This window comes from Mesorhizobium sp. B2-4-6, assembly GCF_006442775.1.
Lineage (GTDB): Bacteria > Pseudomonadota > Alphaproteobacteria > Rhizobiales > Rhizobiaceae > Mesorhizobium.
Genome location: NZ_VFVI01000002.1, coordinates 110,118 through 165,309, shown reverse-complemented (window position 1 = coordinate 165,309; position 55,192 = coordinate 110,118). Strand labels below are relative to the sequence as shown.

55 protein-coding genes (2 of these 55 only partly in view) are annotated in these 55,192 nt (G+C 63.5%); 16 read left to right on the top strand and 39 right to left on the bottom strand.

Features of this window, described 5'->3' with window-relative positions; all coding sequences use genetic code 11:
* The 6 genes from FJ957_RS06690 to dusB form a co-directional block, all read right to left on the bottom strand.
* On the bottom strand, positions 1 to 667 hold the 5' portion of the coding sequence (locus FJ957_RS06690; protein ID WP_140829848.1) for a D-amino-acid transaminase. The gene continues 197 nt to the left of window position 1, outside the view; only the first 667 of its 864 coding nucleotides appear in the window; it begins with the start codon at positions 665 to 667; the stop codon falls past the left edge of the window.
* Positions 668 to 844: 177 nt separating this feature from the next.
* The gene (locus tag FJ957_RS06685) at positions 845 to 2,206 is read right to left on the bottom strand and encodes a sigma-54 dependent transcriptional regulator (protein ID WP_140829846.1); all 1,362 of its coding nucleotides are present in this window, start codon (positions 2,204 to 2,206) and stop codon (positions 845 to 847) included.
* On the bottom strand, positions 2,196 to 4,487 hold the full coding sequence (locus FJ957_RS06680; protein WP_140829844.1) for a PAS domain-containing sensor histidine kinase: 2,292 nt from the start codon (positions 4,485 to 4,487) through the stop codon (positions 2,196 to 2,198). Before FJ957_RS06680 ends, FJ957_RS06685 begins: the two co-directional genes overlap by 11 nt.
* A 121-nt stretch (positions 4,488 to 4,608) precedes the next feature.
* On the bottom strand, positions 4,609 to 6,069 hold the full coding sequence (gene ntrC, locus FJ957_RS06675) for a nitrogen regulation protein NR(I) (RefSeq protein ID WP_140829842.1): 1,461 nt from the start codon (positions 6,067 to 6,069) through the stop codon (positions 4,609 to 4,611).
* A complete protein-coding gene (locus FJ957_RS06670; protein WP_140829840.1) occupies positions 6,066 to 7,208 on the bottom strand; it encodes a nitrogen regulation protein NR(II) in 1,143 nt (380 codons plus the stop codon). The genes ntrC and FJ957_RS06670 overlap by 4 nt, the downstream gene beginning before the upstream one ends.
* Positions 7,205 to 8,233 (bottom strand): tRNA dihydrouridine synthase DusB, encoded by a 1,029-nt coding sequence (dusB, locus tag FJ957_RS06665; protein WP_140829838.1) that lies wholly within the window; start codon positions 8,231 to 8,233, stop codon positions 7,205 to 7,207. The genes FJ957_RS06670 and dusB overlap by 4 nt, the downstream gene beginning before the upstream one ends.
* 140 nt (positions 8,234 to 8,373) lie before the next feature.
* On the opposite strand from dusB, the gene FJ957_RS06660 reads away from it, so the two are divergent.
* Positions 8,374 to 9,603, top strand: coding sequence for a bifunctional 2-C-methyl-D-erythritol 4-phosphate cytidylyltransferase/2-C-methyl-D-erythritol 2,4-cyclodiphosphate synthase (locus FJ957_RS06660; RefSeq protein WP_140829836.1), 1,230 nt, complete (start codon positions 8,374 to 8,376; stop codon positions 9,601 to 9,603).
* Positions 9,600 to 10,121, top strand: a complete 522-nt coding sequence (locus FJ957_RS06655) for a CinA family protein (RefSeq protein ID WP_140829834.1) — start codon at positions 9,600 to 9,602, stop codon at positions 10,119 to 10,121. Before FJ957_RS06660 ends, FJ957_RS06655 begins: the two co-directional genes overlap by 4 nt.
* Here FJ957_RS06655 and FJ957_RS06650 read toward each other — a convergent pair.
* The 10 genes from FJ957_RS06650 to eno form a co-directional block, all read right to left on the bottom strand.
* On the bottom strand, positions 10,100 to 10,555 hold the full coding sequence (locus tag FJ957_RS06650; protein WP_140829832.1) for a type II toxin-antitoxin system RatA family toxin: 456 nt from the start codon (positions 10,553 to 10,555) through the stop codon (positions 10,100 to 10,102). The two genes, FJ957_RS06655 and FJ957_RS06650, sit on opposite strands and share 22 nt — an antisense overlap.
* A 6-nt stretch (positions 10,556 to 10,561) precedes the next feature.
* Positions 10,562 to 11,527 carry a lipoyl synthase gene (lipA, locus tag FJ957_RS06645; protein ID WP_140829830.1) on the bottom strand — a complete coding sequence of 322 codons (966 nt, stop codon included), beginning with the start codon at positions 11,525 to 11,527 and terminating at the stop codon, positions 10,562 to 10,564.
* Between the two features lie 117 nt (positions 11,528 to 11,644).
* Positions 11,645 to 11,902, bottom strand: a complete 258-nt coding sequence (locus tag FJ957_RS06640; protein WP_140646236.1) for a GlsB/YeaQ/YmgE family stress response membrane protein — start codon at positions 11,900 to 11,902, stop codon at positions 11,645 to 11,647.
* 156 nt (positions 11,903 to 12,058) lie between these two features.
* Positions 12,059 to 13,525 carry a dihydrolipoyl dehydrogenase gene (gene lpdA, locus FJ957_RS06635; RefSeq protein WP_140829826.1) on the bottom strand — a complete coding sequence of 489 codons (1,467 nt, stop codon included), beginning with the start codon at positions 13,523 to 13,525 and terminating at the stop codon, positions 12,059 to 12,061.
* A 27-nt stretch (positions 13,526 to 13,552) separates the two neighbouring features.
* On the bottom strand, positions 13,553 to 14,191 hold the full coding sequence (locus FJ957_RS06630; protein ID WP_140829821.1) for an SGNH/GDSL hydrolase family protein: 639 nt from the start codon (positions 14,189 to 14,191) through the stop codon (positions 13,553 to 13,555).
* A 133-nt stretch (positions 14,192 to 14,324) separates the two neighbouring features.
* Entirely contained in the window at positions 14,325 to 15,701 is a 1,377-nt protein-coding gene (locus tag FJ957_RS06625) for a pyruvate dehydrogenase complex dihydrolipoamide acetyltransferase (RefSeq protein WP_140829818.1), read from the bottom strand.
* Between the two features lie 18 nt (positions 15,702 to 15,719).
* A complete protein-coding gene (locus FJ957_RS06620) occupies positions 15,720 to 17,114 on the bottom strand; it encodes a pyruvate dehydrogenase complex E1 component subunit beta (RefSeq protein WP_140829816.1) in 1,395 nt (464 codons plus the stop codon).
* Positions 17,115 to 17,129: 15 nt separating this feature from the next.
* The gene (gene pdhA / locus FJ957_RS06615; protein ID WP_140829813.1) at positions 17,130 to 18,167 is read right to left on the bottom strand and encodes a pyruvate dehydrogenase (acetyl-transferring) E1 component subunit alpha; all 1,038 of its coding nucleotides are present in this window, start codon (positions 18,165 to 18,167) and stop codon (positions 17,130 to 17,132) included.
* A 175-nt stretch (positions 18,168 to 18,342) separates the two neighbouring features.
* Positions 18,343 to 18,666, bottom strand: a complete 324-nt coding sequence (locus FJ957_RS06610; RefSeq protein ID WP_140829811.1) for a septum formation initiator family protein — start codon at positions 18,664 to 18,666, stop codon at positions 18,343 to 18,345.
* A 155-nt stretch (positions 18,667 to 18,821) separates the two neighbouring features.
* Positions 18,822 to 20,096: a phosphopyruvate hydratase gene (gene eno, locus FJ957_RS06605; RefSeq protein WP_140829809.1), complete on the bottom strand. Its 1,275-nt coding sequence runs from the start codon at positions 20,094 to 20,096 to the stop codon at positions 18,822 to 18,824.
* 200 nt (positions 20,097 to 20,296) lie between these two features.
* Between eno and FJ957_RS32420 the strand changes: the two genes are divergently transcribed.
* Positions 20,297 to 20,419: a hypothetical protein gene (locus FJ957_RS32420; RefSeq protein WP_280952541.1), complete on the top strand. Its 123-nt coding sequence runs from the start codon at positions 20,297 to 20,299 to the stop codon at positions 20,417 to 20,419.
* A gap of 63 nt (positions 20,420 to 20,482) precedes the next feature.
* On the opposite strand, the gene FJ957_RS06600 is transcribed toward FJ957_RS32420, so the two are convergent.
* From FJ957_RS06600 to FJ957_RS06570, 7 genes are all read right to left on the bottom strand, one after another.
* Positions 20,483 to 20,848 carry a PRC-barrel domain-containing protein gene (locus FJ957_RS06600; RefSeq protein WP_140829807.1) on the bottom strand — a complete coding sequence of 122 codons (366 nt, stop codon included), beginning with the start codon at positions 20,846 to 20,848 and terminating at the stop codon, positions 20,483 to 20,485.
* 70 nt (positions 20,849 to 20,918) lie between these two features.
* On the bottom strand, positions 20,919 to 21,125 hold the full coding sequence (locus FJ957_RS06595; protein WP_073986887.1) for a dodecin family protein: 207 nt from the start codon (positions 21,123 to 21,125) through the stop codon (positions 20,919 to 20,921).
* Positions 21,126 to 21,220: 95 nt separating this feature from the next.
* On the bottom strand, positions 21,221 to 22,066 hold the full coding sequence (gene kdsA / locus FJ957_RS06590; protein WP_140829805.1) for a 3-deoxy-8-phosphooctulonate synthase: 846 nt from the start codon (positions 22,064 to 22,066) through the stop codon (positions 21,221 to 21,223).
* Positions 22,063 to 22,947: a VOC family protein gene (locus FJ957_RS06585; protein WP_140829803.1), complete on the bottom strand. Its 885-nt coding sequence runs from the start codon at positions 22,945 to 22,947 to the stop codon at positions 22,063 to 22,065. The genes kdsA and FJ957_RS06585 overlap by 4 nt, the downstream gene beginning before the upstream one ends.
* Before the next feature lie 70 nt (positions 22,948 to 23,017).
* Positions 23,018 to 23,308, bottom strand: a complete 291-nt coding sequence (locus tag FJ957_RS06580; protein ID WP_140829801.1) for a Dabb family protein — start codon at positions 23,306 to 23,308, stop codon at positions 23,018 to 23,020.
* A gap of 101 nt (positions 23,309 to 23,409) precedes the next feature.
* The gene (locus FJ957_RS06575) at positions 23,410 to 23,706 is read right to left on the bottom strand and encodes a hypothetical protein (protein WP_140829799.1); all 297 of its coding nucleotides are present in this window, start codon (positions 23,704 to 23,706) and stop codon (positions 23,410 to 23,412) included.
* Between the two features lie 30 nt (positions 23,707 to 23,736).
* Positions 23,737 to 25,005, bottom strand: a complete 1,269-nt coding sequence (locus tag FJ957_RS06570; protein ID WP_140829797.1) for an NAD(P)/FAD-dependent oxidoreductase — start codon at positions 25,003 to 25,005, stop codon at positions 23,737 to 23,739.
* Positions 25,006 to 25,177: 172 nt separating this feature from the next.
* On the opposite strand from FJ957_RS06570, the gene FJ957_RS06565 reads away from it, so the two are divergent.
* Positions 25,178 to 25,834, top strand: a complete 657-nt coding sequence (locus FJ957_RS06565; RefSeq protein WP_140829795.1) for a 5-formyltetrahydrofolate cyclo-ligase — start codon at positions 25,178 to 25,180, stop codon at positions 25,832 to 25,834.
* Here the strand turns inward: FJ957_RS06565 and FJ957_RS06560 are convergent.
* Entirely contained in the window at positions 25,831 to 26,304 is a 474-nt protein-coding gene (locus tag FJ957_RS06560; protein WP_140829793.1) for an Lrp/AsnC family transcriptional regulator, read from the bottom strand. The genes FJ957_RS06565 and FJ957_RS06560 overlap by 4 nt on opposite strands.
* A 203-nt stretch (positions 26,305 to 26,507) precedes the next feature.
* Between FJ957_RS06560 and ald the strand changes: the two genes are divergently transcribed.
* Together ald and FJ957_RS06550 are read left to right on the top strand one after the other, a co-directional pair.
* Positions 26,508 to 27,623 (top strand): alanine dehydrogenase, encoded by a 1,116-nt coding sequence (gene ald / locus FJ957_RS06555; protein ID WP_040982961.1) that lies wholly within the window; start codon positions 26,508 to 26,510, stop codon positions 27,621 to 27,623.
* Positions 27,613 to 27,945: a hypothetical protein gene (locus tag FJ957_RS06550; RefSeq protein ID WP_140829790.1), complete on the top strand. Its 333-nt coding sequence runs from the start codon at positions 27,613 to 27,615 to the stop codon at positions 27,943 to 27,945. Before ald ends, FJ957_RS06550 begins: the two co-directional genes overlap by 11 nt.
* A gap of 101 nt (positions 27,946 to 28,046) precedes the next feature.
* Here FJ957_RS06550 and FJ957_RS06545 read toward each other — a convergent pair whose 3' ends face one another.
* The 6 genes from FJ957_RS06545 to FJ957_RS06520 form a co-directional block, all read right to left on the bottom strand.
* Positions 28,047 to 28,514, bottom strand: coding sequence for a DUF1203 domain-containing protein (locus tag FJ957_RS06545; protein WP_140829786.1), 468 nt, complete (start codon positions 28,512 to 28,514; stop codon positions 28,047 to 28,049).
* Between the two features lie 144 nt (positions 28,515 to 28,658).
* Positions 28,659 to 29,216 carry an OmpA family protein gene (locus FJ957_RS06540; RefSeq protein ID WP_140829782.1) on the bottom strand — a complete coding sequence of 186 codons (558 nt, stop codon included), beginning with the start codon at positions 29,214 to 29,216 and terminating at the stop codon, positions 28,659 to 28,661.
* A 129-nt stretch (positions 29,217 to 29,345) separates the two neighbouring features.
* Positions 29,346 to 29,909 carry a GNAT family N-acetyltransferase gene (locus FJ957_RS06535; protein ID WP_140830849.1) on the bottom strand — a complete coding sequence of 188 codons (564 nt, stop codon included), beginning with the start codon at positions 29,907 to 29,909 and terminating at the stop codon, positions 29,346 to 29,348.
* Positions 29,909 to 30,760: a 3-mercaptopyruvate sulfurtransferase gene (sseA, locus tag FJ957_RS06530; protein ID WP_140829780.1), complete on the bottom strand. Its 852-nt coding sequence runs from the start codon at positions 30,758 to 30,760 to the stop codon at positions 29,909 to 29,911. Before sseA ends, FJ957_RS06535 begins: the two co-directional genes overlap by 1 nt.
* Positions 30,761 to 30,792: 32 nt before the next feature.
* Positions 30,793 to 31,536: an alanyl-tRNA editing protein gene (locus FJ957_RS06525; RefSeq protein ID WP_140830848.1), complete on the bottom strand. Its 744-nt coding sequence runs from the start codon at positions 31,534 to 31,536 to the stop codon at positions 30,793 to 30,795.
* Entirely contained in the window at positions 31,536 to 32,570 is a 1,035-nt protein-coding gene (locus tag FJ957_RS06520) for a cysteine synthase A (protein WP_140829779.1), read from the bottom strand. The genes FJ957_RS06525 and FJ957_RS06520 overlap by 1 nt, the downstream gene beginning before the upstream one ends.
* Before the next feature lie 191 nt (positions 32,571 to 32,761).
* On the opposite strand from FJ957_RS06520, the gene FJ957_RS06515 reads away from it, so the two are divergent.
* Positions 32,762 to 33,613 (top strand): SDR family NAD(P)-dependent oxidoreductase, encoded by an 852-nt coding sequence (locus FJ957_RS06515; protein ID WP_140829777.1) that lies wholly within the window; start codon positions 32,762 to 32,764, stop codon positions 33,611 to 33,613.
* 69 nt (positions 33,614 to 33,682) lie between these two features.
* Positions 33,683 to 34,672, top strand: a complete 990-nt coding sequence (locus FJ957_RS06510) for an alpha/beta fold hydrolase (protein WP_140829775.1) — start codon at positions 33,683 to 33,685, stop codon at positions 34,670 to 34,672.
* A gap of 87 nt (positions 34,673 to 34,759) precedes the next feature.
* Here FJ957_RS06510 and FJ957_RS06505 read toward each other — a convergent pair whose 3' ends face one another.
* Positions 34,760 to 36,199, bottom strand: coding sequence for a DEAD/DEAH box helicase (locus FJ957_RS06505; RefSeq protein WP_181180515.1), 1,440 nt, complete (start codon positions 36,197 to 36,199; stop codon positions 34,760 to 34,762).
* A 394-nt stretch (positions 36,200 to 36,593) separates the two neighbouring features.
* On the opposite strand from FJ957_RS06505, the gene FJ957_RS06500 reads away from it, so the two are divergent.
* From FJ957_RS06500 to waaF, 3 genes are read left to right on the top strand one after another with little or no spacing between them, the layout of a single operon-like run.
* Positions 36,594 to 38,126 carry an acyl-CoA carboxylase subunit beta gene (locus FJ957_RS06500; RefSeq protein ID WP_140829772.1) on the top strand — a complete coding sequence of 511 codons (1,533 nt, stop codon included), beginning with the start codon at positions 36,594 to 36,596 and terminating at the stop codon, positions 38,124 to 38,126.
* Between the two features lie 55 nt (positions 38,127 to 38,181).
* On the top strand, positions 38,182 to 39,123 hold the full coding sequence (locus FJ957_RS06495) for a glycosyltransferase (protein ID WP_140829770.1): 942 nt from the start codon (positions 38,182 to 38,184) through the stop codon (positions 39,121 to 39,123).
* Positions 39,124 to 39,129: 6 nt separating this feature from the next.
* The gene (gene waaF, locus FJ957_RS06490) at positions 39,130 to 40,203 is read left to right on the top strand and encodes a lipopolysaccharide heptosyltransferase II (protein WP_246685779.1); all 1,074 of its coding nucleotides are present in this window, start codon (positions 39,130 to 39,132) and stop codon (positions 40,201 to 40,203) included.
* A 1-nt stretch (position 40,204) separates the two neighbouring features.
* Here waaF and FJ957_RS06485 read toward each other — a convergent pair whose 3' ends face one another.
* Together FJ957_RS06485 and FJ957_RS06480 are read right to left on the bottom strand one after the other, a co-directional pair.
* On the bottom strand, positions 40,205 to 42,199 hold the full coding sequence (locus tag FJ957_RS06485) for a hypothetical protein (protein ID WP_246685778.1): 1,995 nt from the start codon (positions 42,197 to 42,199) through the stop codon (positions 40,205 to 40,207).
* An 8-nt stretch (positions 42,200 to 42,207) separates the two neighbouring features.
* Positions 42,208 to 43,725, bottom strand: a complete 1,518-nt coding sequence (locus FJ957_RS06480; protein ID WP_140830844.1) for an NAD(P)H-hydrate dehydratase — start codon at positions 43,723 to 43,725, stop codon at positions 42,208 to 42,210.
* Positions 43,726 to 44,074: 349 nt separating this feature from the next.
* Here FJ957_RS06480 and FJ957_RS06475 point away from each other — a divergent pair, with 349 nt between their 5' ends.
* Together FJ957_RS06475 and glnA are read left to right on the top strand one after the other, a co-directional pair.
* Entirely contained in the window at positions 44,075 to 44,413 is a 339-nt protein-coding gene (locus FJ957_RS06475) for a P-II family nitrogen regulator (protein WP_018428041.1), read from the top strand.
* A 43-nt stretch (positions 44,414 to 44,456) separates the two neighbouring features.
* Positions 44,457 to 45,866 carry a type I glutamate--ammonia ligase gene (gene glnA / locus FJ957_RS06470; protein ID WP_140646263.1) on the top strand — a complete coding sequence of 470 codons (1,410 nt, stop codon included), beginning with the start codon at positions 44,457 to 44,459 and terminating at the stop codon, positions 45,864 to 45,866.
* Positions 45,867 to 46,027: 161 nt separating this feature from the next.
* Here the strand turns inward: glnA and FJ957_RS06465 are convergent, their stop codons facing one another.
* Positions 46,028 to 47,452 carry an APC family permease gene (locus FJ957_RS06465; RefSeq protein ID WP_140829767.1) on the bottom strand — a complete coding sequence of 475 codons (1,425 nt, stop codon included), beginning with the start codon at positions 47,450 to 47,452 and terminating at the stop codon, positions 46,028 to 46,030.
* 146 nt (positions 47,453 to 47,598) lie between these two features.
* Between FJ957_RS06465 and FJ957_RS06460 the strand changes: the two genes are divergently transcribed.
* A complete protein-coding gene (locus FJ957_RS06460; RefSeq protein ID WP_140829765.1) occupies positions 47,599 to 48,201 on the top strand; it encodes a TetR family transcriptional regulator C-terminal domain-containing protein in 603 nt (200 codons plus the stop codon).
* Positions 48,202 to 48,231: 30 nt separating this feature from the next.
* Positions 48,232 to 49,398 (top strand): P1 family peptidase, encoded by a 1,167-nt coding sequence (locus FJ957_RS06455; protein WP_140829764.1) that lies wholly within the window; start codon positions 48,232 to 48,234, stop codon positions 49,396 to 49,398.
* A gap of 121 nt (positions 49,399 to 49,519) precedes the next feature.
* On the opposite strand, the gene FJ957_RS06450 is transcribed toward FJ957_RS06455, so the two are convergent.
* The gene (locus FJ957_RS06450; protein WP_140829762.1) at positions 49,520 to 50,560 is read right to left on the bottom strand and encodes a glutamine synthetase beta-grasp domain-containing protein; all 1,041 of its coding nucleotides are present in this window, start codon (positions 50,558 to 50,560) and stop codon (positions 49,520 to 49,522) included.
* Positions 50,561 to 50,873: 313 nt separating this feature from the next.
* Between FJ957_RS06450 and FJ957_RS06445 the strand changes: the two genes are divergently transcribed.
* Positions 50,874 to 51,065 (top strand): DUF2735 domain-containing protein, encoded by a 192-nt coding sequence (locus tag FJ957_RS06445; RefSeq protein ID WP_140646268.1) that lies wholly within the window; start codon positions 50,874 to 50,876, stop codon positions 51,063 to 51,065.
* Positions 51,066 to 51,147: 82 nt separating this feature from the next.
* Here the strand turns inward: FJ957_RS06445 and FJ957_RS06440 are convergent, their stop codons facing one another.
* The 4 genes from FJ957_RS06440 to FJ957_RS06425 all read right to left on the bottom strand — a co-directional run.
* Positions 51,148 to 53,037, bottom strand: coding sequence for an MFS transporter (locus FJ957_RS06440; protein WP_140829761.1), 1,890 nt, complete (start codon positions 53,035 to 53,037; stop codon positions 51,148 to 51,150).
* A 195-nt stretch (positions 53,038 to 53,232) separates the two neighbouring features.
* On the bottom strand, positions 53,233 to 54,024 hold the full coding sequence (locus FJ957_RS06435) for an ATP12 family chaperone protein (protein WP_140829759.1): 792 nt from the start codon (positions 54,022 to 54,024) through the stop codon (positions 53,233 to 53,235).
* A 101-nt stretch (positions 54,025 to 54,125) separates the two neighbouring features.
* Positions 54,126 to 55,001 carry a DMT family transporter gene (locus FJ957_RS06430; RefSeq protein ID WP_140830843.1) on the bottom strand — a complete coding sequence of 292 codons (876 nt, stop codon included), beginning with the start codon at positions 54,999 to 55,001 and terminating at the stop codon, positions 54,126 to 54,128.
* A gap of 43 nt (positions 55,002 to 55,044) precedes the next feature.
* Positions 55,045 to 55,192 carry the final stretch of an RluA family pseudouridine synthase gene (locus tag FJ957_RS06425; RefSeq protein WP_140829757.1) on the bottom strand. It continues 833 nt past the right edge of the window, so 148 of the gene's 981 nt are visible here — the last part of the coding sequence; its start codon lies beyond the right edge, outside the window — the gene reads right to left on this strand; it ends in the stop codon at positions 55,045 to 55,047.

The following is a 55,192-nucleotide window of genomic DNA, read 5'->3' as shown; positions in this document are numbered from 1 at the left end:
CGAGCTTTGCGGCGACATCGAAAAGCGTCGTGCGGGTGATGCCGCGCAGGATGCCGTGCTCGGCCGGCCGGGTCACCAGGACGCCGTCGCGGGTGACGATCCAGGCGTTGGACGAGCCGCCTTCCTTGACGTTGCCGTCGGTGTCGACGAACCAGGCTTCCTGGGCGCCGGCTTCCTTGGCCTTCTGCTTGGCGAGCACATTGGGCAAGAGGCCCGTGCTCTTGATGTCGACGCGATCCCAGCGGTTCTCAGGCACCGTGATGACCTTAATGCCGGCTTCCACCCGCTTTGCCGCCGCGGCCGGATCGGCCTTTCTGGCGGTTATGACCAGGGAAGGCCTCGTGCCTGCCGGCGGAAACACGAACTCGCGGCTGGCGACGCCGCGTGTCACCTGCACATAGACAAGGCCGTCGATAACGCCGTTGCGATCGACCACCTCGCGCAGCAGCATCGGCAGGACGCCTTCCGAGACGGGCCAGGCGATCGACAGTTCCTTCAGCGAGCGCTTAAGCCGGGCAAGATGGCGCGGCATGTCGACGATATGGCCGCGCGCCACTTCGCAGACCTCATAGACGCCGTCCGCGAACTGGTAGCCACGGTCCTCGATATGGACGCTGGCTTGGGCATGGACGACATAGCGCCCGTTGACATAGGCAATGCGCGGCATGGGCATCCTCAGGGAAATATCTGGCTTTCTTAGGCGATTCCGCCCCTGCCGTAATGAACAATCGCGTGGGCCAAGCCGGCCCTGGCAAGCCGGCCCCGGGGGGCTTACGCAATTCCGCACGGACAGCTACGGCGAAACCGCCGAGCCTAACCGCTGCGCACTTTCCTGGAATTGCTTTTACACACCCAGCGACTTCAGCTTGCGGTGGAGCGCCGAGCGTTCCATGCCGATGAACTCGGCCGTCTTCGAGATGTTGCCGCCGAAGCGGTTGATCTGGGCGATCAGATAGTCCTTCTCGAATTGCTCGCGGGCCTCGCGCAACGGCAGCGCCATGATGTGCTGGTCCGACTGGTTGGGCGTGCGTGGCATCACGTCGCCGATCTCGGAGGGCAGAAGATCGGCGGTGATCGGCGCATCGGCCTCTTCGCCGCGCGCCAGAATCATCAATCGCTCGACATTGTTGCGCAACTGGCGAACGTTGCCCGGCCAGTTATGCGCCTGCAGCACGGCCAGCGCATCGTCGCCGATGCGGCGCGGCTTGATGCCGGCCTGGCGCGCGATCTGCTTCATGAAATTGTCGACGAGATAGGGAATGTCCTCGCGCCGCTCGGCGAGCCCCGGCACGATGACCGGAACCACCGCCAGGCGATGGTAAAGGTCCTCGCGGAAGCGGCCGTCGGCGATCATCGCTTCGAGATTCTGCGAGGTCGAAGAGATGATGCGGACATCGACCTTGACGCGCTTGGTGCCGCCTACCCGCTCGAATTGCTGCTCGACCAGCACGCGAAGGATCTTGTTTTGCGTTTCGCGCGGCATATCGGCGACTTCGTCGATGTAGAGGACGCCGCGATGCGCCTCCTCCAGCGCGCCGACCTTGCGCTCGGTGCCGTTCGATTCTGTGCCGAACAGCTCGATCTCCATGCGTTCGGGCGTGATGGTGGCCGCGCTCAGCGTCACGAACGGACCGGTCTTGCGCGATGAAAGCGTGTGGATGGCGCGCGCCGTCAGTTCCTTGCCGGAGCCCGAGGGACCGACGATCATGACGCGGCTGTTGGTGGGCGCGACGCGCTCGATGGTCTGCCGCAGCTGACTCATCGCCGACGACATGCCGATCAGGTCGAAGGTCTCGCCGCTGCGCTGCTTGAGGTCGGAAACCTCGCGCCGCAGCTTGGACGTCTCCAGCGCGCGCTCTGCGACCAGGATGAGGCGATCGGCCTTGAACGGCTTCTCGATGAAGTCGTACGCGCCGCGCCGGATGGCCGACACCGCCGTCTCGATGTTGCCGTGGCCGGAAATCATCACCACCGGCATGTTCGGGTGCATGGTCTTGATCTCGTCGAGCAACGCCAGGCCGTCGAGGCGCGAACCCTGCAGCCAGATGTCGAGGAAAATCAGCCGCGGCGCGCGATCGGCGATCGCCGCGAGCGCGCTGTCGGCATCATGCGCCGTGCGTGTTTCATGACCCTCGTCGCTCAGGATACCGGCGACAAGTTCGCGGATGTCTTCCTCGTCATCGACGATGAGAATGTCAGACGCCATTACCGACCTTTTCAGTTTCTCTTTCGTGTTCGCTTCGACCCTCACCGCGTGGCGGCGCAGCTACGATCGTCGCCGGGGGCAGGATGATCGAGATCATCGCGCCCCGGCCGCCGTGGAAATCCGCTGGCGCGTCGTGCAATTCGAGACGGCCGCCATGGTCCTCCACGATCTTCTTGACGATAGCGAGACCAAGCCCGGTGCCCTTCTCGCGTGTCGTCATATAGGGCTCGAGAAGCCTTTGGCGATTCTCGCGCGGCAGCCCCTTGCCGTTATCGATAACGTCGATTCGTATGGCGCCATCTTGGCGCCCGGCCTGAATCCGGATTGTGCCGTCCGAACGGTCTTTCGCATCAAGTCCGTCGATCGCCTCGGCCGCGTTCTTGATGACGTTGCCAAAGGCCTGCGCCATCAGGCGGCTGTCGAAAGTGCCTTTCAACGGCTCGTTGCCGAAATCACGTTTGAAGGCGATGTCGGAGCGGCTGACCTCGACCAGGAAGGACGCCTCGCGCAGCGATTCACGCAGGTCGATAGCCTTCATCTCGGGCTTCGGCATGCGGGCAAAGGCCGAGAATTCGTCGACCATGCGGCCGATGTCCTCGACCTGGCGGATGATGGTATCGGTGCACTGGTCGAAGACCTCGCGATCCTCGGTGATGACCTTGCCGTAACGGCGCTTGATGCGCTCGGCCGAAAGCTGGATCGGCGTCAGCGGGTTCTTGATCTCATGCGCGATGCGCCGCGCGACGTCGGCCCAGGCCGACGAGCGCTGCGCCTGGACGAGATCGGTGATGTCGTCGACCGTGACCACATAGGATTTCTCTTCCTCGCCGTCGTCGCCCGCTTCGACCGTCACCTGGACATTGAAGGTGCGCTCTAGACCGCTGCGGAAGAAGGTCACCTGCTCGCGATAGACCGGCTTGCCGGACTGCCGCCCAATCTCGAAGACGCGGCCGACAAGCGGCAGGACCGCCGACAGGTTCTGGCCGAGCGTCGCATTTGCCGAAATGGCCAGCATCGTTTCGGCCGAACGATTGACGATGGTGATGACGCCGTAAGGATCGACGCCGATGACGCCGGCGGTGACACCGGCCAGCACGGCCTCGGAGAAGCGTCGCCGCTCGTCGATCAGATCCTTGGCCGAGAGCAGCTCGTTGCGCTGCGATTTGAGCTCCAGGATCATGTTGTTGAAGGTCTCGCCGAGCGAGGCGACGTCGCCATCGGACTGGCGCACCGGAACTGCAGCGTCGAGATTGCCGGTCGCCACCTCGTCGGCGGCGCCGATCAGCTGGCGGATCGGCCGCACGATCCGGTCGGCGACCGCGATGCCGGTCCAGATAGCCGAGAGCGTGATGATCAGCGTGAGCGACAGATAGGGCAGCGCGAAGGCGACCTGCGAGGTCCGGCGGTTGTCCTCGAGATTGCGGTATTCGTCGGTGTTGGACCTGACGATCTGACGCGCCTTGATCACGTCGGGATCGACGAGCCGGATCGTATACAGGTAAAGCCCTTCGATCTCGCGCAGCTTGATGATGGCGCCCATGATGTTGCGGGTGCGCGGCTCGATCAGCACCGGCTTGCCGTCGGACGCGGTGTCGACAGCGCCCGAGGGCGGCTCTGGCATGGGGAAATCGGCATCGGTCTTGGCGTTCATGACGAACGAGCCATCCGGCTTGATCAGGGCCGCATGCGCCAGTCCGCGTCCGACGGCTTCCTTGTTCAACAGGTCGAGGAAACCGCCCCGGTCGAGGCCGTAGAGCGTGCGCGAAGCGTCGAGATCGTACGCCATGGACAATGTCGTGCCCTGCAGGTTGCGCGCGTTCTCCTGCACATAGGCGTCGGCAATCGACAGCGATGAGTTGACAATCGTCTTGGTGCGGATTTCGAACCAACGGTCGAGGCCGATGTCGAGCGTGATCGACGCGATGATCGCCACCATGATGGCCGGAATGGCGGCAACCAGCGCGAACATGGCGACGATGCGCACATGCAGTCGCGAGGCGGCCCTGCCGTGGCGCCGCGCCAGGATGATGCGGCGCACCTCGCGGGCGATCAAGGCGATGAGGAACAGGACAAAGACGGCATTGGCAGCGATCAAGGCCCAGGTCGCGTCGGCCGTCGGCGCGATCGGCGTTGCGCCGACCAGGATCGCGAACGAGATGGCCGCCGTGATCATCGCGCCGGCAATCGCGACGACGCCGGGCAACGCCAGCAACCGCCGCCCGTCGCGCGCGCCGGTCTGGTTGAAAGGCGATTGGTTCAGGGTCGGAGCCTCAGCTGCCATGTCGCGGTACAGAGTCGATCATCGCGTCGGATGTATGCAACGCATTGTGGCGATTATGCAACAAGTGTGGCCGGGAAGATAATCTTTCCCAGACAAAATTCACCGAAGGGACGAGGTGACGCTACGGCTGCCTGGCTGATTTGTAGACGTTGACGCCGAGTTCGCGGATCTTCTTGCGCAGCGTGTTGCGGTTGAGCCCCAAAAGTTCCGCCGCCTTGATCTGGTTGCCGCGCGTCGCCGTCATCGAAGCCAGCACCAGCGGATATTCGACCTCGGCAAGAATGCGCTGATAGAGCCCGGCCGGCGGCAATTCGCCGGCGAAGGAGGCGAAATATCGCTGCAGGAAGTGCTCGACCGCCTGGCCGATCGACAGATCGTCGGGGATGAGCGCGCCGCCGTCGGGCACGACCGGCCTTTCGCCGGTCTTCAGCTCGGATTCGATGATCTCCGACGAAATCTCGTCCTGCGAATAGAGGGCGGCCAGCCGGCGCACCAGGTTTTCCAGCTCGCGCACGTTGCCCGGCCAGGGGTAGCGCTTCATGAGCTCGATGCCGCCGGATGATATGCGCTTGGTCTGCAAGCCCTCGCTGGCGCCCTGCTTGAAGAAATGCCGCACCAGATCGGGAATGTCCTCGGAACGCTCGCGCAGCGCCGGCAGCCTCAGCGGCACGACATTGAGGCGATAGAACAGGTCCTCGCGGAAGAGGCCCTGGTTGATCAGCGTGCGCAGGTCCTTGTTTGTGGCCGCGACGATGCGCACGTCGGTCTTGATCGGCGTGCGACCGCCGACCGTGGTGTATTCGCCCTGCTGCAGCACGCGCAGCAGCCGGGTCTGTGCTTCCATCGGCATGTCGCCGATCTCATCGAGAAACAGCGTGCCGCCCTCGGCCTGTTCGAAGCGGCCGCTAGAGCGGTTCTGCGCCCCGGTGAAGGCGCCCTTCTCGTGGCCGAACAGTTCCGATTCGATCAGGTCGCGCGGAATCGCCGCCATGTTGATGGCCACGAACGGGCCGCCGCGGCGGCGGCCATACTCATGCAGCGCGCGCGCCACCAGCTCCTTGCCGGTGCCGGACTCGCCGCTGATCATGACCGTGAGGTCGGTCTGCATCATGCGCGCCAGCATGCGGTAGATATCCTGCATGGCGGCGGAGCGGCCGACCAGCGGCATCGTCTCCGGCTGGTCTTCCGCGCGGGCATCGAGCTTCGGCCGCTTCGGCTCGGCCAGCGCCCGGTTGACGATATTGAGCAGTTCAGTGAGGTCGAACGGCTTCGGCAGATATTCGTAGGCGCCGGTCTCGGAGGCGCGGATCGCGGTCATGAATGTGTTCTGCGCGCTCATGACGATGACCGGCAGCTCGGGCCGCGCCTTCTTGATGCGCGGCAGCATGTCGAAAGCATTCTCGTCGGGCATCACCACGTCGGTGATGACCAGATCGCCCTCGCCCGCCGCCACCCAACGCCACAGCGTCGAAGCATTGGAGGTGACGCGCACCTCGTGGCCGACCCGCGACAGCGCCTGGCTGAGCACGGTGCGGATGGCCGCATCATCGTCGGCGACGAGAATATTGCCGCGAGCAGTCATGTGCGGTCTCCTTCAGCTCCCTCGCCCGCGCCGGGCGCGGTCTCCTTCCAGGCCGGAAGCAGGATGCGGAATGTCGTCCCGCGCGGCGTCGAATCGCATTCGATGATGCCGCCATGCTCGCCGACGATCTTGGCTACCAGCGCCAGCCCAAGTCCCGAGCCATTGGGTTTGGTGGTGATGAACGGATCGAACAGGATCGGCAGGATGTCCTCGGAGACGCCGGGCCCGTTGTCATGCACGCAGAATTCCAGCGGCAACGAGACCCGATCCTGCGTGCCGGGCACGGAAACACGGATGCCAGGGCGAAAAGCCGTCGACAGCATGATCTCGCCCTGCGGGTCGGCGCCGATCGCCTCGGCGGCGTTCTTCACCAGATTGAGGAAGACCTGGATCAGTTGGTCGCGGTTGGCGAAGACCGGAGGCAATGATGGATCATATTCCTCCAAGATCTTGATCCGCCTTGCAAAACCATTCTTGGCAATCGCCTTCACATGATCGAGCACGACGTGGATGTTGACCGGATAGCGCTCGATCGGCCGCTCGTCGGAAAACACCTCCATGCGGTCGACCAGCGAGACGATGCGGTCCGTCTCGTCGGTGATCAGGCGGGTCAGCGCGCGGTCCTCGTCGGAGGCCGACAACTCAAGCAATTGGGCGGCGCCGCGGATGCCTGAAAGCGGGTTCTTGATCTCATGCGCCAGCATGGCGGCGAGACCGGTGACGGAGCGCGCGGCACCGCGATGCGTCATCTGGCGATCGATCTTGTCGGCCATCGACCGTTCCTGGAACATGACCACGATCGAGCCCGGAAACTCCGTCACCGGCGCGACATAGAGGTCGACCATCTTCTCGATGCCGAGGCGCGGCGATGAGACGTCGACGCGGTATTCGTTGACCGGCGCACGGCGTTCGCGCACCTGGTCGACCAGCGTCAGCAGCGGGCTACCGAACGGCACCAGCTTGGAGAGCGTGTTGCGGGCAAGCATGGTCGCGCTGGAGCGGAAGAAGTCCTCGGCATCGGCATTGGCAAAAGTGATAAAGCCGTCGGCGTCGACCATGATGACCGGGCGGCGGATAGTGTTGAGCACGATGTTGGCGGCATCCGCCATATCGGCCGGCTGGGGAACGTTGGCCTTCATGCCGCGCTCCGCAAGCTGATCGAGGACAAGCTGTCAGTGAGCGCGCGGCGCAGCTCGGCGACGACTTCCCGCGGGTCGAAGGAAGTCAGAATGCGTTTGCGCTGCTCCGCTGAAACATCGGCCGTATGGCGGTCAAGATACCAGCCGAGATGCTTGCGCGCCTGGCGCAGGCCGCTTTGGATGCCGTAGAGCGAGAGCATGTCCTCGTAGTGGGACACGACGTAGTCGGCGAGCGCCCCCGGCATGCGCGGAATTGGTTGCGCGCTTGCGCCGGCGGCGGTTGTGGCAATGTCGCCGGCGATCCATGGCGCGCCATAGTGCGCGCGGCCGATCATCACCGCGTCTGCTCCGGACTGTTCGAGGATTGTCGCCGCCTCTTCCGGCGAGCCGACATCGCCATTGGCCACCACGGGTATCGATACGGCTTCCTTGACGCGCGCGATGGCGCGCCAGTCGGCCTTGCCCTGGTAGAACTGGCAGCGCGTGCGGCCATGCACTGTCACCATCTTGACGCCGGCCTGTTCGGCGCGGCGCGCCAGCATCGGCGCGTTGAGCGCGCTTTCGTCCCAGCCGAGCCGCATCTTGACCGTCACCGGCACCGAAACGGCGCCGACCACCGCCTCGATCAGCGACAGCGCATGGTCGAGGTCGCGCATCAGCGCCGAACCGGCATAGCCGCCGGTCACTTTCTTCGCGGGGCAGCCCATGTTGATGTCGATGATATCGGCGCCCTCGCCCGCCGCTATGCGCGCGCCCTCGCCCATATGGACGGCCTCGCGGCCGGCCAACTGAACCATATGCACCGGCAGGCCGGAATGGCGGATGCGCAGGTCGCAGCCGGCCCTGCCCTTGGCCAGTTCGCCGCTTGCCACCATTTCCGACACGACCAGCCCCGCGCCATGCGCGTGGGCGCGCTGCCGGAACGGCTCGTCGGTGATGCCTGACATCGGCGCCAGGAAAACGCGATTGCGGATTCTCACGCCGCCGACATCGAGTGGCGATGTCAAAGTGGTCAGTTCAGCCATGCACAAAAACCAAGCATGTTCAATCGTTGCACATTCTCTAGCCAGAAGTGTGGCATTGTGCAACGCGCAATGACGTCACATTAAGGCGCATTTTGGAAAACGCTGGCCTTCGGCCATTACGCCGACTAGGACCGATCGGAATGAGCGAGGCAAGCGAAAAGCAAGCGGCGGGGCCAAACGGTGGGATAGGGGTGGTGATCGTCGCCGCCGGACGCGGCGCGCGCGCCGGACAGGCCGACGGTCCGAAGCAATATCAGCGCATCGGCGGCCGTGCCGTCATCGCCCACACGTTGGATATTTTCCTCTCGCATCCGATGATCGGCCCCGTGGTCGTCGCCATCCACGCCGACGACGCCGAGCTTTTGCAGCGCGCGGCTGGTGCGCATGCCGAACGTCTCATCACGGTTATTGGCGGCCCATCGCGCCAGGCCTCCGTCCGCCTCGGTCTCTTGGCGCTGAGAGACCAGGCACCCGGAAAGGTGCTGGTGCATGACGCCGTGCGCCCGTTCGTCGATGCCGGGCTGATCGACCGCACCATCGAGGCGATCGGCGAGCGCCAGGGCGCGCTGCCGGCGCTGCCCGTCGCTGATACGCTGAAGCGGGAATCGGCTGCCGGCATGATCGACGAGACGGTGTCGAGAGCCGGCCTTCATGCGGCGCAGACGCCGCAGGGCTTTCCGTTCTGGCCGTTGCTCGCCGCGCACGAAAAGGCGCATCATTTGGGCAAAACGGAATTCACCGACGACGCGGCGATCGCCGAATGGGCACAGATACCGGTCAAGATCGTTCCCGGATCGCCGGACAACGTCAAACTCACCTGGGCAAGGGATATTGCATTGGCCGACCAGCGGCTCTTGAGCGCGCAGCAGCGCTTCCCGGATATTCGCACCGGCAATGGCTACGACGTGCATGCCTTCGAGCCCGGCGATCGCGTCACCTTGTGCGGCGTCGCCATCCCGTACGAGCGAAAGCTGTCCGGCCATTCGGACGCCGATGTCGGGCTGCATGCGCTGACCGACGCGTTGCTTGCCACCTGCGGCGCTGGCGACATAGGCACGCATTTCCCGCCGTCCGACCCGCAATGGAAGGGAGCGGCCTCGAAGATCTTCGTCGAGCACGCGGCAAAGCTGGTGCGCGAGCGTGGCGGCCGCATTGCCAATGCCGACATCACCTTGATCTGCGAGGCGCCGCGCGTCGGACCGCATCGCGCGGCGATGACGGAGGCGCTTTCGGCCATGCTCGGCATCGCGAGCGAGCGTATTTCGATCAAGGCGACGACCAACGAGAAGCTGGGCTTTGTCGGGCGTGGCGAAGGCATTGCCGCGATCGCCACCGCCAGCGTCGTCTACCCGGGAGAGGTGCCGGCATGAGCAACGCCGAACTCGCTATCGCTATGCTCCAGGCCTGTCAGCAGCGCGGCATCATGCTGGCGACGGCCGAAAGCTGCACCGGCGGCCTGATCATCGCGGCGCTGACCGACATCGCCGGGTCCTCCGCGGTGGTCGATCGCGGCTTCGTCACCTATTCCAACGAAGCCAAGATAGAGATGCTCGGCGTTTCCGCCGCCACGCTTGAGGCGCATGGCGCGGTCTCGCGCGAGACGGTGCTGGAGATGGCGGCAGGCGCGCTGGCGCATTCGCAAGCCAGCCTCTCGCTCGCCGTCACCGGCATTGCCGGTCCGGGCGGCGGTTCGACGGACAAGCCGGTCGGCCTTGTCTGGTTCGGGATAGCGCTTGCCGGACAGCCGATCGTCGCGGAGCGGCAGTTGTTCGGCCAAAAGGGCCGTGAATTCATCCGGCACGAGACGGTGCGACACGCGCTGCAACTAGGACTGCGCGCGCTGGGCAGGATCGAGCCGGGCGAAAATCAGGCGGGTTTTACACCGTAGATAACGTCGGCGCGTTTCTCGAAGGCTTCCGAGAACATGCGGAAGGCACGATCGAACATCGTGCCCATCACTGCGCCCAGGATGCGGCTTTTGAATTCGTAATCTATGAAGAAATGCACCTCGCAGCCGTCGCCAGCAGGATCGAAGCGCCAGATATTGCTGAGATATTTGAACGGACCGTCGATGTATTTGACGTCGATGGCATGCTCGGCCGGATTGAGCAGCACCTGCGTGGTAAAGGTCTCGCGGATCGCCTTGTAGCCGATGCTCATGTCGGCAACCAGGATAGTGCGGCCGTCGCGCTCCTTGCGGGAGCGCACGGTGAGCGACTCACAGAGCGGCAGGAATTGCGGGTAAGCCTCGATGTCCGCAACCAGCGCGAACATTTCTTGCGGTGTATGCGCGACGCGGCGTGTCGCCTCGAATTTCGGCATTGAAGGTCAGCTGGCCTTCGCGAGCTGCGCCTCGCGCGCCGCGCGCAACCTGGCGAAATCCTCGCCGGCGTGATGCGAGGAGCGCGTCAACGGGCTCGACGCCATCAACAGGAAACCCTTGGTCTTGCCTATCGTCTCATAGGACTTGAATTCATCCGGCGGGATGAAGCGGATCACCGGATGGTGCTTCTTCGAGGGCTGCAGGTACTGGCCGATGGTCATGAAGTCGACATTGGCCGAACGCAGATCGTCCATCAATTGCAGCACCTCGTTCCGCTCCTCGCCGAGGCCGACCATGATGCCGGATTTGGTGAAGATCGACGGGTCGAGTTCCTTGACCCGCTGCAAAAGCCGGATCGAGTGGAAATAACGCGCGCCGGGACGGACCGTCAGGTAATTCGACGGCACGGTTTCGAGATTGTGGTTGAAGACGTCGGGCTTGGCCGCGACAACGATCTCCAGCGCGCCGTCTTTGCGCAGGAAGTCGGGCGTCAGGATCTCGATCGTCGTCGAGGGCGTCGCCGCGCGGATGGCGCGGATGACATTGGCGAAATGCTGGGCGCCGCCATCGGCCAGGTCGTCGCGGTCGACCGAGGTGATGACGACGTGGCTCAGCCCCATCTGCTTGACGGCGTGAGCCACGCGCGCGGGCTCATCCAGATCGAGCGCGGTCGGGATACCGGTCGCGACATTGCAGAAGGCGCAGGCGCGCGTGCAGATCTCGCCCATGATCATGAAGGTGGCGTGCTTCTTGTCCCAGCACTCGCCGATATTCGGGCAGCCGGCCTCCTCGCACACCGTCACCAGCTTGTGCGACTTCACGATCTCGCGCGTTTCGGCATAGCCCTTGGAAACCGGCGCCTTGACGCGGATCCAGTCGGGCTTGCGCAGCACCTCCTGGTCGGGCCGGTGAGCCTTCTCGGGATGCCGCGGGCGCGGCCGGTTGGCGATCGTGTCTAGGACTGTGACCATCTCAAACCCTTCGCGGCCGCGATTTCGCTAGCCGCCTGTGTCGTCATCTAAGACTTTTCGAGGCAAAGAAAAAGGCCGTAGCAGCGCATGCCGCCACGGCCTTTTTCGCATAGCGGTTCAGCGGCGAACGAGCCGTCCCACGAAGATCAGCAGGCAGGCGCCGATGAAGCCGGTGATCAGATAGGCCACCCAGCCGGCACCGAAGGCCCCGATATTGAGGGCCTGCAGGATCGCGTTCAGCACCACGGCGCCGACAATGCCCATGATGATGTTCATGACAATGCCGGTGTTGCTCTTCATGACCATCTCGGCGAACCAGCCCGCCAGACCGCCGACGATGATGGCTGTGATCCAGCCGACGCCATTCATATGCATATGCCAATTCCTCCTCGATCAAGTGAAAATGCATCCGGATAGGAACTGCCTTGCTGTCAGCTTTCTCCGGCTGCCGCGTGTGAGTCTCGCCCAACCAATTTAACACGGATTCTCCGTCTATCACCGATTGGTGATCTGTCACTGGTTGGTGACTTGTCATGCGTTCAAAGCGCGGCCATAGGCGTCGAGCACGCTCTCCTTCATCATCTCCGACAGCGTCGGATGCGGGAAGATCGTGTGCATAAGCTCTTCCTCGGTGGTCTCCAGGTTCATCGCCACGACAAAACCCTGGATGAGCTCGGTCACCTCGGCGCCGACCATATGCGCGCCGAGAAGCTGGCCCGTCTTCTTGTCAAAGATGGTCTTTACGAAGCCCTGGTCCTCGCCGAGCGCGATGGCCTTGCCGTTGGCGCTGAAGGGGAAGCGGCCGACGCGGATATCCTTGCCTTCAGCCTTGGCCTTGGCTTCCGTCAGCCCGACGGACGCAACCTGCGGGCTGCAATAGGTGCAGCCGGGGATCTTCAGCTTGTCGATGGCATGCACGCCCGGGAAATTGGCTATTTTCTCGATGCAGACGACGCCTTCATGCTCGGCCTTGTGGGCAAGCATCGGCGGTCCGGCGACGTCGCCGATGGCGTAGACGCCGGGCACATTGGTCTTGCCGTAGCCATCGACGACGACGCAGCCGCGGTCCGTCTTCACTCCGAGCGCTTCCAGGCCAAGATTTTCGATGTTGCCCTGCACGCCGACGGCAGAGATCATCCGGTCGGCGGTGATCTTCTCGACCTTGCCGTCCTTCATCTCGACATGCGCGGTGACCGAATTGGCGCCCTTTTCGACCTTGGTCACCTTGGCCTCAAGGAGTATCTTCATCCCCTGCTTCTCGAACTGCTTCTGCGCGAATTTCGAGACCTCGGCGTCCTCGACCGGCATCACCGCCGGCAGCAGTTCGACCACCGTCACATCGGCGCCCATGGTGCGGTAGAAGGAAGCGAATTCGATGCCGATGGCGCCCGAGCCCATCACCAGCAGCGATTTCGGCATTTCCTTCGGCACCATGGCCTCGAAATAGGTCCAGATCAGCTTGCCGTCCGGCTCGATGCCGGGCAGCGCGCGCGGCCTTGCGCCGGTCGCGAGAATAATGTGCTTGGCAGTGTAGGTGCCTTCGCCCTTGACGCCTTTCGGCACCGGCGGCTGCGGCTCCATCGCCTTCTTCGCGGTCTTCGAAACGACGACCTCGCCCGGCTTGTCACCGGCAGGAGCATTCGAAAGCTTCGCCTCGCCCCAGATGACGTCGACCTTGTTCTTCTTCATCAGGAAGCCGACGCCGGTGTTCAGCCTGAGCGACACTTTTCGCGATCGGTCGACCACGGCTGATGTGTCGGGGCTGACCTTGCCGCCTTCGAGCTTCAGGCCGTAGTCCTTGAGGTGGTCGGAATAATGCATGATCTCGGCCGAGCGCAGCAGCGCCTTGGTCGGGATGCAGCCCCAGTTCAGGCAGATGCCGCCAAGATGCTCACGCTCGACGATCGCCGTCTTGAAGCCGAGCTGGGCGGAACGCACCGCCGTGACATAGCCGCCTGGGCCTGAGCCGATGATGATGACGTCGTAGGATTCAGCCACGGGTTTTCTCCCTGATCTTTCTAAGGGTTAGAGTGAGAGCATAATGCGCACGAGCGGCGCCAGAGCGTGGCCGATCCGTCGCGTGTTTTCCGCATCGAGATGGACGCCGTCGAGCGGCGTGGTGGTGGCGACGGCGCCGGCGTCGAAGAAGCCGCAGCCGGCCTCGTCGGCAAGTGCCGAATATTGCGGTGCCAGCCGCTTGGAGGCGTCGTCGCCGCCGGCGAACATTTCCTTGAATTCGGCATTGTCGGTGCGCGTTACCGCCGGCGGCGCGACGATCAGGATCTGCGGCGTATCCCAGTCGAACGGATAGTCGTGGCCGCGCACGATATCGATCAGGCGCTGCATGCCCTGCTTGGCGGCGACCGGATTGCCATGGATCCAGGGCTTCATATCGTTGGAGCCGAGCATGATGATGACGAGATCAAGCGGCGCGTGGCTGGTCAGGACCGTCGGCAGGACGCGGGCGCCATTGCGGTCGGCGCCGGCCAGATGGTCGTCGAAGGCCGTGGTACGGCCGTTGAGGCCTTCGGCGATGACCTCGACGTCGTCGCCGAACTCAGCCCCAAGCACGCTCGGCCAGCGGTCTGCCAGCGGATGGCGGCCGAGGCTGGCGGCATCATAGCCCCAGGTCAGGGAGTCGCCATAGCACAGGATTGTCTTCATGCTGATGCCCCACCCCTGCCAAAACCTGGCTGCGAGCGCCTGACGCGCCGTCGTGCGAAGAGTTCGCCGTCGGGATTGAAAATGATCAAGGCGAAAAGGCTGGTGAAGAATTTCCGCACCGCCTTTTCCCTTCTTACACCAGCATGCCCATCGGGTTTTCGATCAAGCGCTTGAACGCGCCGAGCAGTTCCGCTCCAAGCGCGCCGTCGACGGCGCGATGATCGGTCGAGAGCGTCACCGACATCACTGTGGCTATTCTGATCTCGCCCTTCTTCACCACCGCCCGCTCCTCGCCGGCGCCGACCGCCAAAATCGTCGCATGCGGCGGGTTGATGACCGCGGCAAAGTCCTTGATGCCGAACATGCCGAGATTGGAAACAGCGGTGGTGCCGCCCTGATACTCTTCCGGCTTCAACTTGCGGCTCCTGGCGCGGCTCGCCAAGTCCTTCATCTCGTTGGAGATCACCGACAGCGTCTTTTCATCCGCATGCCGGATGATCGGCGTGATCAGGCCGCCGGGGATCGACACCGCAACGCCGACATCGGCGTGCTTGTGCTTGACCATGGCGCTCTCGGTCCACGACGCATTGGCGTCCGGCACCGCCATCAGCGCCATCGCCATCGCCTTGATGACCATGTCGTTGACGGAGAGCTTGTAGGCCGGCGCCTCGCCCTTGTCGGTCTTCCTCATCGGCGCTGCCGCATTCAACTGCGTGCGCAGCGCCAGGAGCGCATCGAGCTCGCAATCGAGCGTCAGGTAGAAATGCGGGATGGTGGACTTCGCCTCGACCAGGCGGCGCGCAATCGTCTTGCGCATGTTGTCATGCGGCACAAGCTCGTAGGAGCCTTCGGCGAACAGCTTCAGCACCTGGTCATCCGACATCGGCTTGGTAGCTGGGGCCGGAGCGGATGGGGCGCCGGCGGGCGCCTTCGCGGCCGGTGCGGCCTGGGCGCCGCCGGAAGCGATCGCCGCCTCGACGTCGACCTTCACCACGCGGCCATGCGGGCCGGAGCCGGTCAATGCCGTTACATCGACGCCGGCATCCTTGGCGATGCGGCGGGCCAGCGGCGATGCGAAGACGCGATCACCGGCGGCGTGGCCGTTGGCGACGGGAGCAGGCTCGGCCTTCGCTGGAGCGGACGCCGCCGCGGCTGCTGCCGGCTTGGGTGCTTCCTTGGGCGTTTCGGCTTTCGGGGCGTCCGCCTTCGGCGCTTCGGCCTTTGGCGCGGCGCTGCCGCCGCTCTTGGCAGCGGCCGCGGCATCCTCGCCTTCACCAGCCAGAATGGCGATCAGCGCGTTGACCTTGACGCCTTCGGTGCCGGCCGGAACCACCAGCTTGGCGACGGTGCCTTCATCGACGGCTTCGACTTCCATCGTCGCCTTGTCGGTTTCGATTTCGGCGATCACGTCGCCGGGCGAAACCTTATCGCCTTCCTTGACCAGCCACTTGGAAAGATTGCCCTCTTCCATGGTGGGCGAGAGCGCCGGCATGGTGATGTTGATTGGCATGATGTCCTCCCGACCGGCTCAGCGATAAGTGACGGCTTTGACCGCCTCGATGACTTCGCCGACGTTTGGCAGTGCCAGCTTCTCGAGGTTCGCCGCATAAGGCATCGGCACGTCCTTGCCGGCAATGGTGATCACCGGCGCATCGAGGAAGTCGAAGGCGCGCTGCGAGACCTGGCTGGCGATGTGGTCGCCGACCGAGTTCTGCGGATAACCTTCTTCCACCACCACCAGCCGGTTGGTCTTCTTCACCGAAGCGATGATCGTGTCGAAGTCGAGCGGGCGGATTGTTCTCAAATCGATGATCTCGGCATCGATGCCCATGCCGCGCAGTTCGGCTTCCGCCTTGACCGCATAGGTCATGCCGATGCCGAAGGAGACGAGCGTGACGTCCTTGCCCTGCTTGTGGACACGTGCCTTGCCGATCGGCAGCACGAAGTCATCAAGCTTCGGCACATCGAAGGAATGGCCGTAGAGGATCTCGTTCTCGAGGAAGATGACAGGGTTTGGATCGCGGATCGCCGCCTTGAGCAAACCCTTGGCGTCGGCGGCCGTGTAAGGCATCACCACTTTCAGGCCGGGGATATGGCTGTACCAGGCGGCATAGCACTGCGAGTGCTGCGCGGCGACGCGGGCCGCCGCGCCGTTGGGACCGCGAAACACGATCGGCGCGCCCATCTGGCCGCCGGACATATAAAGCGTCTTGGCGGCCGAGTTGATGATCTGGTCGATCGCCTGCATGGCGAAGTTGAAGGTCATGAATTCGACGATCGGCTTCAACCCGGCCATCGCCGCGCCGACGCCGACGCCGGCAAAGCCATGCTCGGTGATCGGCGTGTCGACGACGCGGCGCGGCCCGAACTCCTGCAGCAGGCCTTGCGTGATCTTATAGGCGCCCTGGTATTCGGCGACCTCCTCGCCCATGACGAAGACATCGCCGTCGCGGCGCATTTCCTCGGCCATCGCGTCACGCAGCGCCTCGCGCACCGTGGTGGAAACCATCTCGGTGCCGGCGGGAATATCCGGATCGGCGGCGATCTCCGCCTTCGGCGCGGCGGCCACCGGTGTAGCGGCGTCGCTCTTGGCCGCGGCGGGCGCGGGCGCCGGTGCGGCTTTTTCGGCCTTGGCGGGCTCTTCTTCGCCGATGCCTTCACCGGCCTTGTCGACGTCCTCGCCGTCGACGGCAAGCACGGCGATCACCGCGTTGACCTTGACGCCTTCGCTGCCGGCGGGAACCACGATCTTGGCCAGCGTGCCTTCGTCGACGGCTTCGACTTCCATCGTCGCCTTGTCGGTCTCGATCTCGGCGATGACGTCACCGGCGACGATCTTGTCGCCTTCGTTCTTCAGCCATTTGGAAAGATTGCCCTCTTCCATCGTCGGCGAGAGCGCGGGCATGAGAATTTCGATCGGCATGTCCTTGCCCTCTCCTTAGAGTACGATGTCGGTCCAGAGCTCGGACGGATCCGGCTCGGCGTCGTTCTGGGCGAATTCGGCGGCGTCGGCGACGATGTCGCGGACTTCCTTGTCGATGGTCTTGAGCTCGTCCTCGCTTGCCCACTTCTTGTCGAGCAGCCGCACCCGGACCTGCTCGATCGGGTCATGCTCGGAGCGCATCTTCTGCACTTCCTCCTTGGAGCGGTATTTTGCCGGGTCGGACATCGAATGGCCGCGATAGCGGTAGGTCTGCATCTCAAGGATGAGCGGACCGTTGCCGGACCGGCACCATTCGGTGGCCATATCGGCCGCCGACTTCACGGCGCGGACGTCCATGCCGTCGACCTGGATGCCCGGGATCTTGAAGGAAGCGCCGCGATGCGAGAAGTCGGTCTCGGCCGACGAGCGCGACACGGACGTGCCCATGGCGTAGCGGTTGTTCTCGATGATGTAGATCACCGGCAGCTTCCACAGCGAGGCCATGTTGAAGCTTTCATAGACCTGGCCCTGGTTGGCGGCGCCGTCGCCGAAATAGGTCAGCGAAACGTTCTTGTTTTCGCGGTAGCGGTTGGCGAAGGCGAGCCCGGTGCCGAGCGACACCTGCGCGCCGACGATGCCATGGCCGCCATAGAAATGCTTCTCCTTGGAGAACATATGCATGGAGCCGCCTTTGCCCTTCGACAGGCCGCCGCGGCGGCCGGTGAGCTCGGCCATGACGCCGCGCGGCGACAGCTCCATCGCCAGCATGTGGCCATGGTCGCGATAGGCGGTGATCATCTGGTCGCCTTCGACCAGCGCCATCTTCATGCCGGTGACGACGGCCTCCTGGCCGATATAGAGGTGGCAGAAGCCGCCGATGAAGCCCATGCCGTAGAGCTGGCCGGCCTTCTCCTCGAAGCGGCGGATCAAAAGCATGTGCCGGTAGGCGGAGAGCTCTTCTTCCTTGGTGAAATCGGCCGGCTTGGGCGCTGACAGATTGGGCTGTTTTTCGGATCTGGATTTGGCGGGCGCTTTTTTGGCGGCGGTGGCCATGCGTCACTCCCTGTTGGCGTCTCTTCGCGGACATTCAGGGAGATCGATCGTCTCCCCACCGATTTGCGAGAGGCTAACACGCAAGAATGCATTGCGCCATGCTGAAAAATGCATGGCTGGCATGCATCTAAGCGATTAGAATCATTGAAAATAAAGACGATTAACCGAAATTCGGTTATTTCGTCGAGGCGGGCAGCATGATGGTGATTTCGTCAGGATGAGACAGATTGAGCGCCTTTCGGGCCTGCTCGTCAAGCATATCCTTCTCCAGCGTGCCTTCATGCATCAACTGGACACGACGCTCGAAATCGATCCGGCGCGCCTTCACGGCGTCAAGCTGGGCCTGCAATTGAACCGCCCGGGCCTGCAGCCGATATTTGGAATAGATGCCGAATTCGCCGTGATAGGCATGGAAGCCGAAATAGGCCAGGAAGAGCACGCAAAGCGAAGGGATGATCAGCCTGCCGGTGTTTCTCTGCTTGTGCTGACGTGTCCACATGACCCGAACCCTCGCGGCCGCGAACGCGAGCGGCCATGAGTCGTATTTCGCCCGATTGTGCTTAATGGACGGTTACGGGCGGCCTTATCGAGGTTCGCCGAAACGAAAAAGGGCGGGAATGACCCGCCCTTTTCAGACTGTTCGAACGGGCTGGATCAGCCCTTGACCACCGACTTGCCGGCATAGCGCGCCTGCTTGCCGAGCTCTTCCTCGATGCGGATGAGCTGGTTGTATTTGGCGGTGCGGTCCGAGCGCGACAGGGAGCCGGTCTTGATCTGCCCGCAATTGGTGGCGACCGCGAGGTCGGCGATGGTCGAATCTTCTGTCTCGCCCGAGCGATGCGACATGACAGCAGTGTAGCCGGCCTTGTGCGCGGTCTCGACGGCATCGAGGGTCTCTGTCAGCGAGCCGATCTGGTTGACCTTGACCAGGATCGAATTGGCGACGCCCATGCGGATGCCGTCGCGCAGCCGCGCCGTGTTGGTGACGAAGAGATCGTCACCGACGAGCTGGGTCTTTTTGCCGATCAGGTCGGTGAGGATCTTCCAGCCTTCCCAATCGTCCTCGGCAAGGCCGTCCTCGATGGTGATGATCGGATAGTCGGCGGCGAGCTTGGCTAGGTACTTGGCCTGCGCCTTCGGATCGCGGGTCTTCTTCTCGCCCTCATAGACGTAGTTGCCGTCCTTGAAGAACTCGGTCGCCGCGCAATCGAGACCTAGGGCCACGTCCTCACCAGGCTTGAAGCCGGCCTTCTCGATCGATTCCATGATGAAATCGAGCGCCGAAGGCGCGCTCTTCAGGTTGGGAGCGAAGCCGCCCTCGTCGCCGACATTGGTGTTGTGGCCGGCATCCTTGAGCTTCTTGCGCAGCGTGTGGAAAATCTCCGAGCCCCAGCGCACGCCGTCGCGCAGCGTCGGCGCGCCAATCGGCAGGATCATGAATTCCTGGAAATCGATCGGATTGTCGGCATGCGCGCCGCCATTGATGATGTTCATCATCGGCACCGGCAAGATGTGCGCCTTGGTGCCACCGACATAACGGTAGAGCGGCAGGCCAGCGGCTTCCGCCGCGGCCTTGGCGACCGCCAACGACACGCCGAGGATGGCATTGGCGCCGAGGCGGCTCTTGTTCGGCGTCCCGTCGAGCTCGATCATCGTCTGGTCGATATGGATCTGGTTCTCGGCTTCCATGCCGCCGATCGCCTCGAACAGCTCGCCGTTCACCGCTTCGACGGCGCGCTGAACGCCCTTGCCGAGATAGCGAGGCCCGCCGTCCCGCAGCTCAACCGCCTCATGCGCGCCGGTCGATGCGCCCGACGGCACCGCGGCGCGGCCCATCGAGCCATCTTCCAGCACCACGTCGACCTCGACGGTCGGATTGCCACGGCTGTCCAGGATTTCACGCCCGACAATGTCGATGATGGCGGTCATTTGCGATGTCCCCGATTGATCGATTGAAGCGTCGCGCCCCTCTTAGCCAAAGCGGCGCAAAAGGCAATCGGCGGCGCCGCAATTATTGCCGCGGGCCGGATTCACGAAGCGCAAATTTTTGTCATCATAAGTCATGCCCATCGCGCGACGGTCTCGTCTATGGTCGCGTTCGCGCGGGGCGAAACAGGAGGAGTTTCGCCATGTCCCAGTTGAGCGGTATCGTGAGTTTATTCCTGATCGCGGCGGCGTTCCTGACGTCATGCGACGATCAGAAACCCCAGCAGAGTTCGGTAGAGCTGTCCACCCTCCAAGCGGCGCAATAGCGCCAAGCTGAAAGGCTCCCGGCCTGCCGGGAGCCTTTCGATTTCCGTGTGCCGATCAAGCGATCAATGCCAATAGGGCTCCACGTGGTAGTACTGGAATGAGGCATCGCGAGCGGCTTCGCCGTCGGCGCCGGTCAGTTCCTTGATCGAATATGCCGGTGCGGCCTGTAGCTGCTCCTTGGTGAACGGGACGACGTAGCCGCCCCGATCCTCGTCATAATCGAGCGTCGCCCACGGAACCGCGTGGTACTTCTCGCCCATGCCGAGGAAGCCGCCGAAGCCGATCACGGCGAACATGATGCCGTTCGACATCTTGTCGAGCATCACGTCCTCGATGCTGCCGATGCTCTTGCCTTCGGTATTGTAGACAGACGTGCCAATGACGCGCGAGGCGGCAATGGCTTCGGTGTGCCCGGACGGGGTGGTCATGGTGGTGCTCCTCTTTGTCGTTGCGATATGTTGACAATGAGGGGCTCGGACGAAAGTTCCGGCTTGCGGCTCAGCTGTCGGTGAGAATGAAGGTGACCTTCATGTTGACGCGGTAGGCCGCGATCTTGCCGTCCTCGACGACGATCTTCTGGTCCTGGATCCAGGCGCCCTCGACGTTCTTCAGGGTCTTTGCGGCGCGCGCGATGCCCTTCTCGATGGCATCCTGAAAGCTCTTCTTGGACGACGACGTGATTTCGGTGACGCGGGCAACGGACATGGCTTCCTCCTGCCAAGACGCTCAGTTACGAAAACCAGCGTAGCGCCGGCTCAATGCAACCACAAGCCGGCGCAGGATCAGGTCGGCCGCTAGAATCAGTGTCCCTTGGCGATCCGGTCGAAGGCCATCAGCTTTTCCAGCAGCGCCGGCATGTCCTTGAGCGGCACCATGTTGGGGCCATCCGAAGACGTCGAGTTGTCCGGATCCTGGTGGGTTTCGATGAAGACGCCGGCGACGCCGACGGCAACGGCCGCGCGCGCGAGCGTCGCGACGAAGCGCCGTTCACCGCCCGACGAACCACCCTGCCCACCCGGCTGCTGGACGGAATGGGTGGCGTCAAAAATCACCGGGGCGCCGATCTCGGCCATGACCGGCAACGCGCGCATGTCCGAGACCAGCGTGTTGTAGCCGAACGAGACACCGCGCTCGGTGGTCAGCACGTTCGGATTGCCGGAACCGGTGATCTTGGCGACGACGTTCTTCATGTCCCAAGGCGCCAGGAACTGGCCCTTCTTCACATTGATGACCTTGCCGGTCCTGGCGGCGGCGACCAGCATGTCGGTCTGGCGCGAAAGGAAAGCCGGGATCTGCAGGACATCGACATGCGGCGCGACGATCGCGCACTGCTCCTCCGTGTGGACGTCGGTCAGCACCGGGAGCCCAAACTCCTTGCGGAGATCGTCGAAGATCGGCATCGCCGCGTCGAGGCCGGTGCCGCGCGTCGCCGACAGCGAGGTGCGGTTGGCCTTGTCGTAGCTGGTCTTGTAGACGAGGCCGATGCCCAGACGTTCCGTCAGTTCCTTCAGCGCGCCGGCCATGTCGAAAGCATGCTGGCGCGATTCAAGCTGGCACGGGCCGGCGATCAGCGACAGCGGCGCATTATTGGCAAAGACCACCTTGCCGACGGTTACCGATGAATTGGGCGCCAGGGGCTTGCTCATGGGATCTCCCGGAAGATGAAGGCGGCGCCCTGCCCGGGCGCCGGCGGAACGATGACGTCATTGCCGCTCATGTTGTGATCGACAGCGCCGGCCGCAAGCGCGCGTATAGCTGGAGCTTTGTCGCGGACCTCGAAAACAACCGCCTCAAACCGGAAATGCGACGACGGCTTGGCCGCCAGGCCGAAGCGCCGCGCGTAGGTTTCAGGCGTGACGACGCTCAGGATCGCGTTCGGCAGCCGCACCGCGTCGCCCGCCCCAAGGTCGTCGGCGCTCGCGCCGGCGGCGATGGAGATCAGCCCGATCTGCGCGGAAGGCGCGTCACTGACCGCAACCACTTCGACGATGCCGGTCACGCCATTGGCATGCGCCTGGAGCGCCGTGCGATCGATCTTCGGCGCGTTGACGCGCTCGCAGGCGAAGAGGAAGGCGTCCGACGCCTCCTTGGCGACCGCGAAGGCCAGCTTGAAAGACGCCGTATCGCTCTTTCCGTTCGCGTCGGTGAAGGCGCGTGAGAAACCAAGCATGTCGCCGGCCGACAGGCCGGCTTCGACAAAGCGCATATGGTCGGCATCGGCATTGCCGGTTCCAAGTACGACGGCGGAAAAACCCTCCTCGCCCAACCGCTCGCGATAAAGGCGGTCGCGCGCTATGAAGACATTGCCGGCCGCGATCGCTTCTCCTGCCGTCTGTTCATTTCCCACCGCCAGCGGCTCGAGATAGGTGCCGTCGGCGAAAAGGACGCAGGCATTTTCCGTGCCGAAGGGGTGGATGCCCGTGGGCGCGACGACAAAGCCGAGCGAGGCCAGACGCGAGCGCGCGGCATCGAGGCTTCCGGTAGGCAGCACGAGGTGGTCGAGCGGATGGGCGGAGCTTTTGATCATGCCGGCGCGGTGTGCCCCATTCCGGCCGGCTGTTCAAGAGCGGCGGACCGACGGAACGTGCTCTGCCGCTTCAGGCCGCGGCCACGACATCCGCCGAATAGCGCAGTTCGCGCAGCGGCTTCACCTTGCTGGTCGTATCCGCATAGATCGGATGCGCCTTGTAAGCGGCAAGCGCCGCCTCGTCCTCGAACTCGGCATAGACGACGACATCGATCGCGTTGGAGAACAGATCGACCTTGGTGTTGAGCGTCACCTCGAAATGCTTCGAGTGCGGAATCTTGCCGAGCGCCAGCAGGCCCGAGCGCACAGCCTCGACATCTTCCCTGCGTCGCACGCTGAAGAAAACGATGTGCCGGATCAAGCCAGCCTCCCTGGTCTTCGGTTCAGCGGTGTTTCTGTGGGAGCGAGGCCTGGGCGTCAACCGGCAACGATGTCGCGCCGCGATGCGAAAGCGGCGAGACCTTACCCGGTGACGTAGCGCACGATGCGTGACACTTCCCGTACGGTCACGTCGAGGTAGCGGCCATGGTTGTAAAGGCCATCCCATATCAGAAAGAATGCGATGGCGGCGATGACGATCACATAGCGCATGGCTAAAACTATCGCATGTGAAATTGCGGAACCAGAGGGGGAGCGACGGCAGTTGTTCCAGTTCACCGCTTTTTGCTTGGCGGCTTCGGCCAGCGGCGCGTACGCGTCGTGAGCGCGAAGCCACGCTCGTGACGCGACGGAATGAAACCGCGATCGGCCATCGGGCATCTCCGCTGCCGGCAGGCGACGGCCAGGGTATCAGTTGTTATTGTCGTCGTCGCCCTGCGTGATCAGCCGCGCGCTGCGCTGGCCTGTAAGATATATCCATAGCCAGCTAAGCGAGACCGCCAGGCGGTTGCGGAAGTCGATCAGGAAATAGATGTGCGCTATGCCCCAGAGCCACCAGGCGAGCCAGCCGGTGAGCTTGATCCAACCGAAATCGATGGCGGCCGCGCGCTTGCCGATCGTCGCCAGGTCGCCGGCATGTTTGTAGCGGAAAGGACGCGGTGCATTATCGCCGGCCAGCCGCGCCTTGATCGTCGCGGCCACATGCTTGCCCTCCTGCTTCGCTGAGGGCGCCACGCCCGGCACCGGCTTGCCATCCGGCCGCAATACATGCGCGGTGTCGCCGATGACGAAAATGTCGGGACTGCCTGGAACCGTGAGGTCGGGCTCGACCAGCACCCTGCCCGCCCGATCGGCCGGCACAGCCAGCCACTCAGCCGCCGGCGAAGCTGCGACGCCGGCCGCCCAGATGATCGTCCTTGCCGGCAGGCGCCTGTCGCCGAAGACGACGCCTTCGGCATCAAGCTTGGTAACCGGACGCCCGAGCTCGACGGTGACGCCGAGCCGTTCCAGCGCCTTGCGGGCATAGTCGGACAGCTGCGGCGCGAAATTGGCCAGGATCCGGTCGCCGGCCTCGATCAGCACGACGCGCGCCTTTCGGGTGTCGATGCTGCGGAATTCGCCGCGCAGCGTGTCATGCGCGAGCTCGACAATCGTGCCGGCGAGTTCGACGCCGGTCGGCCCGCCGCCGACAATGACCAGCGTCAGCAGCGCCTGGCGCTTGTCCGGGTCAGTTTCGCGCTCCGCCTGCTCGAAAGCCAGCAGGATGCGTCGCCGGATCGTCGTGGCGTCCTCAAGCGTCTTCAGACCCGGCGCGAACGGCTCCCATTCGTCATGGCCGAAATAGGCGTGGCGTGCGCCGGTGGCGAGCACCAGCGTGTCGTAAGGAACCGAGCTGCCGTCTTCGAGCAACACGCGTTTGCCGGCGCGGTCGACGCCGGTGACATTGCCGAGAAGCGTCGTCACGTCCTTGCGCTTGCGCAGCAGATGACGGATCGGCCAGGCAACCTCCGAGGTCGCAAGCGACGTCGTCGCCACCTGGTAGAGCAGCGGCTGGAAAAGATGGTGGTTGCGTTTGTCGATCATGGTGATGCGCACGGGTGCACCAGACAGCGCGCGGGTGAGCTCGAGGCCGCCGAACCCGGCGCCGACGACAACGACCTTATGCTCGTCTTCGCTCATTTCATTCCGTCTCGCCAAGTGTAACCGTCACCCGTGATGTAAGTATTTTTGTGCGCTGCAACAATGTTGATCGGGCAATAACCATACCCGGGAGTCGTCGCGCGGCGTCGTGAATGCACATGCGGCCGCAGAGCCATGAGTATAGCGTGAAACAAATCGACAGGAGCCAAGCATGGCTGACAACCGTGACGACGAAGGGCCGGCGCAATACGCCTCGCCGCCCTGCTTCATGCACGAACTCGACCCGGAATACCGGGAGCCGCTCTCCGACTGGACGGATGTCAGACGCTGGCGCAAGGCCGAGCGCGAGCGGCTCATCGGCGCCCGCCTTGCCGTCTCGGCCGATGCGCGCGCGGCCATGTCTGCGCGCATCGGGGACGGCCTCGACGCGCTGATCGGAGACATAGCCGGCCGGATGGTCAGCCTCTACTGGCCGTTTCGCGGCGAGCCGGATCTGCGTGGCTGGATGGCCTCGATCAACGATCGTGGTGGCCGCACCGCGCTGCCTGTCGTCATCGAGAAGGGACAGCCGCTGGTGTTTCGCGCCTATAGACCGGGCGACCGGCTGGAAAAGGGCGTCTGGAACATTCCGATCCCTGCCGAAGGCGATCCGGTGCTGCCCGACATCGTGATTTCGCCGATCGTCGGCATCGATCCCGGCAACTATCGGCTGGGCTATGGCGGCGGTTTCTTCGACCGCACGCTGGCCGCCATGCCGTTCAGGCCGCTCGTCGTCGGCGTCGGTTACGAACTGCAGCGCATTCCGACCATCTACCCGCAGCCGCACGACATTCCGATGACGACTGTGGTTACGGAGGCTAGCGCTTAAGCCATCTCCGGCCGCAGCCCGACCGCCGTGCGATCGACGATCTCGCGCAGCGCGAAGGATGAGTTGATCTTCGTGACATGCGGCATGGCCGACAGCCATTCCTTGTGAATACGTTCATAGTCGACGAGATCCTTCGCCGCGATACGCAGGATGTAGTCATATTCGCCCGACATCAGATGGCAGGAGAGCACGTTCGGACAGCGCTTGATCGCCGCCTCGAAATCCGACAGCGTCTTTTCGAATTGCCCTGACAGCGATATGTGCACGATCGCCGTCATCTGGTGGCCGAGCGCGGAATTGGACAGCCTGGCGTGATAGCCGCGGATGGTCCCGGTTTTTTCCAGATTGTCGAGCCGGCGCGAACAGGCCGACTGCGACAGCCCGACTTTCTCGGCAAGCGCCGCGTTGGGTATCCGCCCATCCTTCTGCAAAGTCTCCAGAATAGCGATATCGATCCTGTCGAGCGGCATTTTTCGTGGTTCCTGCGAATTTCTAGTGATTTTTCGCAACGATTATCGAAGAGCGACCGTTGCCGCAAGCGCATTCGCAAACACATACGGAACGATTCGTGATTGACTGCGGTTACTGCGTGTCCACCTCCGAACTTGGAGCCGGTGGCATGCACCGATGACAGGGAGAGCGCCCCTTGAAGGGCGCGGACAGGAGAAGAAAGATGCGTGTCGGCTGCCCCAAGGAAATCAAGAACCATGAATATCGCGTCGGCTTGACGCCCGGCTCGGTCCGCGAATATGTCGCGCATGGCCACGAAGTGCTGGTCGAGACAGGTGCTGGCGCCGGTATCGGCGCCGACGACAACGCCTACCGCGCCGCCGGCGCGACCATCGCCAAGACCGCCGCCGACGTGTTCGCCAAGTCGGACATGATCGTCAAGGTCAAGGAGCCGCAGCCCAACGAATGGGTCCAACTGCGCGACGGCCAGATCCTCTACACCTATCTGCATCTCGCTCCCGATCCGGAGCAGACCAAGGGTCTTCTTGGCTCGGGCGTGACCGCGGTCGCTTATGAGACCGTGACAGACGATCGCGGCGGCCTGCCGCTGCTCGCGCCGATGTCGGAAGTCGCCGGCCGCCTTTCGATCCAGGCCGGCGCGACTGCGCTGCAGAAGGCCAATGGCGGCCGCGGCGTGCTGCTCGGCGGCGTGCCCGGCGTGCTGCCTGGCAAGGTCACCGTGCTCGGTGGCGGCGTCGTCGGCCTGCATGCGGCCAAGATGGCGGCCGGCCTCGGCGCAGATGTCACCATCATCGACCGCTCGATCCCGCGCCTGCGCCAGCTCGACGACATTTTTGGCGGCCGCGTGCATACGCGTTACTCGACCGTCGAAGCGCTGGAAGAGGAGTGCTTCTCGGCCGACGTCGTCATCGGCGCCGTGCTGATCCCGGGTGCCGCCGCGCCCAAGCTCGTCACCCGCGAAATGCTCTCCGGCATGAAGAAGGGCTCGGTGCTGGTCGACGTCGCGATCGACCAGGGCGGGTGCTTCGAGACCTCGCATGCCACGACGCATGCCGATCCGACCTATGAGGTCGACGGCGTGATCCACTATTGCGTCGCCAACATGCCCGGCGCCGTGCCGGTGACTTCGGCGCACGCGCTCAACAACGCGACGCTGCATTACGGCTTGCAACTCGCCGACAAAGGCCTCAAGGCGCTGGTCGACGACCATCACCTGCGCAACGGCCTCAATGTCCATAAGGGCAAGATCACCAACCGCGCCGTCGCCGAAGCGCTCGGCTACGAAATGGTCGAACCGAAGGCGGTTCTTGCCGCCTGATAAATTCGCCGAGATTTCCTTCAGTCGCCCGCCGGGTCATTCCGGCGGGCTTTTTCTTGCGCGCAAACTGGTCACGCCAAGAAAACCGGGCAACAAAAAAGCGGAGCAAAAGCCCCGCTTCCTCGAATGTCGCGATCTGCCGCCGGTCCATCCGCGGTCGACAAATCATCAACAACTGCTTTTTAGCGCAGTAGTGCGACGGGAATACGACAGTCTTGAAATGCGCCTTCTCTCGCCTTCCGCCAATATGCGTCTTGTGGAAATGCTTCACATTCGCTCGACAAGAAAGACGCCTAGAGACGGACCGTTACTGGCGGCCTGAGCCTGGCGGGTCGGACAAGTCCGGCCCGGACAGCACTGGCCGACAGCTTCTGTCAGACCCTCCAACGGCCCGCCCGACCATCGGCGGGCTTCTTTTTCGGGTCATGCCCGCTCGATGCGGCATTGATAGCAATTGTTCCGGGCCGAGCGGACATGGATGTAGGCGATGTCGTCGCGCCCAAACAGCGTCCGCGCCCGGGCGGCAATCTCGCCGGCCGGCGTGACGGCGCCGCTGCCATAGACGATGCGATCGTCCTCGCCATAGCCCCTGACGATATAGTCGCTGCTTTCGAGCATCTCCGGCAGGGCATCGCCCTCGGCGGCGCGCTCGCATTCCTCGGCGTGGAGGAAGATCGGGCCGGTTTCGGCATAAGGTTGCAGTTGCGGGAACGGCCGGTAAGCCACGATCAGGTAGCCTTTGCCTGCGGCGACATTCTTCATGCAGTGCCTGCAGGGTACGCCGTCGCCATCGGAGATCCGGTGCTCCGGGGTGCGGTCGTAGGCATCGGGACCTCCCCGCTGGAGGGCGCGCACGGCTCCGGTCGGCAAGGCTTTGAACTGGATGCTCATGGTAAATCTCCGGTGTCGATTTCCGGAAATTATGCCTGTGCGACGGTGTCTCCCACCCGATTCCTGACTGACGCCGCGCACAAGTGAAAGAGCCCAACCGCTTCGAACAGGCCAGGCTCCGTCGTCGGCATTATCGGCTCAGCTTCACCGCACGAAATCGTCGAAGCGGCGCAGCGTCACGCGCCGGTTGCGCCAGTTCTCCTGTTGGGTCTGCACAAGCAGGAATTCCTCGCCATAGCCAACGGTGTCCAGCGCGAAAGCGGGCACGCCGAACTCGCCCACCAGCGTCCGCTTCAGCGACGCGGCGCGGCGTTCGGACAGGATCTGGTTCGATTCGAAGGAACCCACGGCATCGGTGTGGCCTTCGATCAGGATGCGGGCGCCGCGGTCTCGGCGCAGGATGCGGTGGAGCGCGTCGGCAATGATTTCGACCTTGCCGTATTGCGAGGGGGCGATAGCGGCCGAGCCGAACTCGAAATTGATCGACTGGATGTCGATCGAGCGCGCCATGCGCCGCAGATCTGGCCGGCGCTTGAACTCGCGAATGGTGACGCGCTCGTTCGGGCGAAGCTTCTTCCTGGGCGGAGCGTCGAGCTGGCGCTCGATCGTGGCAGCCGAAGGCGTGGTCGCCTGCGCGGATGCCAGGCTCGGCATGGCAATTGCCGCAATCATGGCTACGGCGAATGTACGTCGGGTCAACATGTCTTTATCTCCTAAAGCTCGGCCTCGTAATGCGGCCGGGACAATGGCAAAGACAGTCTTAAGCGGCGATGAACGAGGCGTTCAGGCGGTGAGACGTTATAGCTTGCCGTTCGGAATTGCTTGAACCGCTTAGTCTCGCATAACGCTGGCCGAGCGCTCGGCGAAGCTCAGCGGATGCACGACCTCCTTCTTCTGCGCCACCGGCGTGAAGCCGAGCTTCTGGTACAGCGGGAGAGCCGCCGGATGATCGAGCGTGCAGGTCTGCACGGTGACGCGCCTTGGCCCATATGCCCAGGCCGCCGAGATCGCGGCGCCAAGGAACCAGCGGCCGATGCCCTGGCCGTGCGCATGCTCCATCATGCCGAAATAGGCGAGATCCACCTCGTCCGGCAAATGCGGCTTGAGGTCGAAGAAGCCGGCGGGAGCGCCGTCGAGATAGAGCACCCTGATGTCGCGATCCTCGCGGTGCAGGCCGGCGGCAAGCTCCTCGTCGCTCAGCCTCAGCACATTGACCCAGTGCCATTTGCGCCCGACGCGATCCATCAGATAACGATAGAAATGGAGCGGGATATCTTTTGTCTTCAGCAGCGCGATCTGGCGGTTGTAGGGGATCGGCGGCGAAACCGCCGGCGCCGCATGCATCTCCAGGAACGTGACCGTGACATCGATATCTTGCAGCGCGCCGTTTTCCATCATTCTTTCCCCGTCACCACCGGCGTGTCGCCGAGACCGCCCCATTCTGTCCAGGAACCATCGTAAAGCCGGTTGTCGGTATGACCGAGCGTCTCCAGCGCCAGCGTGATCGCCGCCGCGGTGATGCCCGAGCCGCAGGACGTGACGACCGGCTTCGAGAGGTCGATGCCGGCCTCCTCGATCACCTTCCGCAAGCCATCCTTGGGCAGCAATTCGCCATTTTCGGCAAGCGCCGTGATCGGAACATTGTGCGCGCCAGGCATATGGCCCGATCGGACGCCTGGACGCGGCTCCGGGTCGGTGCCGGCAAAGCGGCCTGCCGAGCGCGCGTCGGCGACCTGGCTTTGCCGGCCGCCAACGATCTTGCGCATCTCGTCGAGCCCGACAACCCGGCCCGCGTCGAAATCGGCGTGGAAGACGCTTGGCGCGATCTTCGTCGGCTCAGCCGTCACCGGTCGCCCCTCGGCCTTCCAGCGATCGAAGCCACCGTTCAGGATGTAGACCTGGAAGACGCCCATGACGCGGAACATCCACCAGGCGCGCGGCGCCGAGAACAGACCTGGACCGTCATAGACGACGATCGTGTCGTCGGCCGAAACGCCCATGGCGCCGACATATTGAGCGAAGTGCTGCGGCGAGGCCAATGTGTGCGGCAGTTTCGAATCCGGATCGGAAACCGCGTCCTGGTCGAGGAAGCGCGCGCCGGGAATGTGAGCGGCATCGTATTCGGCGCGGGCGTCGCGCTTTTGGGCCGGCAGGTACCAGGAGGCGTCGATGATGGTGAGACCTGGTTCGCCAAGCTGCTTTTCCAGCCAATCGGCGTCGACGATGAAAGGGCTGTCCTGCGCCATTTTTGTTCTCCCTGCCACGCCTTGCCTTAACGTCAATTCGCCGGTATCGGTCCGAAGCGGATACGGAAGCGCCGGTTCTCGCGGCCTTTCTTCTCGATCTTGCCGATATGGATCTCACCGACCTCGCCGGTCGACTTCACATGCGTGCCGCCGCATGGCTGGCTGTCGATCGAACCGTTGTCGCCGATGCAGACCAGGCGGATTTTCCCTGTGCCGACAGGTGGGCGGACATTCTTCGATTTGACTAGGCCAGGATTGGCGGCGAGTTCCTCGTCGGTGATCAACTTTGTGAAGATCGGATGATCGGCGCGCACCAGCTCCATCAGCCTCGCCGTCACATCCTCCTTGCTGAAGCCGGCATCGGGAATGTCGAAGTCGACGCGGCTGTCATCCTCGGCGACCGCCGCCCCGGTGATCGGAAACGGACAGACCACTGTCAGCAGGTGGCAGGCGGAATGCATGCGCATCAGGAGGTGCCGCCGTTCCCAGTCGATCAAGAGCTTCAGCTTTTCGCCGACGGCGGGCAGCGCCTGCTCGGGTGCCGGTACATGGATGATCTCGTCCTTGGTCTCTCCGGTGATGGTGGCGGCGATCGCGATGCGGCCGCCGTCGGCACGTTCGAGCATGCCGGTATCGCCCGGCTGTCCGCCGGACGTCGCGTAGAAGATCGTGCGGTCGAGGAGGATGCCGCCACGATCGTTGATAGCGACTACCTCGGCCTCCGCCGTCTTCTGATAGGCGTCGTCGCGAAACAGCGCCTCGGTCTTGCGCGCCATCATGCCACCTTTTCGAACGGCACGGAAATGTCGGTCTTCGCTTCCATCCAACCCGGCACCGGAAGATTCTTGCCGCGCAGGAACTCCGGATTGAAGAGCTTGGACTGATAGCGCGTGCCGTAGTCGGCAAGGATTGTCACGATGGTGTGGCCGGGGCCGAGCTCGCGCGCCAGCCGGATGGCGCCGGCGATGTTGATGCCGGTCGAGCCGCCGACGCAGAGCCCCTCCTCCTGGATCAGGTCGAAGATGATCGGCAATGCTTCCTCGTCCGGGATTTGATAGGAGAAGTCGGGTGTGAACCCATCGAGATTGGCGGTGATGCGGCCCTGTCCGATACCTTCGGTGATCGAGCCGCCATCGGATTTCAGTTCGCCGCTGGTGTAGAAGCTGTAGAGCGCGGCGCCCAGCGGATCGGCGAGCGCGATCTTGACGTCCTTGCTCTTGCCCTTGAGCCCGAGCGCGACACCGGCGAGCGTGCCGCCGGAGCCGACGGCCGAGACGAAGCCATCGATCTTGCCGTTGGTCTGAGCCCAGATTTCCTGCGCGGTCGTGCGGATATGGCCGTCGCGGTTGGCGACATTGTCGAACTGGTTGGCCCAGATCGCGCCGTTCGGCTCCGAGCGCGCCAGTTGCCCGGCAAGGCGGCCGGACAGTTTTATGTAATTGTTGGAGTTCTTGTAGGGCACGGCCGGCACCTCGATGAGCTCCGCACCCAGGATCTTGATCGTGTCCTTCTTTTCCTGGCTCTGCGTGTCGGGGATGACGATCACGGTGCGGTAGCCGAGTGCCTTCGCGACTAGCGTCAAGCCGATGCCGGTGTTGCCGGCAGTGCCTTCCACGATAAGCCCGCCAGGCTTCAGGAGCCCACGCTGTTCGGCATCGCGGATGATGAACAGGCCCGCGCGATCCTTCACCGATTGCCCTGGATTCATGAACTCGGCCTTGCCGAGGATCTCGCAACCGGTTGCTTCCGAGGCCTTGTTGAGCCGGATCAGGGGCGTGTTGCCGATCGCTTCGATCACAGAACGGGGCATGCGGGATTCCTTCATGTGTGCGGCGAGACCCTAAAAACCGGAAGCCGCGGTTTCAAGGCAGGATTTTGCCTGGTCCAGTCGCATTCCGGATGGTGCAATGCTCGCGATCATTTCAACGCCATACGCAAAACCGCTCTTTTCAACCGATTTCTCCGCCGCTAGAGCAAACCGGAACATTCGCAGGACATCCCATGGCACTCTACCGGGCCAATCCGAAAGACGGTGTCGCCTGGATCACAGGCGGCAGCAGCGGCCTTGGCCGAGCGTTGGCCAAGGATCTCGCCAATCAAGGCTATGCCGTCGCGGTGACGTCGCTGCCGGAAGATCCAGCCGACACGCTGATCGTGGAAACGGCGCAGATGTCCGGGCATGTGAAGTCTTTTCCCTGTGACGTGACCGACGAGCACGGCATGGCGCGCGCGGCCGCCGCGATCGAAGAACAGATGGGGCCGATCGTGCTTGCCGTCTTCAACGCCGGCAACTATATCGCCACACCCGGCGAGAACCTGGTGGTGCGCGATTTCCATCGCTCCTTCGCCGTGAACTATTTCGGCATCGTCAACGGCGTGGTGCCGGTCGTCGAGCATATGCGCGTGCGCGGACGCGGCCATGTCGTGCTGGTCGGATCGGTCACCGCCTATTCCGGCTGGCCGACCACGGCGGCCTATGGCGGCACCAAGGCCGCCATCAACATCCTGGCGGAGTCGCTGAAATACGACTTCGACAAGATGAACATCCGCGTTCAGGTCATCAATCCGGGATTCGTCGACACGCCGCTGACCGAAAAGAACAAGCTGCCGATGCCGGGCCTCATGCCTGTGCATCGCGCGTCGCGCCGCATGGCCCGCGGCATCAGGAAGGGTGGCTTCGAAGTCACCTTCCCGTACCACGTAAGCTTGCCCCTGAAGCTGCTCAGCCTGCTGCCGCGGCCGATCTGCCGGTTCGTCATCGGTCTCACCACCCACTGGTGGGGGCGGCCATTGCATTTCGACCGCAGGCTGCCCGGCAAAAAAGATCCGCCCGACGACGACAGGCCAACATAAGCCGGCGAAACAGCGATTGCCTGCCGGCGGGGACGGCCATAGGTTGAGAATCATTGCTTGGAGACTGTAATGGGGCGGCGGATCGTGCTTGCGGTGCTTGGCCTTGCAGTCGTCCTGGTCGCCGGTTTCTTCCTTGGCCCGCGCGTGTCGGTCGATACGACAATCCGTTTCAATCCGTCGGCGATCGGCGACGATCCGCAGGCCTATCTGGCGCGTGAAGAGGCTGCCATGCCCGACATCCGCGACGGGCTCGACAAGGAGATCATCTGGGCAAACCCGATGGTCCATGCCAAGACGCCCTTGGCCATCGTCTATATCCACGGCTTTTCCGCCTCGAAGGGCGAGGTCCGCCCCTTGCCGGACGACATTGCGGATGAACTGGATGCCAACCTCTTCTACACGCGCCTGACCGGTCACGGCCAGGACGGCGCGGCAATGGCGCAAGGCAGCGTCAATGCCTGGATCAACGACTATGAGGAGGCGTTGGCCATCGGCCGCGCCATCGGCGACAAGGTGATCGTCATCGGAACCTCGACCGGAGGCTCGCTGGCGGCGTGGGCCGCAACGCAGCCGAGCGCTTCGGACGATGTTGCCGCGATCGCGTTCATCTCGCCCAATTTCGGCGTCAAAGCCTCCGGCGCCGAGTTGCTGACCATGCCCTGGGGCGGGCAACTCGCCGAGCTCATCGGTGGCAAGGAGCGCAGTTTCCCCCCGCGCAACGCGCTGCACGAAAAATTCTGGACCACCAGATACCCCATGAAGGCGGTGCTGCCGATGGCCGCGCTCACGGAACTCGCCTATGCCGCGCCGGTCGAGAAGGCGACGATCCCCGCGCTGTTCATCTTCTCCGACTCCGACAAGGTGGTGCGACCCGACCGCACGCGCGAGATTGCCGGACGCTGGGGTGCTCCGCACGAGCTGGTGCCGGTCGACGACACCGGCGATCCGGACAATCACGTCATCGCCGGCGATGTGCTGTCGCCGCAGACCACGGCCTTTCTCACCCAGCGCATCGTGGTGTGGGTGAAGGCGCTGATGCAGCAGCAGTCAGGCCAGTGAAAGGCAAGCCAGTTAAGTCAGGCCAGTGAAATGAAAAACGGCCGAAGCATCGCTCCGGCCGTTCCTGTTCGCGTGGTTCTGATGGGCTCAAGCGGCCCTGTTCGCCGGACGCTTGCCGCCGAAGCGGCGCTTGTTGTTGCCCTTGAAGCGCTTGAAGCCGTCAGGCTTGCTCGAGCCATTCGGCTTGGCGGCAGCCGGGCGTTCGCCCTGCGGCTTCGGAGCGCGCTCGCCATGAGGCTTACCGCCGAAACGCTTGTTGTCGCCACCGTTGCCAGGGCGGCGGCCATCGCGGCGGGCGCCGTGATGCTCGCGGTCATTGGCCGGCTCGAAATGACGCTCGGTCTTTTCCCTGGGGTCGCGCTGCGGATCGGGGCTGCCGAGGTGATCGGCGACGACCGGCAGCTTCATGCGGATGATACGCTCGACCTGCCGCAGCTTGGCGTTCTCCGAAGGATCGCAAAGCGTGATCGCAATGCCGTCCCTGCCGTTGCGGCCGGTGCGGCCGATACGATGGACGTAGCTTTCCGCCTCATCCGGCAGGTCGAAATTCACGACATGGCTGATGCCGGGCACGTCGATGCCGCGCGCCGCGATGTCGGTGGCGACCAGGATGCGAACCGAGCCATCGCGGAAATCGTTGAGCGCCTTCTGGCGGGCGTTCTGCGATTTGTTGCCGTGGATGACGGCAGCCTCGAAACCGTCACGGGCCAGGTCCTTGGTGACGCGGTCGGCGCCATGCTTGGTGCGCGAGAACACGATCACCGAGCGCATTGCCTCGTCGGCGAGCATCCTGGACAGCACCTGGCGCTTCTGCTTGGTGCGGGCGAGCACCACACTCTGCACGATCTCGGCTGCCGCGGTGCTTTGCGGCGAAACTTCGATGCGGACGGGGTTCTTCAGCAAGCCCTTGGCAAGCTCTGCGATCTCATCGGGCATGGTGGCCGAGAACAGTGCCGTCTGGCGGTCCGGCGCGGTCGCCTTGGCGATGCGCTTGACGTCGTTGATGAAGCCCATGTCGAGCATGCGGTCGCCCTCGTCGAGGACGAGCCATTTGGTGTCGGCGAGGATAAGGTCGCCCTCGCGCACCAGGTCGGTCAGGCGGCCGGGCGTGGCGATCAGAATGTCGACGCCGGGCGCAACCTTCTTCACCTGGCTGAAGCGCGAGACGCCGCCGAGCACCAGCGCGGTCGAGACATGCGCGCCCTTGGCGAGGATCTTGATGGTGTCCTCGATCTGCACGGCGAGTTCGCGCGTCGGCGCCAGGATGAGCGCACGCGTCGTCTTCGGCCGGCGCTTGGTGCCGAGGCCGATGATCTTGGACAGGATCGGCAACGCAAAGGCCGCGGTCTTGCCGGAGCCGGTCTGGGCGATGCCAAAAATGTCGCGGCCTTCCAACTGCGGCGGGATCGCCTGCATCTGGATCGGCTTGGGATCGGCGAAGCCGGCGGCATGAGTGGCCTTCAGCAACGCGCCCGAAATACCAAGTGCGGCGAAACCGTTCAGTTCCGCTATGTTTTCGTTGGTCAAAATATTCTTCTTTCACGCGGCCTTGTGGCCGCAAACATCAATTGCGGCAGGGCGCAACCTGCCGTCGGATAAATTATCATGGAACGACAAGGCGGCGGACGATCGTCCGCGCGGCTGCGCTGTCGTGCCCGCAAGCATCATGCCTCGGGGCTTTTTCGCCAGCTTGCCGATCGACCAGGGCCGATTTGCCGGAAAGAGGGAAAACAGACGCAACCAGTCTCATTCGTCGAGAAGGCCGGATTCGTCCCGGCCCAAGCGCCTATGCCGCTGCATATGGCCGAGTCCGGCCCGAAATGCAAGGGGCTTCATGTTGCAGTGCAACAAAAATGAGGGCGCTTGCGCTCCCCTATCCTGGCGATTACCACAAATCACTTATCCGTTTTGGGGACCAGCGATGAAAGACGTGCTGAAGGAACTCGAGCGTCGCCGCGAGATTGCCCGCATGGGCGGCGGCAAGGACCGCATCGAGGCGCAGCACAAGAAGGGCAAGCTCACCGCTCGCGAGCGTATCGAGGTCTTCCTCGACGAGGGCTCGTTCGAGGAATTCGACATGTATGTCGAGCACCGCTCGACCGATTTCGGCATGGAGAAGACCAAGATCGCCGGCGACGGCGTCGTCACCGGCTGGGGCACCGTCAACGGTCGCCCGATCTATATCTTCGCCAAGGATTTTACCGTGTTCGGCGGCTCGCTGTCGGAGGCGCATGCGGAGAAGGTCATCAAAGTCCAGGAGATGGCGCTGCGCAATCGCGCGCCGATCGTCGGCCTCTATGACGCCGGCGGCGCGCGCATCCAGGAAGGCGTGGCGGCTCTCGGCGGCTATGCCGAGATATTCCAGCGCAACGTGCTCGCCTCCGGGGTCATTCCGCAGATCTCGCTGATTATGGGTCCCTGCGCTGGCGGCGACGTCTACTCGCCCGCCATGACCGATTTCATCTTCATGGTGCGCGACACCTCCTACATGTTCGTCACCGGGCCGGACGTGGTGAAGACGGTGACCAACGAGACGGTGACCGCCGAAAGCCTCGGCGGCGCTTCCGTCCACACCACCAAGTCCTCGATCGCCGACGGCGCCTATGACAACGACGTCGAGGCGCTCTTGCAGATGCGCCGGCTGGTCGATCTGCTGCCGGCTTCCAACACCGCCGAAATTCCCGAGGTCGAGTGCTACCAGTCGGTGACGGACCACGACCTGTCGCTCGACCGGTTGATCCCGGACAATGCCAATAAACCCTATGATATCAAGGAACTGATCCTGAAGGTTGCCGACGAGGGCGATTTCTTTGAGATCCAGCAGAGCTTTGCCAAAAACATCGTCACCGGCTTCGGCCGGGTCGACGGCCGCACGGTGGGCTTCGTTGCCAACCAGCCGATGGTGCTGGCAGGCGTGCTCGATTCCGACGCCAGCCGCAAGGCGGCGCGTTTCGTGCGCTTCTGCGATTGTTTTTCTATTCCGATCGTCACCTTCGTCGACGTCCCGGGCTTCCTGCCGGGCACCGCGCAGGAATATGGCGGGCTGATCAAGCATGGCGCGAAGCTGCTCTTTGCCTATGCCGAGGCGACCGTGCCGAAGATCACCGTGATCACCCGCAAGGCCTATGGCGGCGCCTATGACGTGATGGCGTCGAAGCATCTGCGCGGCGACATGAACTATGCATGGCCGACGGCGCAGATCGCCGTGATGGGCGCCAGGGGCGCGGTCGAGATCATCTATCGCAAGGACATCGGCGATCCGGAGAAAATCGCCGCCCATACAAAAACTTACGAGGATCGCTTCCTGTCGCCTTTCGTTGCCGCCGAACGCGGCTATGTCGACGAGGTGATCATGCCGCATTCGACCCGGCGCCGCGTGGCGCGCGCGCTGCGCATGCTGCGCAACAAGGATATGGAGAACCCCTGGAAGAAGCACGACAACATCCCGCTGTGAAAATGCCTCCATCAGCCGAAAGGACGACAACCGCTAACATGAGCGCGGGGACGAAATGCGAATAACGCTTGCGGCCCAGGGCCTTATTCCGTGCAAAGGCTATGGCGGCATTCAGCGGCAGGTCGAATGGCTGACCACGGAAATGGTCAAGATGGGACATCACGTGACGTTGATTGCCGGCCCGGGGTCGTCGCATCCGATGTGCGAGGTCCGCCACGCGGTGACCAATGACGAGTGCCGCGCGGCCGTTCCCAAGGACACCGACATCGTCCATCTGCAGGCCTGGAAGGTCGAAGTTCCGTTTCCGACGCTCAACACCGAGCGCGGCCACCTGCCGGATTACCCGAGGCCGCAGCCGAACTGGAGCTTCATCAGCGCCCGCCATGCCGAGTTGCATGGCCGCAAGACCTTCGTCTACAACGGCTTTCCGGTCGATGCCTATCGCCTGGCGCCGTCGAAGAACGACCATCTGTTTTTCATGGCGGCCATCGCGCGGGCCGGAAAGGGCCTCAACCGCGCGGTGGACCTCGCGAAAAAATACGATTTCAAGCTCGATATCGCCGGCGGCTCGCGCTGGAAGCTGCTTGGCCGCAGCAAGACCCGCCGCGAGGGTGTCTTCTTCAAAAGCCTGTCGTCCCGCTTCCGCTATCACGGCATGGTCGATGGCGAACCGAAGGTGCGCCTGCTGGGCGAGACCAAGGCCTTTCTGAACCCGATTTCGTGGGAAGAGCCATTCGGCAATGCGCCGGTCGAATCCATGCTGTGCGGCACGCCGGTCCTCACGACGGCACGCGGCGCGCTGCCCGAAACCGTCGATGCCGATACCGGCCGCTTCTTCGACACGGACGAGGAGTTCGCGCGCGGTTTCGGCGAAATCGGCGGTTTGCCGGCGCAAAGATGCCGTGAATCCGCGGCAGACCGGTTTCCGATCGAGAAGGCCGCAAAAGCCTATGTCGAGCTCTACCACCGCATTCTTGATGGCGAAGCGCTTCCGTGACAAATCATGCAGGCATTTCCCGTCGGCGATGGCCATTCCGGATCGAGAAGGTATCGCGCATTGCGCCCCATCCTGGTTTTCTGTCTGCCGGCGATCGGTGACTTCATCCGCTGCCACGCGGCTATCCAGATCGTCGCCGAGAGATTCCCGGGGCAGCCGATCGACATCATCACCTCGAGGATCGCCGCGCCGCTGGCGGGGCTGATGCCGCATGTTCGCAAGATTTGGATAGCGGAGAAGGACTGGAAGCCAGGGCTGAAAGAGCGGGCGCGCCTGGCGCGAACACTGCGCGAAGAGCATTATCAGGCGGCCTATATGCTCACCAGCAGCACCAAGGCCTCGCTGGTGCCGTGGCTTGCCGGAATACCGGAACGCATCGGCTATCCGCGCGAGTTCCAGTTCGGCATCGTCAACCGACTGCCTGCAGGTTGGCTGAAGGCGATGGTGGCCTTCGGCCCGCGCAAGACGCGGCTGGCGGAACAGGTCTGCGCAATCGCACGTCTCGGCAAAACGCCGGACGAAGACCGACCGTTGCCGGCTCCGCAATTGGTGGTCTCCGCCGAGGAGCTTTCCGGCTGGCGTCGGCGCAACGGAATCGATCCGGCGAAACCTGCGCTCGCGCTCTACACTTCGGATTTTGCCAACAAACGCTCATGGCCGGTCGAACGCTTCGTCTCGGTCGCGCGCGACCATGCTGCCCGCGGTTGGTCGGTTTGGCTGATCGGCGGGCCGCGCGAGCGGCGGGCCGCGGCGGAAATAAAGGCGCGACTGCCCGAGGCGGTCGATTTCACCACCACACCCGATATTGCGGAAGCGATGTGCCAGATCGCGGCCTCGACCGTCTTTCTTGGCGTCGACGGCGGCATTTCCCATGCCGCTGGCGCGCTTGGCGGTCCGTGCGTGCTCATCTTCGGTTCGAACCGAGCCTATGTGCACGGTCCTGTCAACGAGCAGGTGGTTTTCCTCGAACCGCCGATTTCGACGCCGGGTTGGGTGGAGAACACGCGCGCAGTGACCGAAGACAGGGTTCGCGAGGCGCTCGCGGCGGCGGTCCGAAAAAACGCGCCGCAATTCGCCTGACCTATTCCTCGGCCGCCGCTCCGAAACCCGCGCCTAGGCTCGCGCGAGCCGTGGTCGCCCATGGCGTCGCATGGTTGTCGATGCGCATCTGGAAAATGAAATAGGTCGGCGAGCAGAAGCCGATGCCCCTGACCTTGGCGGCGCCCGGCGTGTCCGCCGGCAGCGACTGGCACATATAGTCCTCGCGGCAGAAATGCTCGGCCGAGCACGCCGGGCGGTTGCCGCGGTTGACGGCGCCACCGAGACATTGGTCGAAATTGTTGGTGGCCACGCAGATGTCGAACTTCTTGCCGCCGACCAGTCCGCAGATCTCGCTGGGCTTCGGCTTGCCGGGCTTGAAGGCGGCGAAGGCGCGATCCTTGTCATCGCAGGCGCGATAGGCGAAGCCCCCTGGAACGCCGATCTTCGGCGGCCGGCAGGTATAGGCGGTGCGCGAGATCGCCGGCGCGAAGGCGGCAAACTGGCCGGTGACCTTGTAGCGGTCGTTGAAAGGCTGCGCCGCATTGCTGGCGATAGTACCGGTCAGGCATGGATGGCCGGAAAATATTTTGTCGCTCTCCTTGGGCAGCAGGCATTGCGCGAGCGTGGTTCTCACGCCAGAAGCGGTCGCGATCGGCGTGCAGACCGTGCCGGCGCCGCATTGCCAGGTGCTGCCGAAGCGGCCTGCGTCTTCCGGTATCAGGCATGGCATCGCCGTTTCGGCCGGCGCATAGGCAGCCTCGCCCGTGTCCTTCCAGGCGGCGGGCGGGGCGAAGGAAAGCGGGCGAAAACGGTTGGGCTGCTTGCCCTCGGCGGTCGCCTTGAGCCACGCCTCGCGGCGCGGAATTTCGGCGTGGAGGTGCGGCGAGATGCCGACCTCGATACGGTTCAACGGCGAGGTCGTGGCGTCGTCCAGACCGATGAAATGGAAGCCGGCGGTCGAGCCCGCCTGGTGGCAACCCTGGCAGGCGCCGTTGTCGAGCCGCTCGACCAGAGCGTCCGGCGTGCGTACCAGTTTCAGCTTGGAATAGTCGAGCCCGGCAAAGTCCTTCGGGTCGAACAGCGGCGTGAACGGGTGGTTGGCCTGCCTGGCGCTGCCGAAGGTCGACCAGGAGATGACTTTTCGGGCGAGAAATTCATCCGGGATTTCGTAGACGCCGAGATCGACCGCCGCGGTATTGGCGCGAACATAGTCGGCAAGCCGTGCTTTGAGGTCAGCATCCTCGGCAAGCCGGGCCGTGTCCGGCGTATTTTCCAGCGGCTTTTCGCCGACCGTCGAACCGTCGATGCTGAAGATGCGCATCAGGTAAGCGGCCTGGCCGCCGAACTCGGTTTCCTGGCCGGAAGGAAAGCGCACAACCTGCGCGTTGAGCTCGAGCTGCTTGAAGGATAGCGAGGCCTTTTCAAGCGGTCCTCCGGTCAGCCAGCCGGCATCGACCGTTTCGTCGAGCTGCGGCGTCCAGCGGCCGGCAGCGCCCACGCAGCCGCCATCGGCGTCTTGAGCGACGCGGTATATCGCGCTGAAGTTGAACGGCAGGCGCGAGGCCAGTTGCTTGCCGTTCTTCTTGAAGCTGTAGGCCAGGCGATAGATGAACCGCACCTCGCCGCAGCCTGTCTCGTTGCCAAGTGCTGCGAAGTCGCGCCGGTCGAGCCGGTTGACGACGCCGACAAGGCGGAAGCGCGCGGCGTTCGTCTTCAGCCAGCGCATGTCGATGATGCGGCCGACATTGCCGTCGGTCACTTCGTAGAGAGTGCGGCCGCCAGTCTTCATGTCGCCGCGCAACGCGGCGACATCGCCGGCCACCGTGTCGACGATGGCGTGGTAGGCGGGCGCCTCGTCGTAGAGGGATTTCAGGTCGTCGCTGCCGTCGACGCCGAACAGGCCGGCGAAACCGTATCCCCTGGCGTCGAGCGTGGCGATGATGCGCGGGTCGTCGACGATGGTGATCGGGCGGTCGGCGGCGCGCGCCGACTGCGTCGCGAATAGAGCCAGGAGAAAGACTACGATAGAGAGCATCAGCCGTTTCATCGGACAGCGCTCTCCGCCAGTTCGCGAAGAACCGGCACCATGGCCAGAGGCAGATCCTCGGCGATCAAGCCCGGCCCAAAACGGCTGCCGGTCTCGGCGTGGATCCAGACCCCGGCGCAAGCCGCTTCGAAGGCCGGCATGCCTTGCGCGAGGAGCCCGGCAATGATGCCCGCCAGCACGTCGCCCGAGCCGGCGGTGGCGAGCCAGGGCGCGCCGTTGCTGTTGATCGCGGCGCGGCCGTCCGGCGAGGCGATCACGCTGTCGGCACCCTTATAGACGATCACGGCGTTGGCGCGGCGCGCAGCTTCGCGCGCCTTGGCCAGTTTGGACAGAGCCTTGTCACCCGCAATGTCCGCAAACAGCCTGCCGAACTCGCCCTCATGCGGTGTCATGATCAGGGCCGGCGCGCCAGCCCTGCCGGCGGCCTCGAACAGCGTCGAGGCCGCGTTGCGAAAAGACGTGATGCCGTCGGCGTCGAGCACAAGTCCCTCGACGCCGCCGTCCCGGCGGTTCCTGGCGAGCACGGCAAGAGTGAAATCGCGCGCCTTGTCGCCGATGCCGAAGCCGGGGCCGAGGACGAAGGCGGACGGTCTGCGATCGCCGATAAGGTCGTGCACGTCCTCGATCGCGTCGACCTTGCGCAGCATGATCGAGGTAAGATGCGCCGCGTTGACCTGCATGGCGTTCGCCGGCGAAAGCACGGTGACGGCCCCTGCCCCGCTTCGAGCTGCCGCAAGCGCCGAAAGGCGCGCCGCGCCGGTCGCGGATGGTCCGCCCGAAAAGACGCTTGTATGGCCGCGCCTGTATTTGTGCGTGTCGACGGCCGGCGCGGGAAAGCACGCGATCCAGAGCCCGGGCTGGTTCTCGAAGGCGCGCGGCGCGATCTCGTTGATGATCTCGTCGCGAATGCCGATGTCGGCCAACACGACCTCGCCGCATTGTTCTCGGCCAGGTAGCAGAAGATGGCCGGGCTTTTTTCGGGCGAAGGTCACCGTGAGGACCGCGCGGAATGCCTCGCCGAGGACTTCGCCGCTTTCGCCGGAGACGCCCGAAGGCAGGTCGATCGAGACAACCGGCAGGTTCATCGCCGTCACGATGTCGACCGCGCCCTTGGCGTCGCCGGACAGCGGCTTCGACAAGCCTGCGCCATAGATCGCATCGACAACCAGCGAGCCAGCCTCCGCGGTGAAGGCCGAAAGCAGATGCCGCTCCAGAGTGCAGTCAGCCCCCGCAAGCGCGGCATCGCTGCCAGCCCGCGGTTCGCCCGATGTCCACAGGGCTACATCCACGCCCGCCTCGGCCAGCAGCCGCGCCACGACATAGCCGTCGCCGCCATTGTTGCCGGGGCCGCACAGCACGTGGACCCTCTTCGCGCCAGGGTAGCGCGCCAGCACGACGGCAGCGACCGCCTCGCCAGCACGTTGCATCAAGCGATAGCCGTCGAGCGGCCCGGCCGCGATTGCCAGCCTGTCAGCCTCGGCCATTTCAGCCGGCGACAGAAGTTCACTGTGCATGGGATTGCCGATCTCCATGCGATCAAGCATTGTCCAGTTTTCGGTTCGAAGCAAACCAGGGCGATTGCGGCATTATCTTGCACATGCCATCGCGTCCGAGAGGGGTTCTGCTTGCAAGTTGCGCTGTCTGCCCATTTTTTGTGCAGAGGTGAGGAGGGGCGATGTATAGGGTTTGGGCGTCCATGACGCATGCGATGCAGCGGATGACGCGAATGTGCATCCGGACGCGGCATGGGCTCGAAAACGCCCCTCGCCGCCTGCGCTCCTCAGGATTGGCACGGTTCGTGCTTGATGGAGGCGCAAGCGGGGCACACAACCCGTCTTCTTGGCAGTGGAGGCCACTTTTTACATGAAAAAGATCGAAGCGATCATCAAGCCATTCAAGCTGGACGAAGTGAAGGAAGCGCTTCAGGAGGCCGGATTGCAAGGCATCACCGTCACCGAAGCCAAGGGCTTCGGCCGCCAGAAGGGTCACACCGAGCTTTATCGCGGCGCCGAATATGTCGTCGACTTCCTGCCCAAGGTGAAGATCGAGGTGGTGCTCGGCGACGAGGCCGTCGAAGGCGCCATCGAGGCCATCCGCAAGGCGGCGCAGACCGGCCGCATCGGCGATGGAAAAATCTTCGTCTCCAACATAGAGGAAGTCGTGCGCATCCGCACCGGCGAGACCGGCATCGACGCCATCTGACCTTCAATCCATTCCAGACGTCATCACACAGGGAAGAAATGACATGACGACAGCCAAAGACATCATGAAGCAGATCAAGGACAACGACGTGAAATTCGTCGACCTGCGCTTCACCGATCCGCGGGGCAAGCTGCAACATGTGACGATGGATGTCGTCGAGGTCGAGGAAGACATGTTTGCCGACGGCGTCATGTTCGATGGCTCCTCGATCGCTGGCTGGAAGGCGATCAACGAGTCCGACATGGTGCTGATGCCGGACACGGATACGGTCCACATGGATCCGTTCTTCGCCCAGTCGACCATGGTCATCCTGTGCGACATCCTCGATCCGGTCTCGGGCGAAGCCTATAACCGCGATCCGCGCGGCACCGCCAAGAAGGCCGAAGCCTATATGAAGTCCGAAGGCATCGGCGACACGATCTATGTCGGCCCGGAGGCCGAGTTCTTCGTGTTCGACGACGTCAAGTACAAGGCCGATCCCTACAACACCGGCTTCCGTCTCGACTCGACCGAACTGCCGTCCAACGACGACACCGACTACGAGACCGGCAATCTCGGCCACCGTCCGCGCATCAAGGGCGGCTATTTCCCGGTGCCGCCGATCGATTCCTGCCAGGACATGCGCTCCGAGATGCTGACCGTGCTCGCCGAAATGGGCGTGCGGGTCGAAAAGCACCACCATGAGGTCGCCGCCGCACAGCACGAGCTCGGCATCAAGTTCGACACGCTGGTGCGCAACGCCGACAAGATGCTGATCTACAAGTATGTCGTGCACCAGGTTGCCAATGCCTACGGCAAGACGGCCACCTTCATGCCGAAGCCGGTGTTCGGCGACAACGGCTCGGGCATGCACGTCCACCAGTCGATCTGGAAGGGCGGCAAGCCGACCTTCGCCGGCAACGAATATGCCGGCCTGTCGGAGAGCTGCCTGTTCTACATCGGCGGTATCATCAAGCACGCCAAGGCGATCAACGCCTTCACCAACCCGCTCACCAACTCCTACAAGCGTCTGGTGCCGGGCTATGAGGCGCCGGTGCTGCTCGCCTATTCGGCGCGCAACCGCTCGGCCTCGTGCCGCATTCCGTTCGGCAACTCGCCGAAGTCGAAGCGCGTCGAGGTCCGCTTCCCCGATCCGGGCGCGAACCCCTATCTCGGCTTCGCCGCCATGCTGATGGCCGGTCTCGACGGCATCAAGAACAAGATCCATCCGGGGCAGCCGATGGACAAGGACCTCTATGATCTGCCGCCGAAGGAGTTGAAAAAGATCCCGACCGTCTGCGGCTCGCTGCGCGAAGCGCTGCAGAGCCTCGACAAGGATCGCGGCTTCCTGAAGGCCGGCGGCGTCTTCGACGACGACCAGATCGACTCTTACATCGAGCTCAAGATGGCCGAGGTCATGCGCTTCGAAATGACCCCGCACCCGGTCGAGTACGACATGTACTATTCGGTCTAAGCGTCTGATCGGATAAAGAATAAAGCCCTTGGAAGGTTCTCCCTTCCAAGGGCTTTTCATTTCTGAAGACGGGTTTTCGCGTCCACGCTTTCCAATCGGCAAAAAAGAACCCCGGCGTTTCGCCGGGGTTCTCGCATGGACAGGTGTCGGAGGGCTGACGCCTATCCCGCAAGCTCGTCGGGGCCGTGCAGCGTCCAGTCGGCTCGGCGTGCCAGAAACAGCAGGAAGTAGATCGCCGCCACGGCCATGATCGCCAGCGTCGCAATCAGGCTCGGGCGTCCGAAGGCGGCGTCGAGCCAGTTCTGGTAGGCGACATAGACAAGCGCGACGAAGGCGAGGATCGCCGGCACCGGAAACAGCGGCATACGATAGTGGCCGCCCGAGGTGGTGCCGTTGCGGCGGCCGGCGAAGACCGCGACGCAGAGCAGTGCATAGATCACCACCAGCGACGTGCCGCTGACCACCAGCAAGAGGTTGAGGTCGATAAAGCAGGCCAGTGCGGCCAGCACCACCACCACGATGGTGGCGATCCACGGCGACGCGTAAGTGCCATGGACGGACGCGACCGCGTTGTTGATCGGCCCGAACCAGGTCTTGTCGCGGCCCGAGCTGAACAACAGCCGCGCCGCCTGCAGGATGATGGCGATGACGGCGTTGAAAATGGCGACCGCGATTGCCAGGCTGATCGCCACCGTCAGCCAATGGCCGCCGCGCGCCTCGAGGAAATACTCGATCTTCTGGGGTGCCGAGAGCAGGCCGACCAGATCCGGCGCGCCAAGAAGCACGGCGGTCAGCGGAATGAGCTCGGCGGCGACCGTGATCACCAGCGCCCAGAGCACCACCTTGCCGATGTTGCGCTTGGCGTCGTGCGTCTCTTCGCCGAAATAGGCGGCGGCGCCATAGCCGTTATAGGCAAAGAGCGACACGGCGGTGGATGCGAGGATGATGGCGGCCGAGGCCGGAACCAGCGTGTTGGTCGTGGCGTCGAGCAGTTGTGGCGCGGTGAAAAGGCTGGAGAGCGGCCGCTCGACATGGGTGAAGCCGAGCCAGATCAGGACCAGCAGCGCCAGCATCTCGATGCCGAGGAAGATGCCGGTGACGAAAGCGTTGAGCTTGATGCGCATGGCGGCGACGGCGCCGGCCAGGATGATGGTCACCACACCCACCCACTGCGGGCTGAGATTGGGAATGAGGACGCCGAGATAGGTGCCGACGCCGAGCGCGATGACCGCGACGATGAGCACGATCGACACGAACACGAGCACCAGCGTGACGAAACCCCAGAAGCGCCCGAGCGTGCGGCCGATCATGGTGTATTCGCCGCCGGCCATCGGGTAGGCCGAGGAGAGCTCGGCATAGACGAACGCCATGAACAGGCCGATGACGGCCGCGATCACGAAGCTCAGGAACGAGCCGGTGCCGGCCAGCGCAATGACGCCCGGCACGATGATGAAGACGGATGATGCCGGCGTCACCGCCGAAAGCACGATCATCAGCGTGCCCAGCGCGTTCAACGCCCGGTCGAGACCCTTGGCGCCGGGCGCGGCCTTGTCGGTGGCCGCCGTAGCGGCTTCGTTTGTGGACATTGTCCTCCCCTTTTTTTGATTGGATAAAAATTACTATCCGTAACGGAAGCTAGCCGCGTCGACACATAGCGTCAACAAATATGCGATATATCGGCTTGCAAAAATCTACAGGCCAGTTTTTATTGAATCATATTCAGGGAAATGAAATGGGCAGACCCAAGACACAGACCGATCGCCGCCTGACCCTGGTGGCGGCTGCGGAATCGATGATCGCCAAACGCGGCCTTGCCGCCGTCACCTTGCGCGACGTGGCCAACGAGGCCGGCATGAGCTCGAGCGCCCTGCTCTACTACTATCCCGGCCTCAAGGAGCTGCTGGACGACGTGCAGGCAAAGGCGGTCGAGCGCTTCTGCACGCAGCGCGTGGCAGCGGTCGCGACAATCGCCGATCCGAGGGCGCGTCTGAAAACAATGCTCGACAGCGGCTTGCCGACGGATGCGGACGACCAGCTCTGCCGGCTCCTGCTGGAGCTCGGCGCCTATTCGCGCTCGGACGCAAGCTATGCCGCCCGACACATCACGCTGTTCGAGCGCCAAGTGGCGATCTATGTCGGCATCCTGGAGGCGGGCGCGGCCACCGGTGCCTTCGTGCTCAATGCTGCGAGCGAAGTCATCGCCCGCAGTCTCGTCGTCATGGAAGACGGGCTCGGCCTTCACCTCGTCAACGTCGTGCCGGCTGTCGACCACGCCTCGGCAATGACGATCCTCACCGGTTACGCCGAACTCGCGACCGGCTGCAGTCTTCGCTGAGCCGGCTTTCATCAACGGAGCATCCTCAGCATGGATCAACGAATAGACTTGACCACCACGCCGGCCGGCAAGACGCGCGCCCGCGGCCTCGGCATTCCCCTGCCGGGCACGCCGGGACCTGCCAATGCCATCACCGATGTCGATGGCGTGCTCGTCGGCTATTCAACGCTGATCAAGGGCGACGGTAAGCTCAATATGGGCCACGGGCCAGTCCGCACCGGCGTCACCGCGATCCTGCCGCTCGGCCGCGACGGCATCGGCGCTGCTTTGGCTGCCGGCTATCATTCCTTCAACGGCAATGGCGAGATGACCGGCGCCTCATGGCTGGAAGAGGCCGGCAGCCTCTCCATGCCGATCCTGATCACCAACACGCATGCCGTCGGCCCCTGCCATCGCGGCGTCATCGACTGGGTAGCGCGCAACAAGCCCGAGGTGGCGAACCAATGGCTGCTGCCGGTGGTTGCCGAAACCTGGGACGGCTATCTCAACGACATCAACGGCTCGCATGTCACCGTCGACCACGCGATCGAGGCGATCGAGAACGCTGCCGCCGGCGCTATCGAGGAAGGATCGGTCGGCGGCGGCACGGGCATGAACTGCTATGCCTTCAAGGGCGGCTCCGGCAGCGCTTCGCGGATCGTCGATTATGGCCACCGCGCCTACACGGTCGGCGTCTTCCTGCAGGCCAATTTCGGTTCGCGTCATGAGATCGGCATCGCCGGCGTTCCGCTCGGGCACGAGCTTGCCGCCGACAATCCAATGGAGGCGTATTTCAGCGGCCGGCCGACGGGCGCCGGCTCCTGCATCGGCGTCGTCGCCACCGACGCGCCGCTGCTGCCCGGGCAGTGCAAAGCGCTTGCGCGGCGCGTGCCGCTCGGGCTGGCGCGCACCGGCACCGCCGGTTCGCATTTCTCCGGCGACATCTTCCTCGCCTTGTCGACCGCCAATCGCGATGCGCTCAACGGCCGCTTTCCCGAGGGCGCCCCAGGCGAGGACAGCTACGGTCACATTGACTTCATCCCCTGGGGCCGCATGGATGATTTCTACACGGCCGTCGTACAGGCGACCGAGGAGGCCGTGCTCAACGCGCTGGTCGCCAACGAGGATATGGTCGGTCGTGACGGCAACCGCACCCCCGCCCTGCCGCATGGCCGGGTCGTGGCTGCGCTTAAATCGCGTGGCGTCATCACCAGTTGACGATAATCGGCGGAGATTTCTCGCTGGTAGTTGCCATGCAAAACGCCCCGGCGTTGACCCGCCGGGGCTTTTTGTCGTTTTCGTCTTGTCACAGACTTAAAGCCTGTGACGTCGAAACAAATCAGGCGGCGACCGAGACCTTCGCGTCGGTCGAAACCTCCGAGATCGTCTTCAGCACCTGCGAGGCGATCTGGTAGGGGTCGCCCTGCGAGTTCGGGCGGCGGTCTTCCAGATAGCCCTTATAGTCGTTCTTGACGAAGGAGTGCGGCACGCGGATCGAAGCGCCGCGGTCGGCGACGCCGTAGCTGAACTTGTTCCACGGCGCGGTCTCATGCTTGCCGGTCAGGCGCTTGTCGTTGTCCGGGCCGTAGACGGCGATATGGTCCATCAGGTTCTTGTCGAACTGCGCCATCAACGCCTCGAAATAGGCCTTGCCGCCGACTTCGCGCATATAGCTGGTCGAGAAGTTGCAGTGCATGCCCGAACCGTTCCAGTCGGTGTCGCCGAGCGGCTTGCAGTGGAACTCGATGTCGATGCCGTATGTCTCGGTCAGGCGCAGCAGCAGATAGCGGGCCATCCACATCTGGTCGGCGGCCTTCTTGGACCCCTTGCCGAAGATCTGGAATTCCCACTGGCCTTTCGCCACCTCGGCGTTGATGCCTTCATGGTTGATGCCGGCGGCGAGGCACAGGTCGAGATGCTCCTCGACGATCTTGCGCGCGACATCGCCGACATTTTTGTAGCCGACGCCGGTGTAATAAGGACCCTGCGGCGCCGGATAGCCACTCTCCGGGAAGCCGAGCGGACGGCCGTCCTTGTAGAAGAAATACTCCTGCTCGAAGCCGAACCAGGCGCCCTCGTCGTCGAGGATAGTGGCGCGCTTGTTGGAAGCATGCGGCGTCACGCCATCAGGCATCATGACTTCGCACATGACCAGCACGCCATTGGTGCGGGCCGGATCCGGATAGACGGCGATGGGCTTCAGCACGCAGTCGGAGCTGTGGCCTTCGGCTTGGTTGGTGGATGAGCCATCGAAGCCCCACAGCGGCAGCTGCTCCAGCGTCGGGAACTCGGCAAACTCCTTGATCTGGGTCTTGCCGCGCAGGCTGGGGGTCGGGACGTATCCGTCGAGCCAGATATACTCGAGCTTGTATTTGGTCATTCCAGTGCCTCTCGTTACTTGGACGCCGCAAGTGGGCGGCATCAACGCATGGCCGGGGCTTGCCGGCCTGCCGATGGTCAAAAAGCAATTCGTATGCCACTCCGCCTTCGGCGGGTGCGGCAAAATGATCACGGCAAGACGTTGATTTTGCTCAGCCGCCTCAATACTGCGCTCGGATCGCTCAATCGATATTCCTGCATAAATAATTGGCAAATAATGATCTTTTTGTAGGCATATTGCCTAAACGAATCGCAGAACCTATCTTGCTTGGTAAGTTGAATCGGCAAGTCCCGGACGAGCAAGGAGGTCGCTAATGCAAGTCGTGCAGCCGCGTCCGTCGGCAAAAATCCTGATGTTCCCGCTGGCAGGACGCAAGTCTGCCTCAAATTTAGGCGCCAAGGCGAAATTCGCGGCAGAGCTTGCGGCGCTTCGCGGCGAGCACGCCGACTTTGACGGCTGGTACCACGAAGCAGCCGTCGAAGAAGAAAATCAGCGCAAGAGCTGATCGCCTCTTTGAGCTTCATGAACGGAAAAGCCCGGCGCAATCGCTCGCGCCGGGCTTTCTTCTTTTGAGCAGACGATCGAGGTCAGTCCTTGGCGTGGAGGTCGGTGCCGAGCGTATCCCTGACGAAGATCATGCCGATGATGAGCGACATCGCCGCGATGATCACCGGATACCAGAGGCCGTAGTAGATATCGCCCTTATAGGCGCTGAGCGCGAACACCGTCGCCGGCAGCAGGCCGCCGAACCAGCCATTGCCGATGTGATAGGGCAACGACATGCCGGTGTAGCGGATGCGGGTCGGGAACATCTCGACCAGGATCGCGGCGATCGGCCCGTAGACCATGGTGACGAACAGCACCAGGATGAACAGGATACCGATCGTGAGCGGCCAGTTGATGGCTGCCGGATCGGCAGTCATAGCGAAGGCGCCACCGCCCGGGACGGTGTAGACGGTGATTTCCGGCGCACCGGCTGCCTCATCCTTGGTCAGGAGCTTGTCGGCGATCGCCTTGTCGGTCGGAACCGTCGCCTTCTCGCCGCCGCGGATGGCCGCCGCGTCGAGCTTCAGCTCGGGATTGGCCGCGATGAAGGCGTCGAGCTTCTGGTCGGGCACCTTGGCCGCGGCGCGCTTCAACGGATAGCCACCGTCCTGAAGCGACATGTTCACCGCCTTGGCGAAGGCCGCGTCCTTGGCCTTGGCCTGATCGCCGGCGGCGACGGCGTCATAGGATTCCACCGTCTCGTTGCCGATCTTGACCGAGGCTGCGGTGCCTGGGGCTGCCGTGGTCACCACGTCATAAGGCACCGAGTTCTTGGTCAGGAACGAAGTCGCGATATCGCAGGATGTCGTGAATTTTGCCGTGCCGACCGGGTTGAACTGGAACTTGCAGTCGCCGGGCGCTGCCGTCACCGTCGCGCGGGTGTTCTGCTGCGCGGTGGCCAGAGCCGGATTGGCGGCCCAGGTCAGCGCTTTGAACAGCGGGAAGGTGCAGACGATGCCGAGCGCAAGGCCTGCCATGATGATCGGCTTGCGACCGATCTTGTCCGACAGCCAGCCGAAGACGACGAAGAAGATAGAGCCGATGGCCAGCGCAATCGCGATCATGATGTTGACCGACTGCGCGTCGACCTTCAGCACGTTCGTGAGGAAGAAAAGCGCGTAGAACTGGCCATTGTACCAGATCACGGCCTGGCCGGCGGTGAGGCCGAGCAGCGCCAGCAGCGCGATCTTGGCATTCTTCCATTGACCGAAGGCTTCCGAGAGCGGCGCCTTGGAGCCCTTGCCCTCTTCCTTCATGCGCTGGAAGGTCGGCGACTCCGAGAGCGACAGCCGGATCCAGATCGAAACGGCAAGCAGCACGAAAGAAACGATGAAGGGAATGCGCCAGCCCCAGGAGGCGTAGGTTTCCTTGCTGAGCGAGCCCTGAACAATCAGGATGACGATCAACGACAGGAAAAGGCCGAGCGTCGCCGTCGTCTGGATCCACGACGTATAGAAACCGCGACGGTCGTCAGGCGCGTGCTCCGCGACATAGGTCGCGGCGCCGCCATATTCGCCACCGAGCGCCAGGCCTTGCAACATGCGCAGCCCGATCAGGATCACGGGAGCCAAGATGCCCAAGGTTGCGTAGCCCGGCAGCAGGCCGACCAGGAAGGTCGACAGACCCATGATCGTCATGGTGACGAGGAAGGTATATTTGCGGCCGACGAGATCGCCGATGCGCCCGAAAAGCAACGCGCCGAACGGGCGGACAAGGAAGCCGGCGGCAAAGGCAAGCAGCGCAAAGATGTTGCGCGTTGCCTCGGGAATCGCCGGGCTGAAGAAGGTCGAGCCGATGAAGGCGGCCAACGAGCCGTAGAGATAGAAATCGTACCATTCGAAAACGGTGCCGAGCGAAGAGGCGAAGATGACTTTCTTCTCCTCGCGCGTCATGCCGCGGCTGGTTCTGCCGGCGGTTGAAGCCATTGCCATTGATGTATCCTCCCGTGAGATCCCGTCTGTCCTCGATGGCTGCGCGCCACCGTCCGCGCTCCTCCGAACGCGGACTCAAAAACGCAGCCAACGAGGGAAAAAATGACAGAAAGGGCGGGCCAAAGGCACCGCGACGATGGGATTATGACTTTGGTATTAGGTGCGCTGCGAAAGCGGCGGCGCGCTTGAATTGCTCTAGGCCTGCAGCGCTTCGAGCAGGCTGACCGCCGCCATCATGTCGCGCCTGCGGGCCGAGCGGCGCGCAACGGCCTCTACGTCCTGGCCCCAATGCTCGATCTGCCAGTCCTCGTCGACATGGCCGGCTGCCCAAGCTTCCTCGCCGTCGAGGTGACCGAAATCGACGGCCAAAGCCAGCAGCGCCGAACCGGTCAGCGCGGTCATGACATGAATGGCGGCCAGCCGCATCGGCTCGACACGCTGGCCAAGATGCGCGCCGAGCACGGCGATCGCCTCGCGCGGCTGCTCGACATGGATGACGCCTTCGGCAAGGTTGAAGCGCGCGCCGAGGCTGCCGCGTGCCCAGTCCAGCACCGGGTCCCAGAGCTTGTTCTGGCGATCGACCAGTCCCTGCGGGCCATCGGCCCGGTAGCACAAAAGATCGGACGAGGCGAAGCGCAGCACGTCCTCCAGCACCGCCTGCGGATCCGAGGCGACGCCGTCGACGGCGGTGTTGACGAGCCGCATGACAGGCATTGTCACGGGATCGATGACCTCGCCTTGTGCGCTGAATTCATCGGCAACGAGCGCGGCAGCGTTTTCGGTCGGCAGCACCATCACGGCCTTGCCCGGCGTGCGCACGGGCCGGCCGTCCAGATGAACGGCAAAGCCATTCTCGACGGGAGCCACTGAAACAGTCTTGTAGAAACGTTTCGGCAGCGGCGTCTTCATCTGGATCTGGGCGCGGCGCACGGGATCCGGGTCGGAAAGCAGCTTTCCGGCTTCGAGGTCTTCGAGGATGTCGCGCATGCCGAACTCCTTAAAGCAATTCCAGGGAACGTGTGAAGGGTTTTCCGTCCGGAATTGCGTCAAAACAAGAGATGGAGCAGCTTGCCGTTCGGGGAGCTGCTCTATGGTGCGGGCTGTCTGCGCGCCGGGCGGTTGACGATGATCAGCCCGGCGGCGATCAGGCCGAGTGCCAGGATTATCCTGGTCGTCGGCAGTTCGCCCAACAGCACCGCGCCGCACAGGACGCCGAACACCGGCGACAGGAAGGCGAAGCTCGACAGACCGGCGGCCGGATAACGCGTGAGCAGCCAGAACCACAACACATAGGTGAAAGCGACGATATAGAAAGACTGGAAGAGCAGCGCCAGTGTCGGCAAGGCGGCAAGCGCACGGATCGGCGGGCCGGCGAAAGGCATCACCAGCAGGCCGACGACAGTCGCACCCGCCAACTGGTAGAGCAGAAGCTTTTCGGCGTTGGTTTCCACCAGTTTCGACCGCTTTATGAAAATGCTGGTCGCCGCCCAGAGAATGCCCGAGCCGAGACTGAGCAGGTCACCCGTCAGCGTCGCGTCGCTGCCGGCAGTGATGCCGTCCGAGAACACCGCCACCAGGCCGCAGAAGGCCAGAACCAGCCCGCCGAGCTTGCGCGCATTGATGCGCTCGCCGAGCAGGAAATGGCCGCCGATCAGAACCCAGAACGGCATGGTGTTGACCAGCAGCGTGTTGCGGGCAACGGTCGTGTATTCGAGCCCGATATAGAGGCACAGGAACTCGACGCCGAAGAGCACGCCGACGACGATGCCGGCGGCCAGCGTCCGATCCGCTTCGAACAGCTTGATGCCGCGCAGCCGGCACCAGGCGAACACGCAAAGCCCGCCGATAACCGATCGCGCGACCGAGACGAAGACAGGGTCGTAGCCGGCATATGAGACCTTGGCGGCGACGTAGTTCAGGCCCCAGGAAAAGGTCAGTCCGACCATGATGACAGCAGCGGCCATGTCGACCGCATCGCGACGATCCAATGCCGGGGCGACAGCCAAGTCAGTCCTCCGCGCTCTGATCGTCGAAGCCGATCAGGTTCCAGCTCTGGCGCATATGCGGCGGCATCGGCGCCGTGACGTCGATGACGCCCTGGTCCGGATGCGGGATGATAATGCGGCGCGCATGCAGGTGCAGGCGGTTCTGAATG

What these genes read in the sequence shown, in the direction of transcription:
- FJ957_RS06685 (WP_140829846.1), bottom strand. Translation starts at nt 2,206, where the DNA reads ATGGCGTCTGACATTCTCATCGTCGATGACGAGGAAGACATCCGCGAA.
- FJ957_RS06680 (WP_140829844.1), bottom strand. Translation starts at nt 4,487, where the DNA reads ATGGCAGCTGAGGCTCCGACCCTGAACCAATCGCCTTTCAACCAGACC.
- ntrC (WP_140829842.1), bottom strand. Translation starts at nt 6,069, where the DNA reads ATGACTGCTCGCGGCAATATTCTCGTCGCCGACGATGATGCGGCCATC.
- FJ957_RS06670 (WP_140829840.1), bottom strand. Translation starts at nt 7,208, where the DNA reads ATGAAGGCCAACGTTCCCCAGCCGGCCGATATGGCGGATGCCGCCAAC.
- dusB (WP_140829838.1), bottom strand. Translation starts at nt 8,233, where the DNA reads ATGGCTGAACTGACCACTTTGACATCGCCACTCGATGTCGGCGGCGTG.
- FJ957_RS06660 (WP_140829836.1), top strand. Translation starts at nt 8,374, where the DNA reads ATGAGCGAGGCAAGCGAAAAGCAAGCGGCGGGGCCAAACGGTGGGATA.
- FJ957_RS06655 (WP_140829834.1), top strand. Translation starts at nt 9,600, where the DNA reads ATGAGCAACGCCGAACTCGCTATCGCTATGCTCCAGGCCTGTCAGCAG.
- FJ957_RS06650 (WP_140829832.1), bottom strand. Translation starts at nt 10,555, where the DNA reads ATGCCGAAATTCGAGGCGACACGCCGCGTCGCGCATACACCGCAAGAA.
- lipA (WP_140829830.1), bottom strand. Translation starts at nt 11,527, where the DNA reads ATGGTCACAGTCCTAGACACGATCGCCAACCGGCCGCGCCCGCGGCAT.
- FJ957_RS06640 (WP_140646236.1), bottom strand. Translation starts at nt 11,902, where the DNA reads ATGCATATGAATGGCGTCGGCTGGATCACAGCCATCATCGTCGGCGGT.
- FJ957_RS06630 (WP_140829821.1), bottom strand. Translation starts at nt 14,191, where the DNA reads ATGAAGACAATCCTGTGCTATGGCGACTCCCTGACCTGGGGCTATGAT.
- FJ957_RS06625 (WP_140829818.1), bottom strand. Translation starts at nt 15,701, where the DNA reads ATGCCAATCAACATCACCATGCCGGCGCTCTCGCCCACCATGGAAGAG.
- FJ957_RS06620 (WP_140829816.1), bottom strand. Translation starts at nt 17,114, where the DNA reads ATGCCGATCGAAATTCTCATGCCCGCGCTCTCGCCGACGATGGAAGAG.
- pdhA (WP_140829813.1), bottom strand. Translation starts at nt 18,167, where the DNA reads ATGGCCACCGCCGCCAAAAAAGCGCCCGCCAAATCCAGATCCGAAAAA.
- FJ957_RS06610 (WP_140829811.1), bottom strand. Translation starts at nt 18,666, where the DNA reads ATGTGGACACGTCAGCACAAGCAGAGAAACACCGGCAGGCTGATCATC.
- eno (WP_140829809.1), bottom strand. Translation starts at nt 20,096, where the DNA reads ATGACCGCCATCATCGACATTGTCGGGCGTGAAATCCTGGACAGCCGT.
- FJ957_RS32420 (WP_280952541.1), top strand. Translation starts at nt 20,297, where the DNA reads ATGTCCCAGTTGAGCGGTATCGTGAGTTTATTCCTGATCGCGGCGGCG.
- FJ957_RS06600 (WP_140829807.1), bottom strand. Translation starts at nt 20,848, where the DNA reads ATGACCACCCCGTCCGGGCACACCGAAGCCATTGCCGCCTCGCGCGTC.
- FJ957_RS06595 (WP_073986887.1), bottom strand. Translation starts at nt 21,125, where the DNA reads ATGTCCGTTGCCCGCGTCACCGAAATCACGTCGTCGTCCAAGAAGAGC.
- kdsA (WP_140829805.1), bottom strand. Translation starts at nt 22,066, where the DNA reads ATGAGCAAGCCCCTGGCGCCCAATTCATCGGTAACCGTCGGCAAGGTG.
- FJ957_RS06585 (WP_140829803.1), bottom strand. Translation starts at nt 22,947, where the DNA reads ATGATCAAAAGCTCCGCCCATCCGCTCGACCACCTCGTGCTGCCTACC.
- FJ957_RS06575 (WP_140829799.1), bottom strand. Translation starts at nt 23,706, where the DNA reads ATGCCCGATGGCCGATCGCGGTTTCATTCCGTCGCGTCACGAGCGTGG.
- FJ957_RS06570 (WP_140829797.1), bottom strand. Translation starts at nt 25,005, where the DNA reads ATGAGCGAAGACGAGCATAAGGTCGTTGTCGTCGGCGCCGGGTTCGGC.
- FJ957_RS06565 (WP_140829795.1), top strand. Translation starts at nt 25,178, where the DNA reads ATGGCTGACAACCGTGACGACGAAGGGCCGGCGCAATACGCCTCGCCG.
- FJ957_RS06560 (WP_140829793.1), bottom strand. Translation starts at nt 26,304, where the DNA reads ATGCCGCTCGACAGGATCGATATCGCTATTCTGGAGACTTTGCAGAAG.
- ald (WP_040982961.1), top strand. Translation starts at nt 26,508, where the DNA reads ATGCGTGTCGGCTGCCCCAAGGAAATCAAGAACCATGAATATCGCGTC.
- FJ957_RS06545 (WP_140829786.1), bottom strand. Translation starts at nt 28,514, where the DNA reads ATGAGCATCCAGTTCAAAGCCTTGCCGACCGGAGCCGTGCGCGCCCTC.
- FJ957_RS06540 (WP_140829782.1), bottom strand. Translation starts at nt 29,216, where the DNA reads ATGTTGACCCGACGTACATTCGCCGTAGCCATGATTGCGGCAATTGCC.
- FJ957_RS06535 (WP_140830849.1), bottom strand. Translation starts at nt 29,909, where the DNA reads ATGGAAAACGGCGCGCTGCAAGATATCGATGTCACGGTCACGTTCCTG.
- sseA (WP_140829780.1), bottom strand. Translation starts at nt 30,760, where the DNA reads ATGGCGCAGGACAGCCCTTTCATCGTCGACGCCGATTGGCTGGAAAAG.
- FJ957_RS06525 (WP_140830848.1), bottom strand. Translation starts at nt 31,536, where the DNA reads ATGGCGCGCAAGACCGAGGCGCTGTTTCGCGACGACGCCTATCAGAAG.
- FJ957_RS06520 (WP_140829779.1), bottom strand. Translation starts at nt 32,570, where the DNA reads ATGCCCCGTTCTGTGATCGAAGCGATCGGCAACACGCCCCTGATCCGG.
- FJ957_RS06515 (WP_140829777.1), top strand. Translation starts at nt 32,762, where the DNA reads ATGGCACTCTACCGGGCCAATCCGAAAGACGGTGTCGCCTGGATCACA.
- FJ957_RS06510 (WP_140829775.1), top strand. Translation starts at nt 33,683, where the DNA reads ATGGGGCGGCGGATCGTGCTTGCGGTGCTTGGCCTTGCAGTCGTCCTG.
- FJ957_RS06500 (WP_140829772.1), top strand. Translation starts at nt 36,594, where the DNA reads ATGAAAGACGTGCTGAAGGAACTCGAGCGTCGCCGCGAGATTGCCCGC.
- FJ957_RS06495 (WP_140829770.1), top strand. Translation starts at nt 38,182, where the DNA reads ATGCGAATAACGCTTGCGGCCCAGGGCCTTATTCCGTGCAAAGGCTAT.
- waaF (WP_246685779.1), top strand. Translation starts at nt 39,130, where the DNA reads ATGCAGGCATTTCCCGTCGGCGATGGCCATTCCGGATCGAGAAGGTAT.
- FJ957_RS06485 (WP_246685778.1), bottom strand. Translation starts at nt 42,199, where the DNA reads ATGCTCTCTATCGTAGTCTTTCTCCTGGCTCTATTCGCGACGCAGTCG.
- FJ957_RS06480 (WP_140830844.1), bottom strand. Translation starts at nt 43,725, where the DNA reads ATGCACAGTGAACTTCTGTCGCCGGCTGAAATGGCCGAGGCTGACAGG.
- FJ957_RS06475 (WP_018428041.1), top strand. Translation starts at nt 44,075, where the DNA reads ATGAAAAAGATCGAAGCGATCATCAAGCCATTCAAGCTGGACGAAGTG.
- glnA (WP_140646263.1), top strand. Translation starts at nt 44,457, where the DNA reads ATGACGACAGCCAAAGACATCATGAAGCAGATCAAGGACAACGACGTG.
- FJ957_RS06465 (WP_140829767.1), bottom strand. Translation starts at nt 47,452, where the DNA reads ATGTCCACAAACGAAGCCGCTACGGCGGCCACCGACAAGGCCGCGCCC.
- FJ957_RS06460 (WP_140829765.1), top strand. Translation starts at nt 47,599, where the DNA reads ATGGGCAGACCCAAGACACAGACCGATCGCCGCCTGACCCTGGTGGCG.
- FJ957_RS06455 (WP_140829764.1), top strand. Translation starts at nt 48,232, where the DNA reads ATGGATCAACGAATAGACTTGACCACCACGCCGGCCGGCAAGACGCGC.
- FJ957_RS06450 (WP_140829762.1), bottom strand. Translation starts at nt 50,560, where the DNA reads ATGACCAAATACAAGCTCGAGTATATCTGGCTCGACGGATACGTCCCG.
- FJ957_RS06445 (WP_140646268.1), top strand. Translation starts at nt 50,874, where the DNA reads ATGCAAGTCGTGCAGCCGCGTCCGTCGGCAAAAATCCTGATGTTCCCG.
- FJ957_RS06440 (WP_140829761.1), bottom strand. Translation starts at nt 53,037, where the DNA reads ATGGCAATGGCTTCAACCGCCGGCAGAACCAGCCGCGGCATGACGCGC.
- FJ957_RS06435 (WP_140829759.1), bottom strand. Translation starts at nt 54,024, where the DNA reads ATGCGCGACATCCTCGAAGACCTCGAAGCCGGAAAGCTGCTTTCCGAC.
- FJ957_RS06430 (WP_140830843.1), bottom strand. Translation starts at nt 55,001, where the DNA reads ATGGCCGCTGCTGTCATCATGGTCGGACTGACCTTTTCCTGGGGCCTG.